Origin of the sequence: Halobacillus sp. A1-3, assembly GCF_050971765.1 — a bacterium.
Taxonomy (GTDB): Bacteria; Bacillota; Bacilli; order Bacillales; family Halobacillaceae; genus Halobacillus; species Halobacillus mangrovi_B.
On the sequence record NZ_JBPCEO010000013.1, the window covers coordinates 1 to 57,671 of the forward strand.

Sequence of the window (57,671 nt, forward strand, 5' to 3'; positions counted from 1 at the left end):
GCGGCATGATGTGATAGCCCCCAAAACCCCTTCATCATAGGGTTTAAGAACAATTTGACTGGATTATGACTGGTTTTTAAAATTGTTTACAAAATATTGAGGTCTCTCAAGAGTTCATAAACTTTTGGGAGGCTTTTCTTTTTGAAAAAATGCATGTGGGAAAGGGTTGATTTTTTGAAATAATGGTGATTCAAGACAATTAATCTCAAAACTGAGTCTTCAAGTATAGGTCAGGATTGTGGAAGACTCAGTTTCGAGATATTGAGGGGTATCTTAAAAGTTGTATCCTTTACAAAATTATATAATAGAAATTCTCTCCAGTTGAAACTACCGGAAGCTGCCTCTTTCAGGCACTCCTTTCCAACTTTCGATACTTATCGCTATAAGTTTGACACGATTTATGAGGGATCCATAAATGAGTAGTTACCCTTGCGCGTGTTTTGTTATGAAGGGAATAAATCCTTTCTGTCGAATTAGTTCGATAGGAGGGAGGTGATGGAATGCAGCACCCATCATCAAAGCTTGATTATCTTATTGTTTACTTGGAAACACTTTCGAAAATTAAGAGCGGGGATGAAGAAACGTATCCTGAGTGGGTTAATGAAAAGATGCAACAAACATGTGAACAGATTGAAGACTTAAGCAAACAACTTTACTAATTAATGGCATCCCATAACGGGGTGCTTTTTCATGCTAACAAATCTAAGAAATTGGTGTAAGGGGGAAGGTGTTATGAACAATTGACCTTTACCGAACCAATCATGAAAGCACCATAATAGGATAAGGAGGCTTATCCCTAATATACTAAAAGCTAAATTTAGGTTCTGGTGTAGTTAATAAGGGTCTTGATAGCAATCCAACTTCTGGTTGGGGGAGTGGAGAAGGAGAATCCATAATCGATAACATGTACATATGCTACAATGGGACAAAAAAGAGGAAGGGATATTATGGGAGTTCCTGCAGATTTACGGGAGCAAGTTTTAGAACAACTAAAATCAATTTTGAATGAACAGCTCGGCAAGGAAAAAGCACGCGTTTACTTATTTGGTTCTTGGGTCCGAGAGGAAGAAAAACATAGTTCGGATATCGACATCGCTATGGAATCCGCCTACCCAACCTCTCCTTTTAAATGGAATAAACTAATCGAGCAAATTGAAGAGTCTACCATTCCTTACAAGGTAGATGTGGTGGATTTACATGATGCTAAACACTCTCTAGTCCAACAAGTGAAAGAGGAGAGGATTTTATGGAGAGATTACGCCAACGATTAGAAGCAGCAGAAAAAGCGTTGACTGCCTTTGAAAAGTTAGCTACCCTTAAAACCCCAAATGATGTGGAACGAGATGCAGCGATCCAACGATTTGAATTTTCTTTCGAGGCTAGTTGGAAAGCGGCTAAACAATATTTATATGACATAGAAGGGGTAGATGCCCGCTCTCTGAAGAGCGTCATTCGCAGTTTCAGGGAGGTCCACTTGTTGGGAGATGAAGAGGCCGTTCTGGCTTTGGAAATGGTAAATGATCGTAATTTGACCGTCCATACCTATAATGAAGAAGTGGCCATTAAAATCCACAAAAATCTATTTCGGTATAATAACCTTCTCCATCAGTGGGTTGAACGGATGAATGGGAAAGTGATGGAATAGCCATTAAAATAAAGCCCCACACGTGAGCAATTACTTCTAATTTGTGAACCCAATATTTAGTGACTGGATTATGACTGGATACTGTTGATAAAGTATTAAAACTTATTGTGGTCAATAAATTAATTTGCTAACGGAAACCTTGAGATAATAAGGTTCTGTGGGTCTTATTATTTTCCTATTAATTAGCCGAGTGAATGGGCGGCATGATGTAATGACCGCTCAAGCCCTTAATAAATTAGGGTTTTGAATGATTTTTCTAACAAAATGCTAACATTGTGATACGAATAAGGTTTCTCATTAGTTGAAAAAACTTAAGATAATCGGGGAAGCTCAGGAAATAATCATACATTTAACTTTAGAAAAAGATTACATAGAATTGAAGTTAGTTAGGAAACTTATACATGATTACGATTCCTTAAGTAATCGCTTATGATGATTTAGATTGGAGGAATTAAGTTGAAACTTGCTTGTTAATTTTCCGGGTTGGATACTTGGGATAATTGGTATTTTTATGAGTGTCTATATATCAAAGGTCTTATTAGGGTGGAAAGTGAATGCTATAAAGAAAATTGGCGTTTTTTTATTACATTATACTTGCTAATCTTGTCATTAACGACATTGTTGTTCTATACAGTTGTTTCAGAGCAACATATATTCTTAATTCAAGTTTATACTCTATATATATGTTTGTCAGGAGCATTAATCGGTATAATAATTAAACTTATTGTTGAAAGAATAGAAAAAGATTAAAGTATAAGAATCTGACCACCTCTCTCCTAGTAGGTCGTTTGCTTATGAAGCAATCTTTCAGTCTAGATACAAAAGAGATGGCGAGCATTTGCTCGCCATCTCTTTTTATTACTGAATTCCTTATATGGTGTTATTCTAGATTATATTCGCATCCTTCCTAATATGATAAAGAGGATGTGTAATTTTTTAGAGTAATTTGTCCGAATCCCCCTACGATAGTAGACCGTTATTCGATATACTAGAAATATAAGGGAGGGGTCAACGTGGACGGGAAGCCATATCCTACTCATGCTAATGGGGGATTCTTTACTGCCTGCAAAGTTATTGAGAAAAATGATACCGCTTACTATGTAGATGGAAGAACGAAGGTCAATTTGTCCCACGAGGATGTCCGCTGGATTTGGGTAAAGGGTAAAGCGTCTTCTCCTTTCCAACAAAAACGGGGCTGAACTTTCTTTAAACCTATACGTATGCCCTTTTACGAAACCGGTTTCGTTAAGATGATGAAGGAGTGAGATCCTCTTCACCTCATTTCCCTTTACAGTGTGCATTTAGATTAGACGTTTCATTAATACTTTAGAAAGAGGTGCTGATGCATGGTGAATTATGCATTCAATGAAGAAAAGTATTTTGTGATTGAAGATTTTGATCGGGCTAAGACGTTCTCAAGCTTTTTACCTGGGCTGGCTGGTTTGTACGGGGTACCGATGTGGGCTTTCTATGTGAATAGAGGCCAAGGAATGGTGAGCTTTGGCGTTCAGGATAAAAGCAATGCGATCACAGAATTTTTCCCAGCCAATCAGGCTTATGAGCGTGTGTCCACGAATGGCTTTCGTACCTTCATTAAAGTTCAACTCAAGGATGAGTCCTTTCTATTTGAACCGTTCAATGATCGTTTGAAGAAAAAAGGGAAGCGGAAGATGTTCATTAAGGAAAATGAACTGATCGTAAAGGAACGGAATGAAGAATACGGCATTCAAACGACCGTAACCTATTTCACATTGCCGCATGAAAATTATGCATCTCTTATGCGTAAAGTGGAAGTTGAGAATATTTCTGAAGAGAAAGTAAGTATTGAAGTCGTAGATGGCCTGCCTGCCATTATTCCATTCGGGATTGAAGATGCTGCTTATAAAGCAGTCGGGAACACTTTGAAGAGCTGGATGGATGTGTTCAATCTACATAATCACATCCCTTATTACCGTGTCCGCTCTTCCACAGGGGATACAGCTGAAGTAGAGGAGATCACCAAAGGCCACTTTTATGCAAGTTTTGCCGAGGATAACTCCTTATTAAAACCGATTGTCGATGCTTGCATTCTCTTTGGTGAGAATACGTCCCTAAGCTTTCCGGATCGTTTTGAAACGCAGTCGGTTTCTGAACTTTTACAGAAGGAGCAGATTACGGCAAATAAAGTGCCGTGTGGTTTCTCAGCATATGCTGCCGAGCTTTCTCCTCATCAATCATCTGTTTTACGTACGATGATCGGGCATGTGAATGACCTTGATATTATCCAAGAGAAGCAGCAAGAAGTAGCATCTGCTGCGTATTTTGATAAAAAGTACAAGGAGGCTCAACTTCTTGTAGACGAATTGACGAGTGATATTCAAACCAAATCCGGAAATGACTTGTTTGATGGTTATACGAAGCAAAGTTACTTAGATAATGTGCTGCGTGGCGGATACCCGGTTTTACTGGAAAATGAGAAAGATCCATTTCTCTACTATGTTTATTCAAGGAAACACGGGGACCTTGAGAGAGATTATAACTTCTTTTCTGTGTCACCGGAATTCTTCTCTCAAGGGAACGGCAACTTTAGGGATGTGAACCAAAATAGACGGAATGATATCTTCTTCAAGCCTGAAGTGGGCGACTACAATATCAAACTGTTTATGAGTTTAGTACAAGCGGACGGGTATAACCCATTAGTCGTTAAAGGGTCTTACTTTGAACTTATTGAAAAAGAAGACCTAACATGGTTGGAACCCCTGTTCACCCGTGAGGAAGACGCCCAATATATGAAGAAACAGTTGGAAGATGCGTTCACACCGGGTGTGATTGTGCAGTCGATTGTTGACCGGAACATACGTTTAACTGTCTCACCTGAAGAATTTTTACGTACCGTACTTTATCATAGTGAACAGGAAATTGATGCAGAGTTTGGAGAAGGGTACTGGGTCGATCATTGGACCTATAATTTGGACTTAATTAAGAACTACCTTAAAGTGTTCCCAGACCAGAAGCAGAGCCTGTTATTTAAGGATCGTTCTTATCGTTACTTTTCCAGCCCTGTTTTTATAAATCGTCGTTCAGAGAAATATGTATTATCAGATGAGAAGGTTCGTCAGTATGGGGCCGTTACAGAATTGCATGGGGCTAAGGCGGATCACTGGCTGAAGACAAAGAATGGTGATGTGTATCAAAGTACGTTATTCACAAAAATGTTTTCCTTAGCCCTTCTCAAATTCGCAACCTTAGATCCTAAAGGTATGGGGATTGAAATGGAAGCGAATAAGCCGGGATGGAATGATTCCATGAATGGACTGCCAGGTATATTCGGTTCAGGGATGAGTGAAACCGTCGAACTGAAACGGTTGCTCCAATTTATCATGGATTGTGAAATGGAAGAAGAGACAATGGTGCCCGTTGAGGTCTATACCTTGATACAGGAAGTGAAAACGGCATTGCATCAAAACCTTACCTCCTTTGAATATTGGGATACCGTCTCCACAGCGAGGGAGTCCTATCGAGCCGCCATTCAGGACGGGCTGGATGGAAGAGAAAAAGCCCTGACAACTGCTGAAGTTCAGGAAATTCTCGAACTCTTTATGGAAAAAGTAGATGCTGGAATGGAAGAAGCAAGAGCATTAGGGGAGGGCTTAATGCCGACCTACTTCTATTACGAAGCTTCTCAATATGAAGTGAGGCGAGATGATGAAGGACAAGTGATGAAAAACGAAAAAGGCGCTCCTCTTGTGAATGTTCAATCCTTTGATGTTCATGTGCTTCCTCACTTCTTGGAAGGACCGGCCAGGGCATTGAAAGGAATGAGTGCTGATACAGCAGCAGAACTTCATCAGTCCATTCGACAATCCAGTCTTTACGATCAAAAACTACAGATGTATAAAACGTCGACTTCATTAGATGAAATGAGTTATGAAGTGGGAAGAGCGAGAGCCTTTACTCCTGGATGGCTTGAACGGGAATCCGTGTTTATGCACATGGAATTCAAGTATTTATTAAGCCTGCTGAATGCTGGTTTATATGAAGACTTTTTCCAAGATTTAAAGACGGCGCTGCCTCCATTTATGGATCCTTCTATTTATGGACGAAGTACGCTGGAGAATTCATCGTTTATCGCGAGTAGTGTCAACCCTGACGAAAACATGCATGGGAGAGGGTTTGTAGCACGTTTAAGCGGGACAACGGCTGAATTCTTATCCATGTGGCAGATGATGATGACCGGCGAGGAAATGTTTGTCATGGAAGACGGTGCTTTAACTTTAAAGCTCCAACCTCTTCTGCCAGAATGGCTGTTTAATGAACAAAATCAACTGACGTTTACTTTCCTCGGAGAGATTGAAGTGACGTATGATAATCCAAATAGGAAGCCGACCTTTGGAGACGAAGGAGCATCGGTTGTGCGTTATATCCTCCATGATGAAGAAGGATCGACCGTCATTGAGGGGCAGAACATTCAAGGCGATTGGGCTGAGAAAGTCCGAGACCGTGCGTTTAAGAAAATCGACGTCATCCTGGATTAAGCTATGCCCCTGTCTATCTGAATAACTACTCACGTTTGCTCATAAGTTCAGAATCAATCGAGAATAGTAGATGAACTAACTTCTTTACACAGAGAGCTTTGGTAACTGAGAAAAAGCAAAGATGGGTTTATTGAATGTGGTCTCTGAGCCGCATAGCCGAACTGCGTGGGTTAAGCTATGACGAGATTTGGCATTCGTTATATCCTAACGGATTACTAACGCAATACAATAAAAAAGGTAATATGTGGTGGGAGATATTGAGAACTTATCAGCATCTAGAAAAAAGTCGTATTCAAGAGAAAGCTCATCTAAATGGTGGGCTTTTTATTTTGTAACTAACGGAATCTTTTATTGATTAAAAACACTAAGGATGAATATAATGAGAACAAAAGTTCGTAAATAAGGTGGTAATAATGGAAAGTTTGGTAATCAAAGCTAGTGAAGAAAAAATAAAGCTTGAACTGATTTATATGGATTCACAAGGAGAGACATCATACCGAGTAATATCAAAGTTGTCACATTAATCGATAATTTGAATTTATTTTTAGGGTGATTTTATACACCCTTTAAATACCCAGCTTTCTTCACATGAGAAGGTTATCTGATTTTCTTAAAAATAATTTACATCCAATCTTTGGTAGTATTCTTGTGATTTTTTTAGTAAAAAGCACAGTATCTTTGAAATAGATTTGCATAGGAACAGCTAACGTAGTTAATTCCTTTAGGAAGACTATGTATTACAGCTAAAGTCTGGCATATATAGCATAGTTTCTTCCTTCAGTATCAAATTCAAATCCCAAATATTTTTGATAAAATTCTAAAAATCCTAACGTCTTATATGCTTCCTCTATTTTCACTAAATTAAGTCCCCCTCTAACTAGAATTGAAGAAGTTCAGGGCAAACTAATCTGTGGGTCGGGAGTTCGAATCTCTCCTGGGACGCTAACTGATTAAACGCTGAAACCTTTGGTAGACAAGGGATTCAGCGTTTTTCATATATTTGGGGTATTGGGGCTGGTTGGTCACTTTACCCCCACTTGGGGAAGAATTGGGGCAGGATTTCTTCAAGCTCTTTTCCAGATCCGTTATAACCTAAAAGGTGGCCATGCATTCACTCTATAAAAGCAGGTCATGAATAACAACTTGCTTTTTTGATTAGTTTTCTGCCTGGAGTAGGAGAGAGGTTTCTTTTGAAAAATAATTTGTGGCTTTATATTTTATGGGGATTATCTTTTATTAGTTCAAACTCATCGGCGGCTGTTAGCAGGCTTTTAAAAGCCTTGTAGCAGTTTTTGATTGTGGGTAAATAAAACCTCTTCTTTACCATCTAATCTCCTCTTTCCGTCCTTTTCTCAATATCCTCTATACATGTATCGACTTCTACTTGTCGGTTATAACCATCCAATATATTTAAAGCTATGGTTAAGGGGAGTTGCTTTTGAGTGACCAAATACAATTATTTTTTGACTAAATATTAAGAAAATTTAAAATTCCGCTTTACTAATGCAATTTTTTTCTTTATAATTTTTCTTAACTCGTAAAGGAAGGAGGAAAATCTCTACGAGCATACAAATTATTTTTACGCTCTTTTGAATGCGGATTCAATAGTTATTTTTCTACGTAGAATTATTTTTTGAATTACTTTGAATGCGGATTCAAAGTCTCTTGAATTTTAGATGAAGGAGTGGTTAATTGGATTCTTTACACTTGAAAAATAAGAAACTGATTCATGAATTTTCGTCAAGGTTGTACAACTCAACTACTGATACTATCACTGAGGTCATTGAGCATTACTATCATAAAGATGCAGTTCTTTATTGCTGTCATCCCATTAATAAAGTAGAGGGCATAGATCAGATTATAAACACTCTCTACAAGCCGTTGGTAAGCTCTTTTCCAGATTTGGATAAACAATCCTACATTCTCATGTCAGGAGAGTATCAAGAGAACCATTGGGTCACTGCCACCGGGAACTTTGTCGGAACATTTAAAAATGATTGGCTAGACATTCCGGCTAGTCAACATGCAACCTGGATAAGGTTTGGTGAGTTCCATAAAATCGAGGATGGAAAGATTATAGAAACAAGATTATTAATAGATATACTTGATGTCATGAGACAGGCAGGCTTTAAATTCATACCTGCATTAGCTCCTGAAATCAATGTACCCGGGCCCTCTACATACGATGGAATTTTGTTGAAAGAAGATCATACTCAAGAGAGGACTAAATCTCTCCAACTGGTAGAGGATATGATCTTCAAAGGCCTCAGGAAAGCATCATCTGGGTTAGAAAAGCAGGGGTTGGAAGCATTCTGGAAAGAGGATTTTATGTGGTATGGACCTGGAGGAATAGGAACGACAAAGGGGATACAGGGTTTCAAAGATTATCATCAAGGTCCTTTTGTCAAAGCTCTGCCTGATCGTGTGGGGGGGCACAACCACGCTTCAAGGTTTGCTGACGGCACTTACATCGCTTCGACAGGTTGGCCCAGTGTAGAAGCCACACACACTGGCGCGGGCTGGTTGGGAATACCAGCCCCGAATAAAAAAGTGACGATGAGAGTAATGGATTGGTGGAGGAGAGAAGATAATTTACTAGCCGAAAACTGGGTTCTGATAGACATTATAGAATATTTGCTTCAGTTGGATATTGATATTTTCGATCGACTTAGAAAAAGACAATACCTTATTAGGTGAAGGTGAAATATTTTGAATAATACAGGAGAGTGATGGTGATTACATGCATCCAATTGATATAACGATTATTGTAGCTTACATGGCAGGACTGATTGTTATGGGTTACATGCTAGGAAAAGGAAATAAATCACAGAAGGATTATTTCATTGGTGGCAGATCCGTAGCGACTTTGCCGATAGCTTTATCGATTGCTGCTACAACGATGAGTGCTAATGGATTTATTGGGGGACCAGGGTGGGCCTATACTTCAGGTTTGATCGCTTTTATGTTGAATTACAGTATTCCTATAGTCATGATTATTACGTTGTCTGTATTCCTGCCTTTCTTCTACAACTTGGATGTTACGTCTATCTATGAATATATAGAGATGAGGCTTGGCGGGATCAGCCGAATGCTGGCTGTCTTTGGATTTGTTGTATCAAATATCATTCAGGTTGGGTCGTTTCTTTTTATTCCTTCCTTAATCATTCAGCAATTTACGGGATGGTCTTTGTCTGTCGTTGTTCCTATCGTCGTCGTGGTAGCTATCTTATATACACTTCTCGGAGGAATTAAAGCGGTCATTTGGACCGATGCCATACAAATGGTTGTCCTTTGGGGAGGGCTCATTGCGACCATGGGGATCATCATTGCTAACCTGGATGTAGGTTTCTTTGAAGCTCTAAGTGAGGCCAAGGAAGATGGAAAGCTTACTGCGCTTGATTTTTCTATGGATGTCCAACTTGAGAACGGGTTCTGGGTGGCTCTGATTGGTGGAACGTTTTTATGGTTGAAATATTATGCGACAGATCAGACGCAAACCCAGCGTATGTTTGCTGCCAAGTCTGTAACAGAAGTGAAAAAATCGATTTGTATCAGTGGTTTTGTTATGAACATTATGTATTTTGTCTTTATGTTGATTGGCGTGTTGTTGTATATCACTATGGATGGACGTACATTCGAGAATTCCAACAATGTCATGATCACCTTCATTGCTTCCAACATCCCCGTTGGCGTTCTTGGCCTCATGATTGCTGGAGTTTTTGCAGCTGCGATGTCAAGTATAGACTCTGTATTAAACTCTGTCACCACAGTTTTCATTAAAGATGTTTATGAAAAATTCATAACAAAAGGGGAAGAGGCTTCGCTAAAAGTTTCTATGATTTTCACGCTGGTTTTTGGCTTGTTGTTGATTGTATTTACATTGTTGGCATTTGGAGACACTACAGCTTCTATTCTTCAAGTAGTCGGAAGTTACCTTTCCTACTTCTCTGGTTCAATTCTTGCTATGTTCCTTCTTGGAATGTTAACGAAGAAATCAAATGATAAAGGAGTAGCTATAGGTTTTGTAATTGGGATCATCTTAACAGCCTATATAGGGAAGATGGGGATTGTGAACTGGTTATGGAATTATCCTATAGGCTGTGCTTTTACATTAATAATCGGTTACACAGCAAGTTTTCTTTTCAAAACAGAAAAAGTGGGTTACGAAGAATTCACTATCCTTGGTCAAAGAGCAAAGCTCAAGGGAGAAGATCGAACCAAAGATCAGGAAGGGACGTCCATTTTACCTGGGGCTATTGACAAGTATACTTACATTTTATTGGGATTCTTTATCGTCCAAACGATCTTTCTACTCCTTATTCAGTTATAATAAAAGAAGACTGAATGTTCTAATATTAAAAAAGATGAAATGTATGTAATAGAAGGGATTTTTATTATGAAAGATCGCATTAACGCTTATGATGTGGCAGAAAAAGCTGGAGTTTCGCAATCGACTGTTTCAAGAGTATTGAACAACTATCCTTTTATGAAGGAAACAACAAGGCAAAAGGTCCTGAACGCCATTGAGGAATTAGGATTTACTAGAGATGAAATTGCGAGAAGTTTGGCCAGCAAGAAGACAAGAACCATCGGTTTGATTCTTGGTGATATTACAAATCCATTCTTTTCAGAGTCGGCAAAAGTGATCACCAGGAAAGCGCAAGAAATGGATTATAACGTCATCCTGTGTAATACCAATCATAGTGAAGAAAACTTGAATAAGTACATTCAGACACTAATAGGAAAACGTGTAGACGGTATCATTATCGCATCTGCAGATAAGGACAATCAAAAAATCAAAGAACTTTACGATCAAGGATTTCCTATTATTCTATACAACAGCATTATGGAGCATGATCATGCCAACTACATTGCAGTCAATAACTATAAAGGGGCTCAACTTGCTGTTGAACACCTATACCATTTCAACCATAAGGAAATCAGTTACATTGCAGGTCCCTCTAAATATGTAACGACACACCTTCGTAATTTAGGGTTTAAAGATGCACTTGATAAGTTTGGCCTGAAAATGAATGAAAAGTTCATATATGATCGGGATTTTTCTTATGATGAAGTTTATCTATTTGCCAAGAATCTATTAAACCAACAGAATCGGCCTACTAGTTTTTTTTCATCTTCCGATCAAATGGCATTGGCCATTCTAGATGCTGCCGCCAGCGAAAGTATTAAAGTACCTGATCAACTTTCCGTTATAGGATTCGATGATATAGATCTTGCTAAGAACCAATTCATAGGACTGACGACCGTCACTCAACCTAAAGAGAAAATGGCGGCGTTGACTCTAGAAAAACTGGTTTCGTTAATTGAGGAAAAAGAACATGTGGATGCTCCGATACAGATTGTGTTAGAACCTGAACTTATATCTAGAAAGACGACAGGTGTGTACAAACCATAAAGAAGATAGGTGAAAGGAGTGAGGTCGTGAATGACCATTTCTCTGATTTGAAAGGGAAGCATGTTATCGTAACCGGAGGAAGTAAAGGGATAGGAAAGGATATAGCTATCGAATTTGCTAAGCTCGGTGCTTGTGTAGTGATTACAGGAAGAGATGAATCCGCCTTAATAAAGACTACGAATGAGCTGAGAAGGTTGAGCTCACCGCATTATTACGTCGTGGCGGATATGAGGAAAGCCTCAAAAGTCATTCAGATGGTAGATGAAGCTGCTGGCCTCATGGGAGGAATTGATATCCTCGTCAATAATGCAGGTGTGAATCTACCAAAGTCAGCCCTTGAAGTGACAGAAGAAGACTGGGATTCCATGATAGACACGAATTTAAAAGGCAGTTTTTTCTGTTCTCAGCAGACCGGACGGTACATGCTGAAGCAAAAGAAAGGGAAAATCATCAACATCGTTTCGCAAATGGCTTTTGTGGGTTATTTCAAACGGACACCTTATTGTGCGAGTAAAGGCGGTGCTGTACAACTTACGAAATCCCTGGCTGTCGAATGGGCCCCTCATCATATCAATGTCAATGCTGTGGCTCCTACGTTCATTGAAACAGAATTGACCAAACAGATGTTGGAGGATCCATCGTTCCGAGAGGATGTCATCAATAGAATTCCTTTAGGAAAACTTGCTCGACCTTCCGATGTGACGGGGGCTGTGCTCTACTTAGCATCGAATATGGCCGATCTTATTACAGGCGAAACGATTAAAGTAGATGGAGGCTGGACGGCCATCTGAATTTCATCAAATTTTGAATGCGGATTCAAAAAATCGGAAGGAGCGTCTATATGGAAAGTACAGAAAAAAGTTCCATCAATCATGCGAGAAACTTAAGCCATGATCGCGTGTTTTATGGCGATACAAATGAAGTGAATCCGGTCGGGTACGCGGATTACAATGAGTATTCTAAGAATACAGAGCGAATACAGAGCATGAAAGGGTTCAATGAGGGCTATTCGGATTTTGTAGACTATATCATGAAGATCACTCACAACATTTGGGAGGAAAAAGGCATAGGAGTTATTTATGACACGTATCACAATAATGTCGTTATGCATGCAGGTACCATCAATATTCATGGGGTCAATGAAGTCGTGTCCGGAACCTTGCAAACCTTGCACGCTTTCCCTGACAGAAGATTGCTCGGAGAAAACGTGGTTTGGTCGGGGAATGACCAAGATGGTTTTCACTCTTCCCACCGCATTGTCTCAAAAGCTACGAATCTTGGAGATTCATCCTTCGGGCCTTCGACAGGGAAGAAGGCGTTCTTCCGTACTATCGTGGATTGCTTCGTGCATTCCAACAGAATCATTGAAGAATGGCTGGTCAGGGATAACCTCTATATTGTTCAGCAGCTAGGTTTTGATCCTGTCGATGTCGCAAAACGATTGGCGAAAGAAACGAAGAACAAGAAGGCTGCTTTGCAAACAAGGTTCGGGGCAAATGAAACAATGGAAGGGCAGTACGCACCCACCACCTATACCCCTAAATATGACGAGTTTGAAATAGGCGACTTTATTCTTGAACTCTATAACCACATATGGGAACGAAGGCTGTTCAACCGGGTCAAAGATTTTTATTTGGATCATTCTACCGTCCACTATATTTGTGACAAGGATTTAATCGGCACCCAACAAATACAGGGGATGCTTGTGAGTTTATTTGCATCGTTCCCAAATGCCAAATTCATCGTAGAAAGGGTGACTTGTAACGAACTTTCTCATGAACAATGGGATGTGGCGGTCAGGTGGAGGATGATGGGGCTTCACGAGGGCATCGGATATTTCGGGCAGCCTAGTGGAAAACATGTGGAAATTCCCGGCATCACTCATTTGAAAGTATGTGATCAGAAAGTGGTGGAAGAATGGATTACCTTTGACGGTTTAGATGTACTGCGGCAGGTTTACATGGATACGGTGGAAGATCATTTTCATTCAGAAGAAAATGAGTAAACATGTATAACCTCTTTGAATGCGGATTCAGTTAACGGGAGGGAATGAAATGTCAATTCAAACGCTACAGCCACCAGTCAAAACGGTGGACTTCCAAGATTTTTTCATGCCAGGACATGTTCGATTCGGAGTAAATGCCTATCTCACTCTTGTCGAAGAAGTGAAGAAACTAAATGCCCGGAGAATTACGGTCATCAGCGATAAAGGTCTGGATAAAGTAGGACTTGTGCAAAAAGTCTTGGATCTTCTTGCACCCCTTGAAATAGATGTAACTACATTTACGGATATATCGGGTGAGCCAACCTTTCGTTTGCTTTCTCGATCGATTGATAGGGTGAGAGAGCATGAGAGTGACATGATTATCGGAATCGGTGGGGGAAGTGCCCTGGACGTAGCTAAAGCCACGACTGCACTGGCGGATGAAGAAGCCCCTTCCTTATGCTTCAGCGGGGAAAAACGTATAGAGACACGAACCATTAAGTGCATTTTATTACCGACTACTTCAGGCACAGGTTCAGAGGTTACGATGAATGCCATTTTCGGTGATGAAGAGCAAGAGGTGAAACGCGGGTTAGTGAGTCAGAGTTTGTTGCCAGATGTAGCCATCGTGGACCCTGTCCTCACTCTGTCTTGTCCTTCAAAAGTGACCGCCGCTTCAGGTGTGGATGCTTTCACCCATGCCCTTGAATCGTATGTCGCTGCGAGAGCGACTCCGATGACAAAAATGTATGCAGAAAAAGCGATGAAATTATTCGCGTCCAATATTCCGAAAGCCGTTCATAACGGAAAAGATCTAGAAGCGCGGAAAGAGATGAGCTGGGTTAGTCTGCTTGCAGGTGTTTCTTTAGCCAATGCGGGAGTAGGGGCGGTCCACGCTCTCGCCTATCCACTAGGAGGGAAGTACCATGTAGAGCACGGGGTGGCGAATGCGTTACTCATGCCTTTTGTATTCGAAGTGATCGGCCAAACTTGTATGGAAGAAATGATGGAGGTAGCTTCATTTTTGCATTTGGGTGATTTTACAAGCAATCCCCATCAGGCAAAAGGAGCCATTGTCCAATACCTTTATGAGTTGTTAGAGACATTAAACCTTCCTACCTCCCTTTCAGAGATTGGAATTAAGGAGGAAGATCTTCCATTACTTGCGGAACAGGCATCCAAAGTGGATCGACTTCTTTCAAACACGCCTTATGAGTTAACAGAAAATCACATATTGAAAATCTATGAAAACGCCTATCATGGCAAAAGGAAGGAGTAGATGATTTGCAAAATACTAGCATGAAAAAGTCATTGTTTCTGAATGGCAGTTGGCAGGAAGCAAGCGAATATTATGAATTGACCTCTCCATACAACGGAGAAGTACTTGGATCTATCCCATTGGCCTCAGATAATGAAGTAGAACAAGCGATTATGGCTGCGGAAAATGGTGCGAAGCAAATCAAGAAGTTAACCGCTTTAGAAAGATCGAAAATTCTCGAGAAAGTATCTGTTCTGTTCGAAGAGCATGCAGAAGAAGCCGCTCTTATACTGGCTAAGGAATGCGCGAAGCCGTTAAAGGCTGCAAGGGGCGAAGTGGGCCGAACGATTGAAACTTACAAATTCGCTGCAGAAGAAGCAAAGCGTATTCATGGGGAAACCATTCCTATGGATGCAGCCCAAAGTGGACGTGGACGGTTTGGCTATACCGTTCGAGAACCTGTTGGAGTGGTTGCAGCCATCACACCTTTCAACTTTCCTTTCAACCTTGTGGCTCATAAACTTGGACCTGCTATTGCCTCAGGCAATTCAGTAGTATTGAAGCCAGCAAAACAGACCCCTCTAAGTGCTTTGTTCACAGCGGACCTTTTTCAAAAAGCGGGGTTGCCCGATGGTGGATTGAATGTTGTCACGGGAAAAGGCAGTGAAATTGGGGATTCACTTGTAAAAAATGACAAAGTGAAATACATCACCTTCACTGGCAGTTATGAAGTTGGCCTTAGTATTAGAGAAAAAGCAAAGCTGAAAAAAGTGACGTTGGAGCTAGGGTCCAATTCAGCTGTGATCATTGATAGTACAGAAGATATTGAGGGAGCAGCCAAACGTTGTGTGGAAGGTGCTTTTACCTTTTCTGGCCAAGTATGTATTTCCGTTCAACGTATTTACGTAAAAGAAACTCTTTATGAAGATTTTATTGAAAGTTTTGTTAAAGAAACAAAACAACTAGTATTGGGAGATCCCCTTTCGGAGGAAGCAGACCTCTCTTCTCTGATTCATCTCAATGAAATGGAACGGGTAGAAGGCTGGCTTGAAGAAGCTGTTCAATCTGGAGCTTTCATCGTTGAGGGGGGAAAACGATCGGGGAATATTCTAATGCCGACAGTCCTCACTGAGGCGGATCATCATTCCCTAGTCAATTGTAAGGAAGCTTTTGCCCCTGTTGTAACGATTACAAAATATGACGATCTGGATGAAGCTATCTCATTCGTGAACGATTCAGAATATGGTCTTCAAGCGGGTATCTACACAGAATCTGTTAAAAAAGCATTTGAGGTCGCTCAAAAGATCGAGGTTGGTGGAGTGATGGTCAATGACGTTCCTACCTTCCGGGTGGACCAAATGCCATATGGAGGAGTGAAAAATAGCGGCACCGGCCGAGAAGGGATCAAGTATTCCATCGAAGAGATGACAGAAATGAAGCTGATCACGTTTAAATTATAAAATAATGAAGTTGTTCCACTCCTCGGTTAAGGAGTGGGAGTAGTTTTTAGCCAAACTAACAAACAATTGATCATAGAATCAGGAAGGAAGGATTGTATGGAAAATCAACAGCCGAAAGTGAAAAGATCCGTAACTAATGAGGAAATGGAGAAAAACTGGATCGTTCGTTTTAACGAGCTGAAATCAAAAGCGATTCCTTTGATGTTTATAGACAGCATCATCCCTGGACACCAACGGTTGAATTATGCCTTAATTGGGGACACGGCCAGTGAAAACGACAAATATTCTCCTGAAATCACAGAACCCCATGGCTTTCAAATTGGAATGGTGAAGGCCCCCCCAGGAAATGGTCCAGCCTTTCATAGTCATGATTACATTGAAGCCTTTGTTCCATTGACAGGAAAGTGGCGTTTTTATTGGGGAGATAGTCCAGAGGAAATAGAAGGGGAAACGATTATTGATCAATGGGATATGATTTCCCTACCTCCAGGGTTATGGAGAGGATTTGAAAATATCAGTGAGGAAGATGCTTGGTGCTTTGCTGTATTAGAACAACATAAAGTGTATGATGGCAAAGATCCTTACTGGGCACCCGAAATCATTAAACAAGCCTCGCAATTTGGATTCCATGCCGATGAAAAAGGAAAAATGATTAAACCGGACAACTTTGAAGAAATGGAGAAACAGATGGCTGAAAAACTTCGGGCTGGAGAAAAGTAATGGTTCACAAAACCCCTCTCCTCCTTCTGCCAGGAACCTTATGTGATGAACGTTTATGGCATCATCAGTTAGCAAGTCTTGATGACATCGCTGATATAACGGTAATAAACCTTACAATGGCTACGTCTATAGAGGAGATGGCTCAATCAGTATTGGATGGGGCTCCAGCTGATTTCGCGCTTGCTGGATTATCATTAGGAGGAATCGTAGCGATGGAAATTGTCCGCCAAGCCCCTGAACGTGTCAGCAAAATTGCGCTGCTTGATTCCAATCCATATGCCCCCCGACCAGAGCAATTGGAAACATGGGCTCATCTTGAGGAATTGGTGGAAGAAGGGCGGTTTATGGAAGTCCTCAAAGAGAAACTATTACCAATCCTTATTCATCCCAATCGACAACAGGATCAGAGGTTGATCTCAATCATATTAAGCATGGCAGAAAACATTGGGCCTGACGCATATATACGCCAGCTTAAAGCCGTTTCTACAAGATCAGATGTTAGAGAGAATTTGAAACACATTCGGTGCGACACTCTTTTATTGACAGGAATGCAAGATAACGTTTGCCCGCCAGTCTTTCATGAAGAAATGGCAGAATTGATATCAAACTCTACCTTGAAAGTCATAGACCAATGCGGTCATTTGAGCAGTCTGGAACAGCCGGAGGAAGTAAGCGAAGCACTACGTGCCTGGCTCTTAGAAGCAAACGAAAGGAGGAATAACTTTTGAAGAATCTGCTGAAAGAAAAACTGGAAGAAGGTAAAAGTGTATTGGGCAGCTTCTTAGGCATCTATTCTCCCCCCCTTGTAGAAATGATTGGATATGTCGGTTATGATTTTATTGTTATTGATGATGAACACGGTGCCTTCAGCCCAACTGAGTTAGAAAATTTGATTCGTACTGCTGATTCCGTTGACCTTGTGCCGATTGTCCGTGTTTCCTATGATCAATCGAGTATACAGAAGGCATTGGACCGGGGGGCATTAGGTATCCAAGTTCCTATGATCAATACAAAAGAAGAGGCAGAAGAAGCAGTACAAAAAGCAAAATACCCACCGAGAGGCAGGAGAGGAGCAGCATATTCACATCGTGCTGCTCACTATGGAAAAGAACAAGGAAAAAAGTTCTTAGATGAATCAGATGAAGAAATTTTAGTCATTCCACATATCGAAACATTGGAAGCGACAAAAAATTTTTCTGAAATTATGAATGTCGAAGGGATAGACTTCCCCTTTATTGGAACGACAGATTTATCAGTCAATATGGGGTATAAAGAGGAAGGGCCGAATCACCCAGAAGTTAGAAAGGTTGTAGAAAGGATTTATATGGAAGCAGAAGAGCAAAATATTAAAATAGGTACTGTTGCTAATGATGCGACTGCAGCTAACAGAGCCTATGATAAAGGGGCTTCTTATGTAGGGATTGTTGCCATCTCGGTAATCGCAAATGCTTTAGGTCAGATATTGCAATCAACTAACAAATAAATCAATCTTACATTTCTCTTTTAAATTTTTTTATTGTAGAAACCTCTCAATAGCTTATGATACTATTGAGAGGTTTTTCATAGTGGTTTATAAAATTGCTGTTAGATTTTCTGACCTGCAGATACACCTCCTACTAGAATTTCTTATATTCATCTTTTTAATAGGTAGGTTAGTTATTCATAAAGGTTTGGAGCTAACTGGAGCTGTATTTGTAATACCTGTTTCAAAAAAAGAAGAATATATAATTGAGGAAGCATATCGACCAAGTAATGACAATATATAGTCACTTTGGATTCATTTCCAATTAATATTACTACAAATTCTAGGATTAGTTAGTGATTTTTGCCTGTGTTTTTTTAGTCTCGGAGAACTTAACGGCTACAGAGTCGCGTGTTAGTGACGTAGGCATGGCCAAAGAGATGATGAATCAAAAGAAATCATAGATTATAGGTCTAGCTTCTCAAGCTTAGCATAGTAACCATGTAAGATTAGTAAGGAAGAGTGGAAAAAAAGAAATAAAATAGTTATTGAAGGAATATGGAAAGATTTATCGAATTGTTTTGCTATTAAGAAATTAATTCTTTTGAGATAAGGAGGTCATAAAGCGGTAATAATGTCAACGTTTCGTAGATCATGGATTTTAGGTTTTTATAAAATTATGGATGACAGAACAGTCGAGTAAAGGAAGGTTAATCTCATTCTTAAAGTGTACAAGAATGGAAGTTAAGTAACCGTTTACCATTAGACTGTTCTTTTTTTATCTTTATCAAGCTAAACCTTTTCTTAATGTTCATTGCTTTAGATCAGGTTCATAAGGAGGCATGGTGACGTTCCATGGATAAAATAAATTCACAATTTTTAAGCATAGGAGACCAGGATCGTAAAGTTATTTACCTAAAGAAATACCTGAAAAAGTTCGGTTACTATCATTCTTGTGCTTGTCTTGAAGAAGCATTCTGCAAACATCTCGATGAATCTGTATGGGCGGCATGATGTGATAGCGCCATAACCCTTGATATAACAAGGGTTGAGGACAAATTGACTGGATTTTGACTGGTTTTTAAAATCGTTTACTAAATCTACAAGCATCTCAAGAGTTTATAAACTTTTGGGAGGCTTTTTTAAATTCTTAAATTTGTAAAGATGCATATGGCAAAGGACCGATTTTGAAATAATGGTTATTAAGTCACAAGTTAATTAATCTCAAAACTGAGTCTTCAAGTATATCAGCAGGTTTGTTGAAGACTCAGTTTCGAGATAATAGGATTTTTGAAACAAAATGCCATCTTTTTGTAGGTGCAGTTGGAAATATGTAGTTGGAAATAAAATGTTATTATGAACTGTGACAAGATGTTTTTTGGACTTCTTAATAGAATAATTATGAAGATGATCAGATAATAAATTTTTTACAAATAAGGAGATAAAACTATGGCAAAAAACAATTTACTAAGAATGGACAATGTCGGCATCGTGGTAGAATCCCTTGATGATGCAATCTCTTTCTTCGAGGAGATTGGATTGAACCTCGAAGGGCGAACCACTGTCGAAGGTGAATGGTCAGGTCGCGTAACCGGGTTGGGCCCTCAGTGCGTAGAGATTGCTATGATGGTTACCCCAGATGGTCACAGCCGACTTGAACTTTCGCGATTTCTTACCCCACCTACTATATCAGATCACCGGAATGCTCCTGTAAACGCACTCGGTTATATGCGTGTCATGTTCACCGTTGAAGACATTGACGAAATGGTATCCAGGCTCACTAAGTTTGGCGCTCAGCTCGTTGGAGAAGTGGTTCAGTACGAGGACACGTATCGGCTCTGCTACATTCGTGGAACCGAAGGACTTCTAATTGGTTTGGCGGAACAACTGGATAACAAATAAGTAAGTGAGGTTTTATAAAAAGCCGTTACTGAAATCTACATTACTGAAGTAAAAAAAAGTAGTGTGAAAGTAACTCGAAGATGTCGAAAAGTAGATTCGGTCGAAAACGTTATATGCCAATCCGTCTCGATCTGAAGGAAATTCTTATTCAAGAATACGAAAGGGGGCAATTATTGAATAAGAATAGTTGCTCTCTAAATCCAGAAAGTGGCCGAAAATACGAAGGGATGGCTTAGAAGGGAGAATAATTTGATAGTAAACTCAAAAGAATATGAAGTTCGTAATCTCCTTTACAAAGTAAGATCTGCAAAATCGGAAGACGCACAAACTTTGTCTGAATTAAGGTTACAGATAGATGGTGAAACTGAAAATTTGGATAGAGTTAAAGGAGAAGAATACATAGACGAAGAGGGCTTTAAGGATATTATCAAGAAAGACACAGAAAGATTGAACAATATTTTCTTGGTAGCTAAAGTAAATGGAACTCTAGTTGGTTTCTCTAGATGCGAAGGAAATGAATTAACGAGAAGTTCTCATAGGGTAGAGTTTGGTGTAGGTGTTTTGAAGGATTATTGGGGATATGGAATAGGAAAGAACTTCTTGAAAGAATCTATTAGTTGGGCAGATGCAAATAATATAAAGAAAATCACTTTAAATGTCCTAGAAACAAACGAGAAAGCAATAACTCTTTATAAAAATTATGGTTTTAAGATTGAAGGGGTGTTACAGAAAGACAAGTTATTATCTGATGGTAATTACTACAATACGTTATTGATGGGTAGATTAAATTAATCATGAGCGTGAATATCTTGATTTCGAGTCTTACGGAAAAGGGGGCGATTGTTCAATAAGAACAATCGCTTCTTTTTGGTTAACGGGCAGTTTAATAGAAGAATTGGAGTCGATATAATACCAAATTTTTTATGCTAAAACTATTAGATATTCCATACGTCTCTGGTCCTATACATTTTTATGTCCAGGGTCAGACGAAATATCATTCCAACCTATGTTACATTCTTATCAGCAATAAATCATGATCATATGGAGTTGAAAGATAATGAGAAAGAGTTTATACATTCTAATAGGAATTATCGTCCTGCTAGGAGCATTGACTGCATGGTTCAGCCGTGGAGGAAGTGATACAGTATATAAAGAAGCCCCTGTGTCAAGACAATCAGCCGCCTATGAACCGGAAGTTCTCTGGCCAAAGAATGACGAAGATAAAAAGATTGCCGGGGAGGCGAGTGGCGTCGCAGTAAGCAGTAAAGGAGATATCTACTACTTACATCGGGGCAGTTCTGAATATGGCGGTGAAAGTCTAATCAAGGAACCGGCACTTATCGTCATAGATGGAGATACAAAAAAAGTTAAAGACCGCTGGGGAAAGAATATATTTGCATCTCCTCATGGCCTGGAGATCGATCATGAAGACAATGTGTGGATCACGGATATCATCCAAAACAAGGTGTACAAGTTTACAGCAGACGGTCGTTTACAGGCTACATTTGGTGATGATTATCCATTTTATATGGAACCTGCTTTACGAATACGGAATGTGCTGCACAATTTTCCGACCGGAATCACGAAATATACGTTTGCGAGGCCGACGGATGTCACTGTCATGAATGATAGCTCTTTTGTTGTCAGCGATGGTTACCGTAATCGACGGATTGTAAAATTTGGTGCTGACGGACAATTCTTGTGGGAAAAGAATAACCTGGGAGACCGTCCAGGTGAATTTAATCTTCCCCATGGAATTTCTCACGATCAGAAAGGGAATTTATATGTAGCGGACAGAAACAATGCACGAATTCAGGTGTTTTCACAGGATGGTGAATTCCTGAATGAGTGGGGTCAGCAGGAGCTGGGACGCCCTTTCGGTGTAGAAGTTGGGGATAACGGTAACGTCTATATAGCAGATGGCGGAAATGCTCTTTATCCAAAAGGTGGAATAGGTTCTCATCAAATATTGGTCGTGGATCAAAGCGGTAAGATTATTGACCGGTTTGGTAGATGGGGTTCTAAGGATGGAGAATTGAAAATCCCTCATGATATCGCCGTGAATCAAGAGGGGGATATATTTGTGGCAGAACTCGAGAATCATCGGTTGCAGATGTATAAGGAAAAATAGATAAACATGAAGAAGGTCGTGTGCTTAGCAGTCCTTCTTTTTTACAGTAGTAAAAAGGCTAGCAATATTTTTAGAGTGATTAAAAAGATGTTTTTATTTTGAAATCGAGTCTTAAACAAACGGGGGCTTATATAAAATAATGAAAAAAGGAAGAACAGTAAATTACACTGCCTTCCTTTTTTCTTTGGGGATTAATTTGTATCGAGAATTATTTAACATGACACTAAATAAAGCAAATAACAAGATAATCGATATACCAAATAATGAATGGTAAGACATAGATATTCGAGGATCAAGTAACTGAAAAGCATAAGTAAACACCGGTATAAATGAAAGAGACATCATGACAAAAAAGCTATCAGAATAATGAATCCCCATCTGCAAAAAATAGAGGGGCATTGTAACACCTAATATTGATACTATCAGGATCCATAACCAATTTGCAGATAATTGTTGCAATAAATTACCCTGTTGAATTGATAGAAAGAGGGATAATCCAACAATGGCATAAAATCTGTGCGCAAGTATTTTAGAGGAACTCCATTGGGCAATACTTAGTCGTTTGGAGAAAATAGCTGCTAAAGCTGCACAGAATCCACACAATATAGAGGAGAACAACCCTAAAAGTGTGACTGGTAGAGATTCAAATTTAATTCCCGAACTCCCCTGTAATGTACTGATAATCAAAAATAGACTGCCTATTAAGGCACCCACTCCTATCCAGAGGTCTAATTTATTTATTTTACTACCATAAATTAACCTTACAATGATTAAGGAAGAGACTGGACCAATTCCTATTTCAATTGCACCTACAATTGCAGGTTCTATGTACTTTAATGCAAAATAAAAACTCATGAATGCACCGGCAGTACTAAGGTTAGTCCCAACTATATCCTTAAGAAAGCTTTTATTTATTTTCATGTATTGGGATGATTGTCTTAGTTGTATTCCGTGAAAAAAGAGTGCAGTAATAAGAAAGCTAATAAAAGTGAAGAAGAAGGGGCTTATTTCTTGTACTTTGTTGGAATAGTAAACGTTGCTTCCGGAAGTTAAAAACGCTGAAGCAATTAAGAAAATAGTTCCAACCATTGCATAGTTCTTAATTAGTCGCAATTAAATCCTCCTTTATCTATCGGATTTCCTTTTTATGTATATTGTTGTTATTCTAAATTTGGAAGAATGGATTGTCAATGTTGAATTATTTACCTTTTTATCTTGAAATCGAGTCTTCAAGTAATGGGGGCAATTGATCAATAAACCGATAAATCTACTTTGGGTAAAAGTTATTTAATAATTGAGTCCACCCTATACAGGGGTAGGGCTCTTTTTTTGGAAGAATTTAGGTTAAATTACCTTGCTATACGATGTAAGTAGTTATACAATGTAATTACTACTATTTGGAGGTAACGCAATGGACAAAGAATTGATGAAGGGGAGCATTGAAATCTTGTTGCTTTCGATCCTGGGGCAAGCAGACTGCTATGGGTACGAAATGACTAAGAAGCTCAGGGCACTGAGTGAGGGTGCCTACCACATGAATGAGGGGACCCTTTACCCGGCTTTGAAGAGGCTTGAGAAAAAGGAATGTGTGACGTCGTATTGGAGTACGGAATCCGCTGGCGGGCGAAGGAAGTATTATTCCATTACCGAAACAGGACGTACTGTATTGGCGGGAAAACTTAAGGATTGGAAGCAGATTAATTCATTAATTGAAAATACTGCGGGGGATTTTTGATGAAGGAGATTGAGCAGTATGTAGAGGAGATCACGAAGAACCTGCCTGATGAGGAGAAGGAAGAGTTGAGAGAAGAGATGGTCGGACACCTCCAGGAACATATGAAAGAGCTTCTCATACAAGGGCATTCAGAAGAGGAAGCTGTGCGTCTGGCAATTGAGTCATTTGGCGATGAGGGCAAGCTGAACCAGGAGTTCAAGAGGTCCTTTTTTCCAACCTATAAGCTGGTTCGTTTCGCGTGGTCTGTCGTGTTGACCGTGGCAGGTCTCAGTTTGATTTCTTACTTTTCCATGGAGTACTATCACCCTGAGTTTGATAATGGGATTGACTTGTATAGCGTTTGGATGGCACTGTTTTATATTGCCTCTCTCGCTGGGGCTAGTGAAGTGATGCATGATTCTTTGCAAGGTAAAATCAAATGGAAATGGATGTTAAACCCTTGGGTGTTTTTTATGGTGCCGTCGTTGTTGATTAGTGGGCTGCAAACATCGATGTTGTTTACCCAGCCTGAACGGTATCAGGATGGGTTATGGTTAGATTTATACGCCGTTGCGATTGGGGCATTGGTGTATGTTTCGGCAAGGCAGCTATTTAATGGTCTTTTTCTGGGGGATAACAAAGCGAAAAAAAATGTAGTCAAATAAGGATACTGTGGAATCTATTGAAAAAAACGGTGGTATTCGTGTTGCTGAATTTGTTGGCTGTTGTGATGGTTGCAGGCAACTGTTACTGGATGGTCTAAAACATCAAAAAAGAAACTTCGAAAATCCTTCTGTTTATAGAAATGATTGTTCTGCCTTTTGCCTTCTTTACCATGGGGCTTGGTTATGTTAATTCTGTTTAGTTTATATTAGACTTAGATACATTTTAAGGAGGAATTGTATGGATGTTTTAATGTATTTATTTCTTGGGGCATTGTTAATCCCAGCGAATATATTCATAGTAAAATGGCAAAAGAGTGAGCAGTTCCCCCTCTGGTGTTCTGGGATTCTTTTAGCAGTTCTGGGCGTTGGTTTTGGCTTTGCCGTTGGTGCAATACTGGTTGGTCCCGGTAATGCGGGACAAGGTGGAGCCATAATGTCAGCTTTTATCGGCCTTGTTATCGTAGCTAATGGATTAATATATGTTTTTATAGGTCTTTTAATGGTAATCGGAAAACTTTTTACTAAAAAGAATACTCCAATATAAGAAAACCCCAAGTCACGGATGTAACACGAGACTTGGAAGTTAATTTTGAATAAGAGTGAAGTAATGTCAATTATTTAAAGCATTAAAAGGTGCGTTAGTTAAGAATTCCTGCAAATTATCTCGAAACCGAGTCTTATAAAAACGGGGGCGATAGCTGCACAATGGCTATCGCTTATTGTGCTTTAAAGGAGCAGAAGAGTAGAATAAAGGTAGGAAGAATTTGAGAAAAATTTATGGTCTTTTAATATCTGTTATAGCACTTAAATTACTGTAAATTGCTTTTATGGTTTCTAACTTAGTAATGTATTCTAATTAAACTGCCAGGGCTTTTCTTCTAGAAGGCGTTCGCACTTTTCTTTTGATGTGACGGACCAAATTAGTGAAGGAATGAAACTTTGTCTTTGTAAAATCGGATATGTAGTATGCACTAATTAAAAGAGAACTGAATTTGGAGGGAGAAACAGTGAAAGGTAGATTAGTTATCTTTTTAATAATTACTATCACTTTCAGCTTATTAGTTGGGTGTACTGCGGATGATGGAGATGAAAAATTATATTCCGTTTTGGTAGTACAAAATGGAGATGATAAAACGGACGAGATGATTACAGAAGAAATAGATGTTTCATCAGGGAAATTCCACGAAATAAAATTCTTAACGAGTTTAGAAGAAGTTAAAGAACAACGCCCACAGGTTGAAATAGAACAAGTTCCAGCAGTGTTAATATTTGAAACTGGTGGAGGGGAGTTCAAAAAGTTAGAGTTTAAAACATACGAAATGGAAGAAGCAGTAGCAAAATTAAAAGAACTTTCAAATTAAGAAATAACTAGCTACGGATACTAAAGTAAAGGAGCAGCAAGAGATATCTCGAAATCAAGTCTTAGTGTCCATAGTCTCATATAGGGTTAAACAAAAGCTGTTGATCATTTACTGATCAGCAGCTTTTATCTTAATAAATGCTTAGGGTATTTAAAGGAGGTAATTTCATGCTACAATATTGAGAATATTTAGAATAGGGAGAGTGCGACACAATGAATCAGCTAACTGTAAAAGAACTCAACTCAAAAGATGAAATATTAAAAGCATTTCCAGTAATGAGTCAATTACGAACCCATTTAGATGAAAGTACATATCTAGAATTAGTACTTGAGGCTAAAGATATAGATAGGTACAGGATGGTTGCTTTAATGGATGGAAATGAGATAGTAGCAGTCACTGGTTTTAAGCCCATGACTACTCTTTATTATGGGAGATTTGTGTGGGTTTGTGATCTAGTTACAAATAAAAATTATCGCTCTAAGGGGTACGGTGAAAAATTACTTTCTTGGGTTAATGACTGGGGAAGAGAAAATGATTATGAAAGTGTAGCGTTGTCATCTGGATTAAAGCGTACAGATGCCCACCGTTTTTACACTGATAAGATGGACTATGACAGAGTAAGTTATGTATTTAAAAAAACACTTGAATGAACTTCAAAATAGGTACCATAAAGTAAAACAGCATGTAATATTTTTGGAGAGTTAAAGGGTATCAAAATAAATTAAGAGCAAACCTTGAAGCAGATGACAGTTTGGCTTTCAATGTTGATAATGTTATATGGGTTTTAAAAAATGCACCACCTATATGACTCACCAACAGCTTAGTGAAACCTATGGGAGTTAAAAAATCAGTGGAAGCAAATAAAAAAGGACTACAAGTTGGAGACTATTAATATATAAGGAGTAATGTTTTCACTATGGATACTAAGTGAATACTCCAAGCTATTGAAGAATGTAAGAAATTAGAGAATAGAAAAAAGAATAGAGAAAGTCACTCAGACATTGACCACAGGTTGGTGTCTTTTTTATACATTTTGAGCCCATGGAGTTTATCTGCCTATACAGATTCTGAACAGTGAAAGTCTGTTATTATAGCAAGATTAAATCCTTGATATGACTGTGCCCATTAAGTACCAATGCTCAAATGTTACATAATTGTTACAATTATTATAAGATTAAAAATTATTTGGAGGGAGCTTTTAGTGACACCAAGGGCTTCCCCTGTTCTAAAAAGGAACTTAGCAGGCTTGCTAACTAGATTAATTGGAGGCTTGGCAGTTAGAATACCATTTCACATATGATAACCCTTATTTAGACTTTGAATTTATCAATGAAGAGATGAAAGCCATTGAGGAGTACAGTAATAAGATGATGAAGGTTGAAATTGATGAGTATGAGTTTCTAGTTGATGCTTATGGACAGGCTCTATATGAGGATTGTAAGGCTATCAAGAGTCACACAGAGGATAAAAGCAGGCTCAGAGTAGATGCAATGACCTTTCCATAATGGTAGATAGTGCAATAAAAGAAAATGAGGAGTGATTTTATGAAATGGCTTGAGACATATTTCAAGAAAAAAGATATAAAGTTGAAAGCATGGAAATTCAAAGACCCCAATGGAAGATGGCATACAATCACTAATCATCAGACTATAGAAATAATTCTTGCTTGTACCTCAGAGGAGGAACAGCAGGAGATAGAAACAGTATTAAGGAGAATTGATTTTGAGGGTGGAGATATTGACCACTTTTTGGAACACCTTGCAAAAGGTATAGTTTTAGAAACTAGCAGGACTATAGAGCAAATTGACATGACAAACAGATTGAAGCTTAAGGAATATAAAAAGGAGGTTACAGGTTGAGTCAGGATGATGCAGAGGCAATTGAGGAGCTAAAACAGGAAATCAGAGAAAACAGAAATAGGATTTAAAAGAATAGAAAAGAGATTGAATGAGCCTTTAAAACAAGGGCTCTTTTTTTGTCCTTATATTATTTAATCTGCCCCATAAAGTCACCAAGTTATTAATACCAATAGCCCGCGTGCCGGGCATTTCTCGGCAGGTTATTAAATTGGATTACACAAGTGAATTAGCTAATCAGTCACACCTATAGGCTGTATTGAATTTTCAGAAAAGTTAACTTATACTAAATTTAATAGATTCACCTATATTTTTTTGCATTATACATACCGACTGGTTAGTATCTAAAGGAGGAAGTTATGACTAATAAAAGCAATGATGTGAAAGAGGCTTCTCATGAGCAAAAAGAAAGAATTACATACAATGCCAGGGAGAGAATTGAGCTGCTTGCTGATGAAGGTTCTTTTTGGGAATTAGGCGCATCCGCTCATTCTTCGGTTCCCGGTATGGAAGAGCGCACACCAGCTGACGGGTTAATCGGTGGGATCATTCGAGTAGATGGAAGAGAGGCTGTCGTTCAGGCGATGGATGTGAGTGTTCTCTCCGGTACGGAAGGAGAGGTCCACTTACGTAAAAGTGAATTTTTTCATTCTTATGCCAAACAAAGAAGACTCCCGCTTTTTAACCTATGCGAAGGTGGAGGGTTGAGAATGCCGGACGGAATGGGGTCTGACGGGATTAGCGATAAACTATTCCCTAATTGCTTATTGGATCATTCTCGAGAAACTCCGGTCATGACAGCTATTCTTGGCGAAAGCTACGGAGGTCCTACATGGATGGCAGTTACCTCCGATTTTGTTACTCAAGTACGAGGCACAGGAATGGCGGTCGCAGGTCCAAGGATGCTTGAAATGGCAAGTGGAGAGCACCTGACTGCTGAAGAGCTTGGTGGGCCGGATATTCATGCAGTCCATACCGGGCAAATTGATCACATTGCTGAAAATGAGAATGAAGCAATCGCAGCCTTGCGCCGTTTTTTCAGCTATATGCCTTCTTCGTCCGAGGAAACACCAGCCACTAATGAGGTTGTGGAACCCGCTTCTTTTGACAACATAAACATTGAAGAAATTGTGCCTGCGAATTTAAGACAACCCTATGATATGCATTCCTTAATTGGAGTGCTGATTGATGAAGGTTCATTCATGGACTTCCGCTCGTTTTATGGAAAAGCTTTGATTACTGGTTTTGCTCGCTTGAACGGACGGGTTACAGGTGTTGTAGCTAATCAGCCGCTTCATATGGCGGGCGCTCCCGGTCCTGAGGAATGTGATAAAGCTGGGGACTTTATTTGTCTTTGTGATTCGTACCACATCCCGCTTGTATTTCTTCATGATACACCTGGATTTCGGATCAGCAGTCGTGCTGAGAAGCAAAAAATGCCCTCAAAAATTATGAATTGGAATACAGCTTTAGCCAAATCAACCGTTCCAAAGTATTCGATTATCATTCGGAAAAGTATCGGCGCAGCTTATGGAAACATGTGCGGACCAGGGATGGGAGCAGATGTAGTTGTCGCTTGGCCGCAAGCTGAAATTAATTTTACAGGCCCTGAAGTAGGCGTAAATGTAGTATACGGCAAGCACATCAGAAACTCGGAAGACCCGAACAAAGAGCGGGCAAGATACCTGGAACAATGGAATTTTGACAGTTCTCCCAGTAAGGCTGCGGGGAAATTCTTAATAGAAGATATCATTGAACCAAATCAGACTCGCTCATTTTTAATCCGTTTTTTAGAATCGGCATATGCTTCTGGATCGGTAAAAAGTAGGAGACGTCTGGCTGATTGGCCGATGTCTCATTAAGGAGGGGCTCATATGAACAATCGTACGGACACTCGAATAGGAGAGAAACTGTACCAAAGTGGAAAGAAACCTTTATTTAAGTACTTACAGCAACATGCTGAAGACCGTCCTATGGATACAGCCTACATCTACTACGGCAGGACGCTGACGTGGAAAGAGTTGCTGGAACAGGTGCAGAGCCTTGCTGGCTATTTAGTTCGGGCAGGTTTTGAAAAAGGAGATCGGATTGGATTGTTTATGCAAAACAGTCCACAGTATATTATCGCTCACTATGCCATTCAATATATTGGGGCAATTGTTTGTCCACTGAACCCTATGTACAAAGCCAGTGAACTGGATCATTTAATAAGTGAGGTAGAAATGAAGGGACTTTTCGCAGGAGGCGAAGTTCTTCCCGAAGCTAGAAAAGTACGAAACCAGCTGCATCAGATCATTGTTGTGCGCTATGACGATTTTATTTCGGAGCATTCTAGCTGGAGAGTTCCTGAGGACCTGAACAATTCTTCTATTGAACTCAAGGAAAATGAAGAACATTGGTCTGAGATTATGGAAAATGCTGAACCCTTGAAGGAACCAGAAGAGGTGGATATGGAAGACACGGCGCTTCTTGCGTTTACTTCCGGTACTACTGGGCGTCCAAAAGCAGCGATGCTTTCTTATAAGAATGCTTTATACAAAACAGCGGCTGCCGTTGAAGCAAATGATGTAAAGGAACAGGAAACGTGGCTTGCTGTTATGCCACTTTGTCATATTGCAGGAATGGTGATGGGAGTTAATATTCCCGCTTACACGGGATCACCTTGTGTGTTATTCGCACGCTTTGATCCTCCAGAAGTTTTGAGAGCTCTTTATGAATACGAGGTGAGCATCTGGTACAGTATTGCACCAATGAATGAAGCTTTATTATCAATTGCAGAGGAGAATAAATTGGATCATCTCCGTATAAATTTATGCACAAGTTTTGGTATGCCGGTAACAAACAATTTAGCACAAAGATGGCAGAAGGTTGCGCCTCAGTGTACGCTGTTTGAGGCTTCGTACGGATTAAGTGAAACGCACACGGTAGATACGTACATGCCGCAGAATAACATAAAATTCGGCTCGGTCGGTATTCCTATTCCAGAGTCCTCTATTGAAATTCACGATCCAGCGACAGGGGAACCGCAGATGATTGGAGATTCTGGTGAAATCGTCATCCAAAGCCCTGGGGTCTTTAAAGGATATTGGGGGCGTCCAGAAGCTACATCTGAAACTCTTTATAACGGATGGCTTCATACAGGGGACATCGGTCACTTTGATGAAGATGGATATTTATACTTTCAAGGCCGGATAAAAGAAATGATTAAATCATCAGGTTTTAGTGTTTTTCCAGAGGATGTTGAAGCACTACTAAAAGAACACTCAGCTATAGCTCAGGCTGCTGTCATCGGTGTTCCTGATCAAAGCAAGGGAGAAGTTGTAAAAGCTTTCGTTATCCTTAAAGAGGAGCACTCATTGGATGAAAGTGAATTAAGAGAGTGGGCGAAAGAGAATATGGCTCGTTACAAGGTACCGGAACAGGTAGAATTTCGTGCATCACTGCCCCAAACGGGTGCTGGAAAAATATTAAGGCGCGTGTTAAAGGATCAAGAAGTGCAGAAATAGGGGGCAGAATTAACCTTTACTTTAAAAAAAGCCGATAGGGAAGAGGAGAACCCGTATGGTAAACAGCACGGGTTCTCCTCTTTTTATAGTTAAGTGATATCAATATTGGCGCCAGGTCCTTCTTTCGGACGGTTTTCATTTGTGCGGTGCAGCTTTTCTGTTTCTTCAGGTAAGCTTTCTTTAGGTGTATTGTTATTTGTTAATGTGGCGTTTCTTTGTGCTTTTCTCTTTTTCAATGAACTCAATCCTCCTTTTCACTTCTTCTAAAATAGTGTGCTTCTAAATGAAAAGAGGGAATCGAGGTAATTTTTGCAATCCCTACGAAGCTTTCTATGGAGAAGGAGAACAGAGAGAAGTTATTAATTAATTATGCAACGTTCTTCTTGATGTAACTACTACCATTAACTGATAAGAATGATGATCCTTCTTGTTTGTCTTTTTATAAAATGACAGCTCTATCCCTCTTTTTAAGGCGACTATTTCCAGCAATTCAATTTCATTAAACATGGCTTCTGATAAATGACCTTTGAAGATATTTTGCAGTAATTCAAAGTAGAACCCTACTAATTTTTTGTTATTGAGTTGCTCGTAGGATTTGTAAGTGTTCATAATTAATCTCCTCTAGAGGGTTTTATAAGTTTTGTTTCCACTATAATGAAAAACTAAACAATATTTTGTCGAATTTACTTGAATGTAATCTAAATATAATATAGGAAGTTTCAAAATCGAACACGTTTATGTATGTTTTGGGTAGAAGGCCTTTATATGGGGCAAGATACTCATTTTAATAAAAAAAAGCGACCTAACTAGATCGCTTGCATGGAAATGGGTTCTATTTTCCATCAACTAGTGGTTATGCTTTTTCATGCAACGATTTGACAGCTTTTACTCCAGCGCGTAGATCTGCAGTTGTAGGGCTCATAACGGTAGTTGGTGGGAAGCATGTGATTCCTGTGAAGTTTCGAAGATCTACTTCTAGACAAGCTCCTGTAGCAAACCACCCATCAAACTCAATCAAATCTAACAAAGAATCTGGGGTTTCATCACATAAGCTAGGGTATAGCAACTCTAAAATTGCACAGCAGCTATCATCGTCTTTGAATTTCTTCACTCGGAAGAAAGGTGATGGAATTGGACCAAAGCAAGAAGTATCGACATTTCTAACTCCCCATCCGATGTATGGAAGAAGACCAGCGAGTGCATTGTCACATCCGCATAACAGCATAAAAGGAATCGTATCGTTTCCGTTACCGTTTCCAGCTGGAGAGAGCAAATCTCTTAATGATTTTTCACAAGAAATATCACAACAGTGATCATTTGCTACTTCGTCCTGTGCAGCAGCAATTTCTCTTACTTTCTCGCAAACGCAGTTACTCTTTTTATTTTTACAACTCATTTATTTCACTCCTTTAGACATTTACTAATAGAATATGAAATAGAGAAGTAAGAGAGTGGGGGGTTGTCTAGTTGAAGGGAAAAATAGGCTGCATATTAGCCTGAATAAAAGTGGGTTATTCCATTAAGAGAGGGGTTTTTAGGGATTGCTGAATAGTTTGTAATAAAGAAGCTGAAACCTTCGTAAAGGTTCCAGCTTTTTATAAACTATCCTGCTTTGAGGTTTCTCTTGTTCAAGATCCCTTTTTGAAAGAGGTTCTTACAAATTATTATTGCCCATATTAGGCATAGCATCACGCATGTTCTCCATCGGTTGGCTATTACGAGCACGACGAGCCATTTGACGGAAACCTCCGCCATTACGGTTCATTCGTGTAACGCCCCACATTGCAGCTGCACCTACTGCTCCAGCTATTAACATTGAAGTTCCGCGACCTCGATTACCGTTCATATTAATTACCCCTTTTCACGTGTTTAGTGGAGATCCCTTTTCGGAATCACTCCATTAGTTTTGATCATTTCCACGTCTTTAATCTGGTAACTTTCCGAACCTTTTCCGTTTTTTGTAACGGAACTAAATATCTTTTAAGAAATTCAGCAAAGCGTGATTAAAGGAGAGGTGTTTTCTTATGGGTAGCTGGTGCAGAGCTTTGCTTATTAGTACGCTTTCCATTTGGGGAAGATATTGTTCATATAGTTTTTCATAAGAACGTATATGACTAAACTGACCGTATAATAATAGCACGGGACAATGGATCGTGTTTAAGTAATCTGTACACTTATATTCCATGCTGCTCTCATAAAACTGATAGGCCGTTTGCGGATCAGCTTTTATACAATCCTGGTACACCAATTTTTGGTCCTCTAAGGTAATCTTATGGGTCTTCGCTAAAAGCTTGCTTAGCAGCTGGCTCTTACCGTTCTGGACGAGGTTCATACCTAAGTGAAATTGCGAACGTAACAAGACGGTGCTTACCTCTGAAAATCCTCCAGCGAGGACGAGGGCTTTGACTCTAGAGGGGTATCTAATTGCGAAATCTTGAGCAATTGACCCGCCTGCCGAATAACCAACAATGATGGCTTTACTGACTTCTATATTGTCTAGAAAAAGAGCTAAATCTTTGGAATGGGTTTGAATGGTCGAATAATCATCTATGTTTCCGCTATCTCCATGACCCCTGAGGTCATACGTGATGATTTGATAATGTTTGGATAGTGCTTCGTGTTGATATTTAAAGACGTGATGCCCCATATGAGGGGGATGTATAAAGACAACCGGGGCTCCCGAGCCGCTTATGGTGTAATAGAGCGGCATCGATGGTTTGATTTCCGTGAATGGCATGATCCATTTCCTCCTGTAAAAAATCTGTATGTCATCAGCTTGGTTATTTTGGATATATTATGCGTTGTCTCTTGATAAATCATTCCATGGTTGAATTCCTCCTCTTTCTTTAATGAAGAATAATATTGGGAAAATACGAAAACAATGATATAATATGTCGGAGGAACGTTTCTAGAGAGGTGAAAGAGAAAGCAGTGAAAGTAAGTGTAGATGGATATTTGAAAGTCATAGAAAAAACGGATCATTATGAGTGTGAGTGTTGTGGCAAGAAAATGAGTCCTCGGCGAATAACATTTATCAACCAAATAAATATAGACGTACTATTGGAGTGTAGAGACTGCGGAACAGCTCTGCCACTACTTTTGAATAAATCATACATTACACCTTAACGGGTGTTTTTATTTTGGTTATTTTTATATCTACCCCACCTTATTCCGAATTAACCAACGGAATCGGTACTCATTCTTATCGCAGGAAATGCATTTTTTTAAGAAACTCAGAGGCCCCGTTCACTACTATTTCATGTCGATTTTTTTCAGAAAAATTTGAAATGGCCATTAACTTTAATGCTTAAGTGTGTTAAAGTAGAGTAAGCCTTTTGTAGGAACCCTTTATTCTCTCTATTGAGGAATAAACCTTGATGATCTCACTCATATTGCAGAGTGAGATCTTTTTTTTTGGTTCAAATAACCTAGGAAGATATAGGGTTCAAAGTGAGGTTTCTAAAAATTTCATGTATACATCATTCGAGAAACTGGGTATAATAACAGAACAAACGTTCGTATTGTTGAGGTGTTGAAAGTGGATTACGCAGGATATCCGCGAAACGATGTATTATGCATTGATATGCGTAGCTTTTACGCAAGTGTTGAATGTATGAAAAGAGGGCTGGATCCTAAGACCGCGCTTTTAGCAGTAGTCGGAGATACAAGACGAAAAGGGAGTATTGTTCTGGCAGCTTCTCCGATGCTGAAAAAGAAACATGGAATCAGCAACGTCAGTCGTTTTTTTGAATTACCGGACGATCCGAATCTGGTTATCGCACCTGCTCATATGGGAGACTATTTAGAAGTATCTGTAGAAATCACTAAAATGATAAAAAACTATGTGCCACAGGAAGCGATTCACGTTTATTCTGTTGATGAACTATGGGTGACGATTAATGGGCTCGGGAGGCTATATGGATCACCTTATGATATAGCCAAAATGATCCAATCAGAAATTAGAGAACAGTTTGGGATAGAATGTGTCATTGGAATCGGTGATAATAAATTTCTCGCAAAGGTAGTCATGGACATCCATGCAAAAAAAGCAGAAGACGGAATTGCAGAATGCCGTTACGAAGATGTCGCAGAGAAGCTATGGCCTTGCGATATTCATGATATTTGGGGAATTGGGTCAAGGATGACGAGGAACTTAAACAGGATGGGGATTCTTACTCTTGGTCACCTGGCTAATCATCCGTTGAAATACTTAAAGAAGAACTATGGAATTATGGGTGAACAGCTTTACTGGCATGCATGGGGAATTGATTTAAGCCCGGTTTATGGAAACTTCGTAAAGACGGAGCAAAAGTCTTATGGACACGGCATTACTTTGTTGCGGGATTATGATACAGAGGAAATCTATGCCTGTCTGCTGGATCTGTGTGAAGAGGCATGCAGAAGGGCAAGGATAGACGGCAAAGAAGGGCGTACGGTTCACCTTGGCATCGGGTATTCGAGCGAAACGGGAGGTGGATTCAGCAGGTCTATGTCTGTTCAGGTTCCGACCAATATTACGATGGATATGTATGCGGTGTGTCTGAAACTGTTTCACCGGTTTTATGACGGTGGAAGCAAAATCAGGAGAGCTTCGGTGGCTTTGACGAATCTTGGTGATGAATTCGACGTGCAGCTCAGTCTGTTTGATAACCAGCCAAAGAAAAAAGATCTGGCAGAAGCCATGGATATGATTCGTGAGAAGTATGGTTCGACGGCTGTGTTAAGGGCGAGCAGCTACACAAGTGGCGGTATTACGATTGAGCGAAGCAAAAAAATCGGCGGGCATTATGCTTAAAGTACATTCGACACAAAATTACATTATTATAATGAAGAAACTCGGATACGGAATAGAAAAAAGTAGTTAGAAAAACCACTCCATGTCCTTGCTCATACGATAGAGCAGAGGAGTGGTAAAGATGTTTGTGTTCATTTATTTTCTTATCGGCCTCGCTTTATGTGCACTGACAAAAAAGCCTGAGCCCGTAACGAAAGAAGAAAGATTGATCTATATGTATCAGTTGCTGCTGTTTTTGACATTTTGGCCAGTCATTTTTCTATACAGAGGATTCAGAAGGAAAAAAGTGTAGACTTAAGGAAGAACTTCTCAAGCATAGAAAGTACGGACTTTTCACAATATAATAAAGCCTTAACGGCAATCAATGCGAGGAGTGAAGTCCGATGAAGAATAGAAATATTCAATGGTTACCGATCGTAGCCTCCATTGGTATTGGAGCAGCAACTTATAGTATGATGACAGGTCAAGGCGGTCAGCTGCAGAACGTTTTACCGGGACTTGCAAAGATGTCTGGTCAACAGAATCAGCAATCTTCATAAGCAAGGGTCCCTTTCCTTCTAAAAAAGGCGGACATTCCAGTAGGAGTGTCCGCCTTCTTCTTTGCTATATCTAAAAAACATTGCCGTCTTCAGCAATGCGATGATGTTAGTCGTGTATGTAAGCAATTATTGTGCAGGGATTTTAATTTCTCTTTTGTCTATTTCCTTTGATACCAAATGGACAAATTCATCGTCTAATTGCAGCTTCAGTGACTCCAGATACGTCTCAAGTAATGTTTGATCATCAAGCAGTGACAACCCTCACATCTCCTTACTCTTTTTTTCTTGTTCTGAAATTTAAATCACATTTATTTATTCTAACAAAAAAAATCATTTTCACATGAGTCAATCTTCCTGTTTTATGGAAGCCTATGTATATTATGTTCGAATAATACATAAAGCGGGGAGACGGATGTTGTAGAGAGATGGGGGTTCTTGCCCGAAAAAACAATAAGGTAATTCCATTGTTTTTCGAGAGCATCTCCTTTATGATAACGTAATAAACTCATTTAAGAACGTGTTTGTTTTTAATGGATAAAGGAAAGAATAGGGAAAAAGGAATGATACGATTAGGGAAGGGTGGCTTATGGAAAAAAATGATGGAAACATTGTAATGTTCCCCAAATGGAAGTCGAGGCTCGAAAGTACAGGCCTTCAAGCGCTTAAAGAGAAAAAGTATGAGGAGGCTTTAGAAGCTTTACAACCTTTATTAGATTATGGCGTAGCTTCAAATGATGTTGTCACAGGAATTCTAATGAGCTGGATTGAACTTGGTAACTTTGATGAGGCAGAAGAATTGTGCCAAAAACAAATGAAAGAGAATATGGATCAGTACTATCACTACTTACATATATACATAACTATCCTTTTTCAATCCAACCGCTATCAGGACATCGTAGACTTGCTTGACGAAGTTTTTGAGGAAGAAGAAATTCCTCACCAAACCCGTACACAGCTCTGGCAAATGTACGAAGTCAGTCGTAAGTTATTAGAGGATTACCATAAAGAAAAAGGTAAAGAGTTACATAGTGATTTCCTGGAAGCTCTGGAGAAAGATGATGTGCGTAAGCAGTGGGTGCTCCTTGAGCAGTTAAAAAAGCAACCGGCGCAGTCATATATCGATACGTTCACAACTGTGCTTCAGAATAAAACGACGCACCCAATTATTAAAACAGCTATTATTGAATGGTTCAGAGATAGTCAAGTGGATCAGTCGCTTTCTTTTTACAAATTCGGACAACAAATGGAAATTAATCCTTTAGATTTAAACCCACTGCAGTCTGATTATATTCTGAAGCAAATACAAATGAGGCTGAGCGGCATTGAACAGAGCAACCCGACAATGTATGAGATGCTCAATAAGTTCCTTTCCCACTACTGTTATGTGCGGTACCCTATTTATCCGGATGAACAAGAAGTTCCAGCGATTGTAGAAGCATTGAAGCAGCTCGGGCACGAGTATTTGCAGCTTCCCTACCATGCAGACCAAGGGGATGAGCAAGTGCAGACATATAAGGAAGAAATCGAGCTCTGTGAACAGCACTATTTGTTGATTGTTGGCGAATCCCCGTGAAAATCCAGAACACATGAGGACAATTCTTGAAAGCCCGCATGATTATGTTATAATATAGTGGTTGCAAATGAGATTCGTATGTAGAAAGAGTCATAGAATCAACGAACAATCGTCACTGACGAAATTGAAAGAATAGATGTTGGAGGGAATTTTTTATGTCAGCAAAATGGGAAAAGCAAGAAGGCAATCAGGGTACATTAACTGTAGAAGTACCTGCAAGTGAGTTCGACAAAGCACTTGATCAAGCCTTTCAAAAAGTTGTAAAGCAGGTACAAGTACCAGGTTTCCGTAAGGGTAAAGTACCTCGTAAACTATTCGAAAGCCGCTTCGGTGTAGAGTCTCTATACCAGGATGCGCTTGATATCATTCTTCCTCAAGCTTATACAGAAGCTGTAGAAGAGACAGGCATCGAGCCAGTTGATCGTCCAGAAGTGGATGTAAAAGAAATCGAAAAAGGCAAAGACCTTGTATTCACGGCAGAAGTTACCGTTAAACCTGAAGTGAAACTTGGAGAGTACAAAGGTCTTGAAGTAGAAGAACTTAGCACAGAAGTTACTGATGAAGATGTTCAAAATGAACTGAAGCAAATGCAAGAGAAACAAGCAGAGCTTGTTGTTAAAGAAGAAGGCGAAGTAGAAGACGGCGACACAGTCGTTATGGACTTCGAAGGCTTCGTAGACGGTGAAGCATTTGAGGGCGGACAAGCAGATAACTACTCTCTAGAAGTAGGTTCTGGTTCATTCATCCCTGGCTTTGAAGAACAGCTTGTTGGTAAGAAAGCAGGAGAAGAAGTCGATGTAACTGTCACTTTCCCTGAAGAATACCATGCAGAAGATCTTGCTGGTAAAGAAGCGACTTTCAAAGTTAAGATCCATGAAGTAAAAGGAAAAGAACTTCCTGAACTAGACGACGAATTCGCGAAAGATGTCGATGAAGATGTCGAATCTCTTGACGAACTAACGAAGAAAACTCGTGAGCGTCTTGAAGAGCAGAAGAAGACAGAAGCTGACAACCACAAGCGTGATTCACTAGTACAACAAGCTTCTGAAAACGCAGAAGTGGAAATTCCTGAAGCAATGACTCAAACAGAACTTGATCGTATGGTTCAAGAATTCGAACAGCGTCTTCAAATGCAAGGCATGACGAAAGACATGTACTTCCAATTCACTGGTCAAGATGAAGATGCCCTTCGCGAGCAAATGAAAGAAGATGCTGAAAAGCGCGTGAAAACAAACTTGACTCTAGAAGCGATTTCCGAAGCAGAAAATGTAGAAGTTTCTGATGAAGATGTGAACGCTGAACTTGAGAACATGGCTTCCACGTATCAAACAGATGTAGCGCAATTGACGCAAATGCTAGGCGGAAACACGGACATGATTAAAGAAGATCTGAAAGTCCGCAAAGCGATCGACGTTCTTGTTGCAAACAGCAAATCAGCTGAATAATAGTTTAAGAAGACAAGGTGTAATTTCTACACCTTGTCTTCTCATATATTTTCTTACTTAGACTTGTATAACCCAGATCGTTCGTGGACAACATGAATGATACAACCATCGTTTTACATATAATTATAGAGGTTTGATTTGTTTGACTTCTCACTGACATATCTACATAATGAGGGTGATGCAATAGAGTCTCGCACACCTCTAATAGGTATTGCTTTTTTGTTTGGAGTTTATTTGGTATGATGGGCAAAAGAACTGAATCGTTTAAGACGTATCTTAAAAATTCAGTCGCAACTATTGCGTCATTTTATTAAGGGGTGAAACGTATGTTTAAATTTAACGATGAAAAAGGACAACTGAAATGTTCTTTCTGCGGTAAAAGTCAGGATCAAGTTCGTAAGCTTGTCGCAGGACCTGGCGTATATATTTGTGATGAATGTATTGAATTATGTACGGAAATTGTAGAAGAAGAGCTAGGAAATGAAGAAGAAGTGGAATTCAAGGAGGTACCAAAGCCTCAGGAAATTCGTGAAATTCTTAACGACTACGTGATCGGGCAGGATCAGGCGAAGAAAAACTTGTCTGTAGCCGTTTATAACCACTACAAACGTATTAATGCTGGCGTGAAAAATGATGATGTAGAGCTTTCTAAAAGTAACATTCTTATGTTAGGGCCTACAGGTAGCGGTAAAACACTACTTGCCCAAACGTTAGCTCGTATTTTGAATGTTCCGTTTGCAATTGCTGATGCAACATCACTCACAGAAGCTGGATATGTAGGTGAGGACGTTGAAAACATCCTTCTTAAATTGATCCAGGCTGCTGATTATGATGTGGAAAAAGCAGAAAAAGGAATCATCTACATTGATGAGATCGATAAAGTGGCACGTAAATCAGAAAACCCTTCCATTACTCGTGATGTATCTGGTGAAGGTGTGCAGCAAGCCTTGCTGAAAATTCTTGAAGGAACGCAAGCAAGTGTGCCTCCACAAGGCGGACGTAAGCATCCTCATCAAGAATTCATCCAAATTGATACAACAAATGTGTTGTTCATTGTGGGTGGTGCGTTTGACGGAATCGATCAAATCATCAAACGCCGTCTAGGTAAGAAAGTCATCGGCTTCGGCTCTGAACAGAGCTCAAACGAATCCGAGAAGAAAGAATTGCTTACTAAAGTACTTCCAGAAGACTTGCTAAGCTATGGTTTAATTCCGGAATTTATCGGCCGTTTGCCGGTTATCGGAAGCCTGGAGCAGCTGGATGAAGATGCGCTTGTAGAAATCTTGACCAAACCTAAGAATGCCCTTGTGAAGCAGTATCAAAAACTCTTCCAGATCGACCATGTCGAGCTTGAGATTGAAGAAGAAGCCCTGCGTGAAATTGCCCGCTTAGCGATTGAGCGCAAAACAGGTGCCCGGGGACTTCGTTCAATCATTGAAGGCATTATGTTAGATGTCATGTATGAACTTCCGTCCCGTGATGACATTGAGAAATGTATCATTACGAAAGACACGGTAATTGCTGATAATGGTCGTCCTAAACTTATTTTGACAGATGGAACGGTTGAAGATGAGAATAAAGAATCTCCTAAGGAAAGTGCATAAACAACTTTAGGGTCCTTCATGATTATTACTAAGCCGCGCTGCATCCAACTGTAGCGCGGCTTCAATATTTTTGAAGAGTAAGTCTTTATAACTAAGGGAATAGGTACATAAAGTCTGTTTCTGCCTGCTTTTTTGGTCTGTGAATTGAGGATGAAAGTGTCTGTTCATGCTCATAATATGGATATCATTTGAAAAAAGGCCCCTTGACGCTATCGTGTGAAGGGGTTTCCGCATTGCGCTTCAGGCATGTTGATTCGTTTACTTTACAAAAGGATTTATATATGATTAGAATACGTATTTGCATTATACGGAGGTGCATGTAAATGACAGAGAAACAAAGAAATCAAATTCCCCTCCTTCCTCTTAGAGGATTGTTAGTGTACCCATCGATGGTTCTGCACCTTGATGTCGGTCGTGAAAAATCCGTCAATGCTCTTGAGCAAGCGATGATGGACGATAATGAAATCTTCTTAGTTTCACAAAAAGAAGTAAATATTGATGATCCATCTTCCGAAGATATGTACACGGTCGGCACAGTCGCAAGAGTAAAACAGATGGTCAAACTTCCAAATGGCACGAACCGCGTATTGGTAGAGGGCCTATATCGTGCCACTATAGACCAATTGAACGAAGGGGACGACTATTACCAGGCGAACATATTTAAGCTCGAAGACGAGCATGAAGACAAGAATGAAGAAGAAGCTCTCATGCGGACGTTGATGAATCAATTCGAGCAGTATGTCAAAGTCTCAAAAAAAGTCAGTCAGGAGACCTACAACACTGTCTCCGATATCGATGACCCAAGTCATCTGGCTGATATGGTCACTTCTCATCTGCCTGTAAAATTAAAGGACAAGCAGAAGATTCTTGAAACAGAAAATGTGAAAAAACGCCTTCAAAAGTTGATTGAATTGATCGGAAACGAGCGTGAAGTCCTTCAGATCGAACAGAAAATCGGACAGCGCGTCAAAAAATCAATGGAGAAGACACAAAAAGAATATTACTTGCGTGAGCAAATGAAAGCCATTCAAAGTGAGCTTGGTGACAAAGACGGCAAAACTGGCGAAGTCGCTCAACTTAAAGAGAAAATTGAACAATCGGAGATGCCGGAACGCGTAGAAAAGGTTGCTTTGAAAGAACTTGGCAGGTATGAGAAAGTACCTCAAAGCTCAGCTGAAAGTTCAGTAATAAGGAATTACCTTGAGTGGCTTGTATCCTTGCCATGGGCAAGTGAAACAGAAGATAATCTCGATGTAAGACACGCTGAAAAAATTCTTGATGAAGACCACTATGGTTTAGAAAAAGTGAAGGAACGCGTACTCGAGTACCTGGCTGTCCAGAAGTTGACCCAGACAATCAAAGGACCGATCTTATGCTTAGTTGGTCCTCCGGGAGTCGGAAAAACATCACTTGCGAAATCTATAGCACGAGCAATTAATCGTAAGTTCGTAAGGATTTCCCTTGGTGGGGTTCGTGATGAGGCTGAGATCCGAGGACATAGAAGAACGTATATCGGAGCAATGCCTGGACGAATTATTCAAGGAATGAAACGTGCGGAAACGATCAATCCAGTGTTTTTATTGGATGAGATCGATAAGATGGCAAGTGACTTTAGAGGTGATCCATCTTCTGCAATGCTGGAAGTACTCGATCCAGAACAGAATGGAACATTCAGTGATCACTTTATCGAAGAACACTATGACCTTTCGAAAGTCATGTTCGTTGCGACTGCGAATAATATGGCTTCTATTCCTGGCCCTTTAAGAGACCGTATGGAAGTCATCACAATTGCAGGTTATACAGAAGTAGAGAAGCTGCACATTGCAAAAGAACACTTGCTTCCAAAGCAGGTGGAGCAAAATGGCTTGAAGAAAGGACAGCTTCAAATTCGTGAAGAAGCTCTGCTTAAGCTGATTCGCAGATACACGAGAGAAGCAGGAGTCCGTGGTTTAGAGCGTGAACTGGCAAGCCTTTGCCGTAAAGCAGCGAAGATTATCGTGGCGGGTGAGAAGCAGCGGGTTGTCGTTACTGAGAAACAGCTGGAAGAGCTGTTAGGACGTCCAAAATTCCGCTATGGGCAAGCCGAACTGGAAGACCAGGTCGGAGCGGCAACAGGGCTTGCGTACACGACGGCAGGCGGAGATACGTTATCCATTGAAGTTTCGATCTACCCTGGTAAAGGCAACTTGACGCTTACCGGAAAACTTGGAGACGTCATGAAAGAATCTGCTCAGGCGGCTTTCAGTTATATTAGATCTAGAGCGAAAGAGCTTCATATTGATGCTGATTTTGTAGAGAAAAACGACATCCACATCCACGTTCCTGAAGGGGCTACACCTAAAGATGGACCCTCTGCGGGAATCACGATGGCTACAGCACTCGTGTCTGCTTTAACAGGTCGCTCTGTAAGAAAAGAAGTCGGCATGACCGGTGAAATCACCCTGAGAGGCCGTGTACTGCCAATTGGTGGACTGAAAGAGAAATCGTTAAGTGCCCATAGAGCAGGATTGTCCAAAATCATCATTCCGGCAGACAATGAAAAAGACCTAGAGGATATTCCAGACAGCGTACGGAAGGGACTAACTTTTATTCCGGTCAAGCATTTGGATGAAGTTCTCAAACATGCATTAGTGGAGGACAAACATGAAAGTTAATACCGCTGACATCGTCATTAGTGCAGTCAGTAAAAAACAATATCCGAAGGCTCCCATCCCTGAGATTGCTCTAGCTGGAAGATCGAACGTTGGAAAATCATCATTCATAAACAAGATGATTCAACGAAAGAACCTTGCACGTACATCTTCTAAACCAGGGAAGACCCAGACGTTAAATTTTTATATCATTAATGATCAATTTCACTTTGTTGATGTTCCTGGATATGGCTATGCCAAAGTTTCCAAAAAGGAACGTGAAAAGTGGGGGCAAATGATGGAGGAATATTTCTCTGAACGTGAGCAGTTGCGCGCAACTGCTCTCATCATCGATGTTCGTCATAAGCCAACTGAAGATGATCAGTTAATGTATGACTTCTTAAAACATTTTGGGCTGCCTGTAATGGTGATCGCGACAAAGCTGGATAAAATTAAAAAAGGTCAGCGTCAAAAGCAGCTGAAGTTGATTCAAGAGGTGCTTGAGATGGAAGACGAAGATACGCTTATTCCTTTTTCTTCGGAAACAGGAGAGGGGAAAGACGTTGCATGGAGAACCATGCTATCTCACTTGAATCTATAAAGTGAAACCACTTCTTAACATAAGAAGTGGTTTTTTAGTTTCCTATGATTGTAGAAGAGACTGTATAGATATACATATTTAGACTAATATAAAGGATATAAGTGTATTTATAAGCATTTTGACGTATGATTGTACAAAACATACGTTTTTGGGAGTTTTTACGTATATTCACTACGCTTTAAATTTTGGGAAAACTTTGAACAATCGATATAATTAAGAGTGTGACATTTATTACAGCAATGTAACAATATGATGAAGGGAAGGATTTGGACTTTATGAGAAAATGGTTATTTATGATCACTCTAAGTTTTCTAATGATCTTCACGCTTGCTGCCTGTGGCACCAGTGATGAAGGTGAGAACACGTCGGGTGATACAAACGATAGTGAAAATACATCAGAAGGTTCAGATGCATCCGGTTCTGAATACGACTTAGTTGAAGATGGGAAATTCACTTTTGCTGCTTCCGGTGAATTCAAACCGTTCAGCATGACGAATGCAAGTGGAGAAATGACTGGCTTCGATATCGATGTTGCCAATGCAATTGCTGAAGAACTAGGGTTAGAACCTGTTCAGCAGAAACAGAAGTTTGCTTCTATTGTAGAAGGCGTTAAAACCGGTCGTTTTGATGCTGCTGTAGCCAGCCACACGATTACAGAAGAACGTGCGAAGGAAGTAGATTTCTCAACTCCCTATTATTATTCGGGAGCTCAAATCTTCACTCGTCCCGACAGTGACATTGAAGCTCTAGAAGACCTTGAAGGTAAGGAAATTGCTGTTTCCAAGGGATCAACTTATAGTAAATTCGCAGAAGAGGTTACGGACAATATTAAAACATATGACAGTGATGTTGTTGCTTTGCAATCTCTTGCCAAAGGCCGTCATGATGCCGTAATTACTGACTTTTTGACAGGTAAAGAAGCTAAGGGTCAAGGCCTTGAAATTGAAGCTAAAAAAATGATTGAGCGCAGCGAACAAGCGGTTGCGGTTGCTAAAGGCAACGAAAAACTATTAGAAGATATCAATGCAGCTCTAGATAAACTTCGTGAAGATGGAACACTTGCTGAAATTAGTAAAGAATACTTTGGTGAAGATATTACAACGAAACCAGAGTAACATCAGACTTGAAGTCAAAAAGAGTGCGCATCCCGCGTACTCTTTTTGCCATTAATGAGGAGTTGAGATCATGTATTTGAATTTTATAGGATTCTGGGAAGCGCTTGTCAATAGTCGTGGAATCTTTATTGAAGCGGCCCAGATGACGTTGGCGCTGACCGCTGTTTCTATTTTTATCGCAATCTTTATCGGTTTATTTTTTGCTTTATTAAAAATATCGAATATCAAAGTTTTAGAATGGATCGCTAACACTTATATTTACATTGTGCGCGGTACTCCACTTATTGTACAAATCTTCGTGTTCTACTATGGTTTGACGAACGTGTGGATGATCAGCGGTTTCTGGTCTGTTTCGTTAGGACTTGCCTTCCACAATGGAGCGTATATCGCAGAAATATTCAGAGGATCGATTCAATCGATTGGAAAAGGACAAACCGAGGCTGGTCGTTCACTTGGAATGAGCCGTTCCCTCACGATGCGCCGTATCATTTTGCCCCAAGCTTTCCGTCGAGCATTGCCTCCTTTGGGTAATCAGTTTATCATTGGTCTGAAAGATTCATCTCTAGCTGCGTTTATCGGCGTCTCAGAGATTTTCGCTGTCGCCACGACCCAAGGGGCGAACTCGTTCGACTATATGACCTGGTTGCTTGTGAGTGCTGTGTATTACCTCATCCTCGTATTCTTACTAACGCTCGTTGTGAGCTTGGTTGAGAAGAAAATGGCAGTGAGTGACTAACTAGAGGAGGAAATCGAGATTGAGTAAAAATATGATCCAAGTCAATAAGTTAAATAAATATTTTGGTGATCTACATGTGTTGAAAGATATCGACTTTAGCGTCGATGAAAATGAAGTTGTCGTCTTGATCGGAGCCAGTGGTTCTGGTAAAAGTACGATGCTTCGCTGTCTCAATTTCTTAGAAATGAAGAACAGTGGAGATATTTATATTAAAGGCAAGCAAGTCGATCCCAAAAAAGATAATCTGAATGATTACAGGCAAAAAGTTGGAATGGTGTTTCAACATTTTAACTTATTTCCCCATAAGACAGTACTAGGAAATGTTATGGAAGCTCCCACTCAGGTGAAGGGTATTTCCAAAGCTCAAGCGAAAAAAGATGGAAAAGAGCTGCTTGAAAAAGTTGGCCTGGGAGAGAAAGCGGATGATTATCCATCTCGATTGTCAGGGGGCCAGAAACAGCGTGTTGCGATTGCGCGAGCATTGGCCATGAAGCCTGAAATCATGCTTTTTGATGAACCGACTTCTGCACTGGACCCTGAACTCGTCGGGGAAGTGCTTCAAACAATGAAAAACCTCGCTAAAGAGGGAATGACGATGGTTGTCGTTACCCACGAGATGGGCTTTGCTCGCGAAGTAGCAGATCGTGTCGTCTATATGCATGACGGGAAAATCGTTGAAACGGGAGCACCTAAGGACATCTTCGAAAATCCAAAAGAAGAAAGAACACAGGCATTCTTAAGCTCTATTTTATAAAAGTAAAACCCGCTATGTGGCATAGCGGGTTTTTTGCTGCTTGTTAATTTTTTTTAAGCATGTAAAAGCCGAAAACGATCAGTACGACAGGCCAGAACTTTTCAATCCATTGAAAAATCATTTGGATGGACGTGAACCAGGAAGGTGCAGTCGGTACAAGCAATGCAAATAAACCAAGTCCTACTAAGATAAGGGCAGGGATCAACCCCGACTTTGTCTTCTGGTATCGTAATAGAAAAGCGATGCCGATAATGAGGAGGTAAATACTCCAGTGGTCAATCCAAAAAGGAAAATGATTCAGGCCGTGAAAATGAACCCCAAAACCTAGAAGCAGAGCTCCTGTAAATATATTTGAATAATCTTTCGTAAGATAACTATGTAACAAAAAAGCGACTCCAACAATCATGAGCAGTGTAGGCCATGAGTAGAATTGGCTTAAAAAGGGAATATTGAATTGACGAATCAAAAAGTACAAACCCAATCCAACAAGTAAAAAGCCTATGAATGAATTCTGTTTTTTCATTTAAAAATCCCGTCCTTCTAACGCAAGAAAAATGTCCACTCCTTGCGAATTACCGCATGTTTTGGTATATTACAAACGGATTATAATTTTGTATTGTTCTATAAAAATAGTAATGATTTCTTGATCATATAACATTATCGTATCATAACAGTTTCAAAATCTGTTCAAATTTTTACAGAAAAATTTATACGTTTACATGTTATAATGAGTGATATGTGATAAGTCTGGAACGTTTAATGGGGGTAGATGTGATGCACATTTTAGCTGTAGGTCTTAATTATAAAACAGCCCCTGTGGAAATTAGAGAAAAGCTTACCTTCTCTGAACAACACGTCAATGAGGCAATGGTCCAACTAAACGCCCGAAAAAGTGTGTTGGAGAATGTAATTATTTCTACATGCAATCGCACGGAAATTTTTGCAGTGGTCGACCAGCTGCATACAGGCCGTTATTACATTAAGCAGTTTTTAGCTGACTGGTTTAATGTAGACAAAGAGGAATTTTCTTCTTTTCTTTCTTTTTATGAAACGGACGGTGCGATAGAACATTTGCTGCGTGTAACTGCCGGTCTTGACTCGATGGTACTGGGAGAAACACAAATTCTGGGGCAGATGAAGCAATCCTTTATTCGTGCGCAGGAAGCTGGGGCAACGGGCACGATTTTTAATCAATTGTTCAAACAAGCGATTACAATGGCCAAAAAAGCGCACAAAGAAACTGAAATTGGTGAGAATGCCGTTTCAGTAAGTTACGCTGCCGTGGAGTTGGCGCGTAAAATCTTCGGTGACTTGGTAAACAAGCATATCGTTATTTTAGGTGCAGGAAAAATGGGAGAGCTTGCAGCCAAAAACCTGCATGGTTCTGGGGTGCGTAAAGTATCCGTAGTGAACCGTACTTTCTCTAAAGCACAAGTAGTGGCGGATCAATTTAATGGACAAGCGATGACGATGGAAGACTTGGATTCCGTTCTATCTGATGCGGATATTGTGATCAGTTCTACTGGTTCGAAAGACTATGTGATTACTCGTGAGCGCATGGATCCAATTCATCGCAAACGAAAAGGAAAGCCGCTTTTCTTTGTAGACATTGCCGTTCCAAGAGATCTCGATCCCGCTATGGAAAGTTTAGAGAGTGTCTTCCTCTACGATATTGATGATCTTCAAGGAATTGTCGATGCTAATCTAGCGATGCGCAAACAAGCAGCTGAAGAAATTGAAATTATGATCGAAGCGGAAATTGTAGAATTTAAACAGTGGCTGCAAACCATTGGTGTCGTTCCCGTCATTTCTGCTTTAAGGTCTAAAGCTCTTGGAATTCAGGCAGAAACGATGAAAAGCATTGAGCGGAAGATGCCTGACTTAACCGATCGAGAGCGAAAAGTGCTCAGCAAACACACTAAGAGCATTATTAATCAGATGCTGAAGGATCCGATTCTTCAGGCGAAAGAATTAGCCGCACAGCCAGATTCTGAAGAAACATTACGCTTGTTTACAAAAATCTTTGGAATTGAAGAGCAAGTGGAAAATGAGATTGAGCAGCAGGAGAAAAAGCACACCGCTTCAAAGCACCGTGAAGAAACCAGTGAGTCTTTTCCTGTCATTAATTCGATTGCTCATTCATAAGGGTGGACGTCCCTATGTTGGATTTTAAATGGGTATACGAACTCATCTTGTTACTTTATGGGCTAAGTTTAATTGGATATTTCATAGATTTTGTTCAGAATAACCGGAGGGCTAACCGAGTAGCCTTCTGGTTACTTAGTATGGTTTGGGGATTACAAACCTTTTTTTTATTGACTCAGGTTCTGATCAAAGAAAATTTTCCAATTATGACTGTCTATGACGGCCTATACTTTTATGCATGGATACTTGTTACTTTTTCTTTACTTATCAACCGGTTGTTCCGAGTTGATTTTCTAGTATTTTTTACAAATGTCGTTGGGTTTTTAGTGATGCTGATCCACCTGACAACACGTGCACAGAATGATTTGAAAAACCAGGGTGTACAGCTCGTCAATGAAATGCTGGTTGTGCACATTAGTCTTGCGATTGTGTCTTACGGATTTTTCACTTTATCATTCATCTTTTCGATCATGTATTTGCTGCAGTATCGATTACTGAAGCAGAAGAAATGGAATACAAAGCTGTTTCGCCTGGGAGATCTTACAAAACTCGACCACTTTTCTTATATAGCCGTCATTTTAGGGGTTCCTCTCTTGCTGATTGCGATAATTCTTGGGGTCACATGGGGATACGTGTCTTCGGATGTTTTTTACTGGTATGATTCTAAGACGTTAGGCTCTCTTCTTGTACTGCTCGTATATGTTGTTTACCTAATATTGAGGATCGTGAAGGGATACCAGGGCCGGATTATTTCATTATTTAATTCTGCTGCTTTTTTATTTTTATTGATTAATTTCTTTTTGTTCGGTTCTTTATCGAACTTTCATTTCTAGTGTTGAGGAGGAAGTAGTGTGAGAAAGATCGTCATTGGTTCACGAAAGAGTAAACTAGCGATTACTCAAACAGAGTGGGTGATCGAACAACTAAAAAACATCGATCCATCTTACGAATTCGAAATCAAACGAATTACGACTAAAGGGGATAAAATCCTCGACGTCACGTTATCTAAGGTCGGTGGAAAAGGCCTATTTATCAAAGAGATTGAGCAGGCTATGTATGATGGTGAGATCGATATGGCTGTGCACAGCATGAAAGACATGCCAGCTGTGGTTGCTGAAGGACTGACAGTGGCGTCTGTACCGATAAGAGAAGACCACCGTGATGCTTTTGTATCAGAAGGAAATGTGCCTTTAAAGGATTTGCCTGAAGGGGCGATCGTCGGTACAAGCAGTCTAAGGCGAGGTTCTCAGATTAAGGCTGTAAGACCTGATCTTGAAATCAAATGGATCCGTGGAAATATCGATACACGTCTTCGTAAGCTAAAAGATGAAGACTACGATGCGATTGTTCTTGCTGCTGCCGGCCTTAAACGAATGGGCTGGGATGATAATGTCGTAACTGAATACCTGGAGCCAGATGTGTGTGTGCCTGCTGTAGGTCAAGGAGCATTAGCAATCCAGTGCCGGGAGAATGATTCAGAACTTCGTGACTATCTGATGAAGCTCAATCATGAGTACACGGCAACAACAGTAGCTGCAGAGCGTAAGTTCCTCCATGATTTGAATGGAGGCTGCCAGGTCCCGATTGGAGGATACGCTCATCGAAAAGGCGAAGAAATCATCCTGACTGCCCTCGTAGGTTCTCCTGACGGGAAAACGATCTTGCATGAAACGGTAAGCGGGACAGATCCGATTGCAGTTGGGAAGATGGCAGCTGATCGTTTGAAAGCCCAGGGAGCGCAAGAGATCGTTGATCGAGCTAAAGAGGAGTATGAACAATAATGGAACCACTTGCGGGGAAGAGCGTGCTCGTTACACGAGGAAAGCCCCAGGCAAGTGCCTTTTCTGAACAAATCGAGAAGGCGGGAGGGGTCGCAGTGGAAACCCCTCTCCTTACTTTTCAATTGAATGATACAAAGGAGAATTATCATATCCTTACGAAACTTCACGACTATTCCTGGGTGTTTTTAACAAGCTCCAATGGCGTGAAGTTTTTTTTCGAACTGCTGAGAAGAAAAGGGATCACAGTTCCTGAAACCCTCCATTTTGCCATTATCGGTCAAAAAACAGAACGGATGCTTAAAGCCTTTGGTTACGCAGCCGATTTTATGCCAACGACGTATGATGCAAAAACAATGGGAAAGGAATTTTTCTCACGGTCGAATCATGTAGGGCCGATTTTATATGTAAGAGGAAATCGCTCTCGGGACGTGCTGCCTCACATCTTTGAAGAAAAGCGCGTGTTTTTTCAATCCATCACTGTCTATGATACGCTACTATTGAAAGAGGGTAAAAATAAACTATTGGACATGTTAAAGCGAGAAGAACTTGATGCGCTTACATTTACAAGTCCTTCAACTATACAGGCTTATCAATCACTCGTGAAAGCAGCGGAATTTAACGGGAAACACCTTCCATGCTTTTGTATAGGGCCGACAACTGCCGAAAAAGCTGAACGGTCAGGGTTTATAAATGTCTTTGTTCCGAAGCAGTACACCATTGACCACATGGTTGAACAGATCATCCAGTATTTTTCTGAAGAAGGGAAACGATAATATGCAAGATTTACAATTTAAGCGTCACCGTCGTCTGCGTCGGACAGAATCAATGCGAGCGTTAGTAAGAGAGACTCATTTACGTACAGAAGATCTCATTTATCCGATTTTTGTTGTAGAAGGTGAAGGGATAAGAAAAGAAGTGCCTTCGATGCCGGGTGTCCACCATGTTTCTCTCGACCACCTGACTGAGGAGATGAATGAACTTGTACGTTTAAATATTCGTTCCGTCATCGTATTTGGTGTTCCAGGAGAAAAAGATGAAGTAGGCAGCCAGGCGTATGATGAAGAAGGTATTGTTCAGCGAGCTATCCGTCAGATTAAAGAGGAAGTGCCATCCTTGACGGTTGTGGCAGATACATGTCTTTGCCAATATACAGATCATGGACATTGCGGAATTGTACGTGATGGAGATATCGCAAATGATGAATCATTAGAATACTTAACAAGAACAGCGGTAAGCCAAGCGGAAGCGGGAGCGGATATTATTGCTCCATCGAATATGATGGATGGGTTTGTTGCGGCCATTCGTCGAGGATTGGATGAAGCAGGATACAGCCAAATCCCAGTGATGTCATATGCCGTGAAATATGCGTCATCTTTTTACGGTCCATTCCGTGACGCTGCACATAGTTCCCCTCAGTTCGGTGACCGCAGAGCCTATCAGATGGACCCGTCTAATCGACTTGAAGCCATTAGAGAAGCGGAATCAGATGTAGAAGAAGGTGCTGATTTCTTAATCGTAAAACCTGCGCTTGCTTACCTGGATATTATGAGAGAAGTAAAGGATCGGTTTAATCTTCCTCTTGTTGCTTACAATGTAAGCGGGGAGTATTCCATGATTAAGGCAGCCGCACAAAATGGCTGGGTCAATGAACAGGAAATCGTCCTTGAAAAATTGACATCCATGAAGCGCGCAGGTGCCGACCTGATCATTACTTACTTTGCAAAAGATGCAGCAAAATGGCTTAACCAATAATTTAATAGTTTAGAAAGGATGCGATGCTATGAAGAATTTTGATCAATCATCAGCAGCATATCAAAAAGCTGTAGACCTTATGCCGGGTGGAGTCAATTCGCCTGTCCGTGCATTTAAATCTGTGAATATGGACCCGATTTTTATGGAAAAAGGAAAAGGTTCAAAAATGTATGACATCGATGGGAACGAATATATCGATTACGTTTTAAGCTTCGGGCCGCTTATTTTAGGCCATGCGGATGAAAATGTAACGGAAGCTCTGAAGAAAGCCACTGAACATGGGACAAGTTTCGGTACTCCTACTAAAATGGAAAATGCATTAGCCGAACTTGTAATTGAAAGAGTACCATCCATTGAAATGCTTCGTATGGTGAATTCCGGCACTGAGGCGACAATGAGTGCACTGCGTGTTGCACGCGGATACACCGGGCGTGATAAAATTCTCAAATTCGAGGGCAATTATCATGGACATGGTGACTCCTTATTGATCAAAGCAGGCTCTGGTGTTGCCACACTTGGACTCCCGGATTCTCCTGGGGTACCTGAATCTATCGCTCAAAATACAATTACTGTTCCTTACAATGATCTTGAAAGTGTCAATTATGTGTTCGAACAGTACGGGGATGACTTAGCTGCAGTCATCATTGAGCCTGTATCTGGAAACATGGGGGTAGTACCACCAACAGATGACTTTCTTCAAGACCTACGTACATTAACAGAAAAAAATGGCACCGTGCTGATCTTTGATGAGGTCATGACTGGATTCCGTGTAGGCTATCATAGCGCTCAAGGACATTTTGGAGTTACGCCTGATATGACTTGCCTTGGAAAAGTTATCGGAGGCGGACTGCCAGTAGGTGCTTACGGAGGTAAACGTGAAATCATGGAACGGGTAGCTCCTGTAGGGGATATTTATCAGGCAGGGACGCTATCTGGAAATCCGCTTGCCATGACAGCCGGATACGAAACGATTTCGGCTATGACGGAAGAAGCTTATGCCTCCATTAATCAAAAAGTAGACCGCCTAATTGAAGGCTATAAGCAAGCGGCTGAAAAACATAACATTCCGTTGACCGTAAACCGCGCTGGCTCTATGGTTGGATTTTTCTTCACAAATGATCCTGTCATTAATTTTGAAACGGCTAACCATTCAGACTTAGATTTATTTACTCGCTATTTCCAAGGAATGATTCAGGAAGGCATTTACCTTCCGCCTTCCCAATTTGAAGGTTTGTTTTTATCTGTTAAACATACAGATGAAGATATTGAGAAGACCATCGAAGCTGCAGAAAAAGTATTCGCTTCGATCAAATAGAGTCAACAAATTTCAGTGAAAGGAACTTCCTAAATTTAAGGAAGTTCCTTTATTTTTACGATCTTTAAAAGCAGTGCCCCATTATCTAGATCCAAGATTGGAACCACATGATCACTTGTCCCGCACCTATGTTGAGGTGATCCCTCCTTTTTCTGCAGGTGAAAAAACTACTCCTCAAGCACGATGAAAGTATGTGATTTTCCCTAACCTTTTAGATAAAGATTAATTTTTTTCTACTAGATCCCGATTAATCTGTTAAATATGGTAATCACAAAACCCTGCAAGTAGTGGGCCGCTAACATCTCCTTAGAAGTTATTCCTTCTGTAGGGGAGGTTCTCGAATATGTATATTATGACGACTCTCGCATAAGGTGGTTATAGAGAGTAATGTTTATTATATTTTGGGAGGGGACCGAACTTTGCAGAATAAACATAATGTATTCTCATTTTATTTAGATGAATCTTTATGGTTTAAGGAAGGACAGGGCGTGCGTGAACTAATTGGCATATCCCTGGAGCCTGAAATTTCGATAGAAGATTGCGGGGACGAAATCTGCTTGAGAGGAACTGTTGATCTTGCTGGTGAGTATGTAGCGGTTCAGGAGCACAACACTTATAATGATGCCCCTGTACAGTCTGCACGCATGATGGATCAGGTTCAAAAAGGTGAGGAAGGGGTCAGTTATTTTTCCCACTCATTTCCAGTGGAAATAACAGTGCCGTTAGAAAGAGTCTCTAGTTTGGATGATGTCCTCGTAGATATTGAAAGCTTTGACTATGAGCTCCCGGCAAACCATCAGCTTAGGCTTCATGCCCAGTTGAATATCAATGGAATTGAAGAAAAAGAAAAAGAGGCTGACAACGCCCCTCAGTTTGATGAGTCAGCAACCGTTGGCCCTGTAAATTATGCAGAGCCTAAAGAAGAAGAAATCGTTCGTCCTATTTTTCCTGAACGAGAAGTGCCAGTGATTCAATTGAACAATGATTATAGGAATGAGGATAAGCAAGAAGACGAGGACGATGGTGGACGTTGGTATTATAAGAAATCTCAAAGCTTTGGAGAATTTTTTGGTCAAGGAGAACAAGCAGAATTGCCAGAAGCTTCTCCAGAGAGTGTCCAAATGCAAGAGAGCTATGAGAGCAGCTCCATGATGGATCATGTAGAAAGCAGTCCTAAATCTGAGAGTTCATCAGAGTCGGAGGAGGCGAAAGCAGCTCCTGGAGGAATGGATGGCATTAAGCAGATTTTCAAGCATCTGTTTCCTAACCGAGAAGATTCTTATGCCCAAATGAAAATGTATATCGCCCAGGAGGATGAAACGCTGGAGTCGATTGCTCAGAAATATGAGGTAACGGTTAGTCAGCTGGAACGAGCTAATGAGTATCGTGGCGATGTATCTCCAGGTCAAATTGTATATATCCCTAGCTAGATCCATTTGTATTTAAAGGCAATGAAGACCCCGATAATGATGCCTAATAAAAAGATATCAAAGGTTGTCGGCCAAAAAATGGTCCGGATCGCTTGAAAGATCAGAATCGGAAGCAGGGCAGTTTCAATAATAACCAGCCACGTTCGGCACCAGGACGGCAAACGATATCGATAAAAGCGGCTCAAAGCGGCACCTCCTTTTTGTGTGTATGCCTATTTTTTTATAAACAGTTGACTAAAATAGATAATTCTATATACAATATGTAATAGAGTCTATATACGTGAAATGCCGTGATGGGGAAGAGTACATGAACATTTCCTTCAGAGAGGAAGACAAACGCTGAGAGTTTTCCAGGAACCCTGTTGATGGAAGTCGTCCTTGATGCAGCTTCTTTGAAAATCCAGTAGAAGAAGCCGGTTAGAAGCCGTTATTTTAGTCGAGTGTACAGGATCAGTTTGTCCTGTAAATTAAGGTGGTACCACGGAAATCAATCCCTTTCGTCCTTATCAAGGATGAAAGGGATTTTTTATTTTTTTAAAAGATCATAAAAGGAGGAAGATCGATATGGAACAAAAAGATCTTTCAATGCCCACGAAATACGACCCGGCAGCAGTAGAAAAAGACCGGTACCAGTATTGGGTAGATGGGAAATTTTTCGAAGCAACAGGAGATAAAAATAAAGAACCTTATACCATAGTCATTCCGCCGCCCAATGTTACTGGAAAACTGCACTTGGGTCACGCATGGGATACAACGTTGCAGGATATTTTGACTCGTGTGAAGCGAATGCAGGGCTACGACGTCCTATGGCTGCCAGGTATGGACCACGCAGGGATTGCGACCCAGGCAAAGGTTGATGCGAAGCTGCGTGAATCAGGGGTGAATCGCCACGACCTTGGACGCGAGAAATTCTTAGAAAAGTCCTGGGAATGGAAAGACGAATACGCTAAATTCATCCGCACCCAGTGGGAGAAACTTGGTCTTGGCCTGGACTACTCCCGTGAACGCTTTACCCTAGATGAAGGCTTATCTGATGCCGTTAAAGAAGTATTTGTAAAACTTTATGAAAAAGGGCTTATTTATCGAGGCGAATACATCATTAACTGGGATCCGCAAACAAAAACAGCTCTTTCTGATATTGAAGTGGAATACAAGGACGTCCAGGGTGCTTTCTACCATATGCGTTATCCGCTTAAAGATGAAGAAAGTTCCATCGAAATTGCAACCACACGTCCAGAAACGATGCTCGGTGATACAGCGATCGCTGTTCATCCTGAAGACGATCGTTACAAGCATTTGATCGGTAAAAAAGCGATCCTGCCGATCATCGGTCGTGAAATTGAAATTGTTGCGGACGATTATGTGGATATGGAATTTGGCTCCGGAGCGGTTAAAATCACTCCAGCTCACGACCCTAACGACTTTGAAATCGGAAATCGTCACAACCTTGAGCGTGTCCTTATCATGAATGAAGACGGCAGCATGAATGAAAATGCCGGAAAATATAAAGGAATGGACCGCTTTGAGTGCCGCAAACAGATTGTCAAAGATTTGCAAGAGCAAGGGGTGCTTTTCGAAATCGAAGAACATCAGCACTCCGTAGGACACTCCGAGCGGAGCGGAGCAGTTGTCGAGCCATACCTTTCCACTCAATGGTTTGTTGACATGAAACCATTAGCAGACGCTTCTGTCGAGCTACAAAAAGGTGACGACAAAGTTCAATTCGTTCCTGACCGATTTGAAAAACCTTATTTGCACTGGATGGAAAATACGCGTGACTGGTGCATTTCACGTCAGCTGTGGTGGGGCCACCGCATTCCAGCGTGGTATCATAAGGAAACAGGCGAGATTTATGTAGGAAA

The 57,671-nt window shown here is 40.4% G+C and carries 56 protein-coding genes and 1 other annotated feature (1 of these 57 running past the window's edge); of the genes, 47 read left to right on the plus strand and 9 right to left on the minus strand.

All coding sequences use genetic code 11. The features are described 5' to 3' along the window. Positions 1 to 500: 500 nt before the first annotated feature. The 19 genes from ACRYKC_RS18925 to ACRYKC_RS19015 all read left to right on the plus strand — a co-directional run bounded on the left by ACRYKC_RS18925 (position 501) and on the right by ACRYKC_RS19015 (position 22,492). Positions 501 to 659, plus strand: coding sequence for a hypothetical protein (locus ACRYKC_RS18925; protein WP_433809206.1), 159 nt, complete (start codon positions 501 to 503; stop codon positions 657 to 659). A gap of 288 nt (positions 660 to 947) precedes the next feature. Beyond that, a complete protein-coding gene (locus tag ACRYKC_RS18930) occupies positions 948 to 1,271 on the plus strand; it encodes a nucleotidyltransferase family protein (RefSeq protein WP_433809208.1) in 324 nt (107 codons plus the stop codon). Further along, positions 1,247 to 1,645 (plus strand): HI0074 family nucleotidyltransferase substrate-binding subunit, encoded by a 399-nt coding sequence (locus ACRYKC_RS18935; protein WP_433809210.1) that lies wholly within the window; start codon positions 1,247 to 1,249, stop codon positions 1,643 to 1,645. The genes ACRYKC_RS18930 and ACRYKC_RS18935 overlap by 25 nt, the downstream gene beginning before the upstream one ends. A gap of 1,013 nt (positions 1,646 to 2,658) precedes the next feature. After that, complete coding sequence (locus ACRYKC_RS18940) at positions 2,659 to 2,844, plus strand: hypothetical protein (protein ID WP_433809212.1); 186 nt, start codon at positions 2,659 to 2,661, stop codon at positions 2,842 to 2,844. A gap of 147 nt (positions 2,845 to 2,991) precedes the next feature. Further along, positions 2,992 to 6,159 (plus strand): cellobiose phosphorylase, encoded by a 3,168-nt coding sequence (locus ACRYKC_RS18945; protein ID WP_433809214.1) that lies wholly within the window; start codon positions 2,992 to 2,994, stop codon positions 6,157 to 6,159. Between the two features lie 1,692 nt (positions 6,160 to 7,851). Beyond that, positions 7,852 to 8,856: a nuclear transport factor 2 family protein gene (locus ACRYKC_RS18950; RefSeq protein WP_433809216.1), complete on the plus strand. Its 1,005-nt coding sequence runs from the start codon at positions 7,852 to 7,854 to the stop codon at positions 8,854 to 8,856. Between the two features lie 43 nt (positions 8,857 to 8,899). Next, a complete protein-coding gene (locus ACRYKC_RS18955; RefSeq protein ID WP_433809218.1) occupies positions 8,900 to 10,489 on the plus strand; it encodes a sodium:solute symporter family transporter in 1,590 nt (529 codons plus the stop codon). Positions 10,490 to 10,555: 66 nt separating this feature from the next. After that, a complete protein-coding gene (locus ACRYKC_RS18960) occupies positions 10,556 to 11,575 on the plus strand; it encodes a LacI family DNA-binding transcriptional regulator (RefSeq protein ID WP_433809220.1) in 1,020 nt (339 codons plus the stop codon). Positions 11,576 to 11,601: 26 nt separating this feature from the next. Further along, complete coding sequence (locus ACRYKC_RS18965; RefSeq protein WP_433809222.1) at positions 11,602 to 12,366, plus strand: SDR family NAD(P)-dependent oxidoreductase; 765 nt, start codon at positions 11,602 to 11,604, stop codon at positions 12,364 to 12,366. Between the two features lie 50 nt (positions 12,367 to 12,416). Continuing rightward, positions 12,417 to 13,580 (plus strand): ester cyclase, encoded by a 1,164-nt coding sequence (locus ACRYKC_RS18970; protein WP_433809224.1) that lies wholly within the window; start codon positions 12,417 to 12,419, stop codon positions 13,578 to 13,580. Positions 13,581 to 13,629: 49 nt separating this feature from the next. After that, entirely contained in the window at positions 13,630 to 14,838 is a 1,209-nt protein-coding gene (locus tag ACRYKC_RS18975; protein WP_433809226.1) for an iron-containing alcohol dehydrogenase, read from the plus strand. Between the two features lie 20 nt (positions 14,839 to 14,858). Continuing rightward, on the plus strand, positions 14,859 to 16,277 hold the full coding sequence (locus ACRYKC_RS18980; RefSeq protein ID WP_433809228.1) for an aldehyde dehydrogenase family protein: 1,419 nt from the start codon (positions 14,859 to 14,861) through the stop codon (positions 16,275 to 16,277). A gap of 96 nt (positions 16,278 to 16,373) precedes the next feature. Further along, complete coding sequence (locus ACRYKC_RS18985) at positions 16,374 to 16,997, plus strand: cupin domain-containing protein (RefSeq protein ID WP_433809230.1); 624 nt, start codon at positions 16,374 to 16,376, stop codon at positions 16,995 to 16,997. Beyond that, positions 16,997 to 17,725, plus strand: coding sequence for an alpha/beta fold hydrolase (locus ACRYKC_RS18990; protein ID WP_433809232.1), 729 nt, complete (start codon positions 16,997 to 16,999; stop codon positions 17,723 to 17,725). Before ACRYKC_RS18985 ends, ACRYKC_RS18990 begins: the two co-directional genes overlap by 1 nt. Continuing rightward, on the plus strand, positions 17,722 to 18,480 hold the full coding sequence (locus ACRYKC_RS18995; RefSeq protein ID WP_433809234.1) for an HpcH/HpaI aldolase family protein: 759 nt from the start codon (positions 17,722 to 17,724) through the stop codon (positions 18,478 to 18,480). The genes ACRYKC_RS18990 and ACRYKC_RS18995 overlap by 4 nt, the downstream gene beginning before the upstream one ends. 1,428 nt (positions 18,481 to 19,908) lie before the next feature. Next, on the plus strand, positions 19,909 to 20,361 hold the full coding sequence (locus ACRYKC_RS19000; RefSeq protein WP_433809236.1) for a VOC family protein: 453 nt from the start codon (positions 19,909 to 19,911) through the stop codon (positions 20,359 to 20,361). 80 nt (positions 20,362 to 20,441) lie between these two features. After that, complete coding sequence (locus ACRYKC_RS19005; protein ID WP_433809238.1) at positions 20,442 to 20,597, plus strand: hypothetical protein; 156 nt, start codon at positions 20,442 to 20,444, stop codon at positions 20,595 to 20,597. 13 nt (positions 20,598 to 20,610) lie between these two features. Beyond that, a complete protein-coding gene (locus tag ACRYKC_RS19010) occupies positions 20,611 to 21,153 on the plus strand; it encodes a GNAT family N-acetyltransferase (RefSeq protein WP_433809323.1) in 543 nt (180 codons plus the stop codon). 265 nt (positions 21,154 to 21,418) lie between these two features. Then, entirely contained in the window at positions 21,419 to 22,492 is a 1,074-nt protein-coding gene (locus tag ACRYKC_RS19015) for a peptidyl-alpha-hydroxyglycine alpha-amidating lyase family protein (RefSeq protein WP_433809240.1), read from the plus strand. A gap of 162 nt (positions 22,493 to 22,654) precedes the next feature. Here the strand turns inward: ACRYKC_RS19015 and ACRYKC_RS19020 are convergent, their stop codons facing one another. Continuing rightward, on the minus strand, positions 22,655 to 23,605 hold the full coding sequence (locus tag ACRYKC_RS19020; RefSeq protein ID WP_433809242.1) for a DMT family transporter: 951 nt from the start codon (positions 23,603 to 23,605) through the stop codon (positions 22,655 to 22,657). A 298-nt stretch (positions 23,606 to 23,903) separates the two neighbouring features. Between ACRYKC_RS19020 and ACRYKC_RS19025 the strand changes: the two genes are divergently transcribed. From ACRYKC_RS19025 to ACRYKC_RS19065, 9 genes are all read left to right on the plus strand, one after another. Continuing rightward, on the plus strand, positions 23,904 to 24,227 hold the full coding sequence (locus ACRYKC_RS19025) for a PadR family transcriptional regulator (protein WP_433809244.1): 324 nt from the start codon (positions 23,904 to 23,906) through the stop codon (positions 24,225 to 24,227). After that, positions 24,227 to 24,871: a permease prefix domain 1-containing protein gene (locus ACRYKC_RS19030; RefSeq protein WP_433809246.1), complete on the plus strand. Its 645-nt coding sequence runs from the start codon at positions 24,227 to 24,229 to the stop codon at positions 24,869 to 24,871. The genes ACRYKC_RS19025 and ACRYKC_RS19030 overlap by 1 nt, the downstream gene beginning before the upstream one ends. Positions 24,872 to 25,109: 238 nt before the next feature. Then, positions 25,110 to 25,415, plus strand: coding sequence for an inner-membrane translocator (locus ACRYKC_RS19035; protein WP_433809248.1), 306 nt, complete (start codon positions 25,110 to 25,112; stop codon positions 25,413 to 25,415). Positions 25,416 to 25,878: 463 nt separating this feature from the next. Further along, a complete protein-coding gene (locus ACRYKC_RS19040; RefSeq protein WP_433809250.1) occupies positions 25,879 to 26,232 on the plus strand; it encodes a hypothetical protein in 354 nt (117 codons plus the stop codon). Positions 26,233 to 26,444: 212 nt separating this feature from the next. Further along, positions 26,445 to 26,882 (plus strand): GNAT family N-acetyltransferase, encoded by a 438-nt coding sequence (locus ACRYKC_RS19045; protein WP_433809252.1) that lies wholly within the window; start codon positions 26,445 to 26,447, stop codon positions 26,880 to 26,882. A gap of 612 nt (positions 26,883 to 27,494) precedes the next feature. Then, entirely contained in the window at positions 27,495 to 27,737 is a 243-nt protein-coding gene (locus ACRYKC_RS19050; RefSeq protein ID WP_433809254.1) for a hypothetical protein, read from the plus strand. 39 nt (positions 27,738 to 27,776) lie between these two features. Next, the gene (locus ACRYKC_RS19055) at positions 27,777 to 28,091 is read left to right on the plus strand and encodes a hypothetical protein (RefSeq protein WP_433809256.1); all 315 of its coding nucleotides are present in this window, start codon (positions 27,777 to 27,779) and stop codon (positions 28,089 to 28,091) included. 356 nt (positions 28,092 to 28,447) lie between these two features. Further along, the gene (locus ACRYKC_RS19060) at positions 28,448 to 29,950 is read left to right on the plus strand and encodes an acyl-CoA carboxylase subunit beta (RefSeq protein WP_433809258.1); all 1,503 of its coding nucleotides are present in this window, start codon (positions 28,448 to 28,450) and stop codon (positions 29,948 to 29,950) included. 12 nt (positions 29,951 to 29,962) lie between these two features. Further along, complete coding sequence (locus tag ACRYKC_RS19065) at positions 29,963 to 31,594, plus strand: class I adenylate-forming enzyme family protein (protein ID WP_433809260.1); 1,632 nt, start codon at positions 29,963 to 29,965, stop codon at positions 31,592 to 31,594. Between the two features lie 89 nt (positions 31,595 to 31,683). On the opposite strand, the gene ACRYKC_RS19070 is transcribed toward ACRYKC_RS19065, so the two are convergent. The 5 genes from ACRYKC_RS19070 to ACRYKC_RS19090 form a co-directional block, all read right to left on the minus strand. Then, positions 31,684 to 31,830 carry a hypothetical protein gene (locus tag ACRYKC_RS19070; protein WP_433809262.1) on the minus strand — a complete coding sequence of 49 codons (147 nt, stop codon included), beginning with the start codon at positions 31,828 to 31,830 and terminating at the stop codon, positions 31,684 to 31,686. A gap of 127 nt (positions 31,831 to 31,957) precedes the next feature. After that, positions 31,958 to 32,203: a hypothetical protein gene (locus ACRYKC_RS19075; RefSeq protein WP_433809264.1), complete on the minus strand. Its 246-nt coding sequence runs from the start codon at positions 32,201 to 32,203 to the stop codon at positions 31,958 to 31,960. A gap of 244 nt (positions 32,204 to 32,447) precedes the next feature. Further along, positions 32,448 to 32,990, minus strand: coding sequence for a CotY/CotZ family spore coat protein (locus ACRYKC_RS19080; RefSeq protein ID WP_433809266.1), 543 nt, complete (start codon positions 32,988 to 32,990; stop codon positions 32,448 to 32,450). Positions 32,991 to 33,248: 258 nt separating this feature from the next. Further along, a complete protein-coding gene (locus ACRYKC_RS19085; protein ID WP_085029372.1) occupies positions 33,249 to 33,440 on the minus strand; it encodes a hypothetical protein in 192 nt (63 codons plus the stop codon). 123 nt (positions 33,441 to 33,563) lie between these two features. Next, a complete protein-coding gene (locus tag ACRYKC_RS19090) occupies positions 33,564 to 34,331 on the minus strand; it encodes an alpha/beta fold hydrolase (RefSeq protein ID WP_433809268.1) in 768 nt (255 codons plus the stop codon). A gap of 801 nt (positions 34,332 to 35,132) precedes the next feature. On the opposite strand from ACRYKC_RS19090, the gene ACRYKC_RS19095 reads away from it, so the two are divergent. From ACRYKC_RS19095 to ACRYKC_RS19105, 3 genes are all read left to right on the plus strand, one after another. Beyond that, entirely contained in the window at positions 35,133 to 36,389 is a 1,257-nt protein-coding gene (locus tag ACRYKC_RS19095) for a DNA polymerase IV (protein WP_433809270.1), read from the plus strand. 121 nt (positions 36,390 to 36,510) lie between these two features. Next, positions 36,511 to 36,681, plus strand: a complete 171-nt coding sequence (locus ACRYKC_RS19100; protein WP_433809272.1) for a hypothetical protein — start codon at positions 36,511 to 36,513, stop codon at positions 36,679 to 36,681. Positions 36,682 to 36,772: 91 nt separating this feature from the next. Continuing rightward, positions 36,773 to 36,928 (plus strand): hypothetical protein, encoded by a 156-nt coding sequence (locus tag ACRYKC_RS19105; RefSeq protein ID WP_198162748.1) that lies wholly within the window; start codon positions 36,773 to 36,775, stop codon positions 36,926 to 36,928. 126 nt (positions 36,929 to 37,054) lie between these two features. Here ACRYKC_RS19105 and sda read toward each other — a convergent pair whose 3' ends face one another. Further along, entirely contained in the window at positions 37,055 to 37,186 is a 132-nt protein-coding gene (gene sda, locus ACRYKC_RS19110; protein ID WP_085029375.1) for a sporulation histidine kinase inhibitor Sda, read from the minus strand. A gap of 328 nt (positions 37,187 to 37,514) precedes the next feature. On the opposite strand from sda, the gene ACRYKC_RS19115 reads away from it, so the two are divergent. The 8 genes from ACRYKC_RS19115 to ACRYKC_RS19150 all read left to right on the plus strand — a co-directional run bounded on the left by ACRYKC_RS19115 (position 37,515) and on the right by ACRYKC_RS19150 (position 47,386). After that, on the plus strand, positions 37,515 to 38,501 hold the full coding sequence (locus ACRYKC_RS19115; protein ID WP_433809275.1) for a tetratricopeptide repeat protein: 987 nt from the start codon (positions 37,515 to 37,517) through the stop codon (positions 38,499 to 38,501). Positions 38,502 to 38,656: 155 nt separating this feature from the next. Continuing rightward, positions 38,657 to 39,946, plus strand: coding sequence for a trigger factor (gene tig, locus ACRYKC_RS19120; protein WP_433809277.1), 1,290 nt, complete (start codon positions 38,657 to 38,659; stop codon positions 39,944 to 39,946). A gap of 326 nt (positions 39,947 to 40,272) precedes the next feature. Beyond that, positions 40,273 to 41,550: an ATP-dependent protease ATP-binding subunit ClpX gene (gene clpX / locus ACRYKC_RS19125; RefSeq protein ID WP_433809279.1), complete on the plus strand. Its 1,278-nt coding sequence runs from the start codon at positions 40,273 to 40,275 to the stop codon at positions 41,548 to 41,550. A gap of 323 nt (positions 41,551 to 41,873) precedes the next feature. Beyond that, positions 41,874 to 44,204, plus strand: coding sequence for an endopeptidase La (gene lon, locus ACRYKC_RS19130; protein WP_433809281.1), 2,331 nt, complete (start codon positions 41,874 to 41,876; stop codon positions 44,202 to 44,204). After that, complete coding sequence (yihA, locus tag ACRYKC_RS19135; protein ID WP_433809283.1) at positions 44,194 to 44,781, plus strand: ribosome biogenesis GTP-binding protein YihA/YsxC; 588 nt, start codon at positions 44,194 to 44,196, stop codon at positions 44,779 to 44,781. The genes lon and yihA overlap by 11 nt, the downstream gene beginning before the upstream one ends. Positions 44,782 to 45,056: 275 nt before the next feature. Next, positions 45,057 to 45,896, plus strand: a complete 840-nt coding sequence (locus tag ACRYKC_RS19140) for a transporter substrate-binding domain-containing protein (protein ID WP_433809285.1) — start codon at positions 45,057 to 45,059, stop codon at positions 45,894 to 45,896. A 70-nt stretch (positions 45,897 to 45,966) separates the two neighbouring features. Further along, positions 45,967 to 46,632 (plus strand): amino acid ABC transporter permease, encoded by a 666-nt coding sequence (locus ACRYKC_RS19145; RefSeq protein WP_433809287.1) that lies wholly within the window; start codon positions 45,967 to 45,969, stop codon positions 46,630 to 46,632. Positions 46,633 to 46,663: 31 nt separating this feature from the next. After that, the gene (locus ACRYKC_RS19150; protein ID WP_433809325.1) at positions 46,664 to 47,386 is read left to right on the plus strand and encodes an amino acid ABC transporter ATP-binding protein; all 723 of its coding nucleotides are present in this window, start codon (positions 46,664 to 46,666) and stop codon (positions 47,384 to 47,386) included. A gap of 43 nt (positions 47,387 to 47,429) precedes the next feature. Here the strand turns inward: ACRYKC_RS19150 and ACRYKC_RS19155 are convergent, their stop codons facing one another. Continuing rightward, a complete protein-coding gene (locus tag ACRYKC_RS19155) occupies positions 47,430 to 47,909 on the minus strand; it encodes a LiaI-LiaF-like domain-containing protein (protein WP_433809289.1) in 480 nt (159 codons plus the stop codon). A 251-nt stretch (positions 47,910 to 48,160) separates the two neighbouring features. Between ACRYKC_RS19155 and hemA the strand changes: the two genes are divergently transcribed. From hemA to spoVID, 7 genes are all read left to right on the plus strand, one after another. Continuing rightward, positions 48,161 to 49,531, plus strand: coding sequence for a glutamyl-tRNA reductase (gene hemA, locus ACRYKC_RS19160; RefSeq protein ID WP_433809291.1), 1,371 nt, complete (start codon positions 48,161 to 48,163; stop codon positions 49,529 to 49,531). Positions 49,532 to 49,545: 14 nt separating this feature from the next. Beyond that, positions 49,546 to 50,364: a cytochrome c biogenesis protein gene (locus ACRYKC_RS19165; protein WP_433809293.1), complete on the plus strand. Its 819-nt coding sequence runs from the start codon at positions 49,546 to 49,548 to the stop codon at positions 50,362 to 50,364. An 18-nt stretch (positions 50,365 to 50,382) separates the two neighbouring features. Then, positions 50,383 to 51,312, plus strand: coding sequence for a hydroxymethylbilane synthase (hemC, locus tag ACRYKC_RS19170; protein WP_433809295.1), 930 nt, complete (start codon positions 50,383 to 50,385; stop codon positions 51,310 to 51,312). Continuing rightward, complete coding sequence (locus ACRYKC_RS19175) at positions 51,312 to 52,085, plus strand: uroporphyrinogen-III synthase (protein WP_433809297.1); 774 nt, start codon at positions 51,312 to 51,314, stop codon at positions 52,083 to 52,085. Before hemC ends, ACRYKC_RS19175 begins: the two co-directional genes overlap by 1 nt. Position 52,086: 1 nt before the next feature. Further along, a complete protein-coding gene (gene hemB / locus ACRYKC_RS19180; protein ID WP_433809299.1) occupies positions 52,087 to 53,064 on the plus strand; it encodes a porphobilinogen synthase in 978 nt (325 codons plus the stop codon). Positions 53,065 to 53,092: 28 nt separating this feature from the next. After that, a complete protein-coding gene (gene hemL, locus ACRYKC_RS19185; protein WP_433809301.1) occupies positions 53,093 to 54,379 on the plus strand; it encodes a glutamate-1-semialdehyde 2,1-aminomutase in 1,287 nt (428 codons plus the stop codon). A 419-nt stretch (positions 54,380 to 54,798) separates the two neighbouring features. Further along, positions 54,799 to 55,809, plus strand: coding sequence for a stage VI sporulation protein D (gene spoVID / locus ACRYKC_RS19190; RefSeq protein ID WP_433809303.1), 1,011 nt, complete (start codon positions 54,799 to 54,801; stop codon positions 55,807 to 55,809). On the opposite strand, the gene ACRYKC_RS19195 is transcribed toward spoVID, so the two are convergent. Then, positions 55,806 to 55,994 carry a hypothetical protein gene (locus ACRYKC_RS19195; RefSeq protein WP_433809305.1) on the minus strand — a complete coding sequence of 63 codons (189 nt, stop codon included), beginning with the start codon at positions 55,992 to 55,994 and terminating at the stop codon, positions 55,806 to 55,808. The genes spoVID and ACRYKC_RS19195 overlap by 4 nt on opposite strands. 96 nt (positions 55,995 to 56,090) lie before the next feature. After that, positions 56,091 to 56,317, plus strand: a binding site (T-box leader). A gap of 56 nt (positions 56,318 to 56,373) precedes the next feature. Here ACRYKC_RS19195 and ACRYKC_RS19200 point away from each other — a divergent pair. Beyond that, a protein-coding gene (locus ACRYKC_RS19200) for a valine--tRNA ligase (protein ID WP_433809307.1) crosses the window boundary here: on the plus strand, positions 56,374 to 57,671 show its start. The gene runs 1,345 nt beyond the window's last position; 1,298 of the gene's 2,643 nt are visible here — the first part of the coding sequence; the start codon lies at positions 56,374 to 56,376; its stop codon lies off the right edge, out of view.

What these genes read in the sequence shown, in the direction of transcription:
- ACRYKC_RS18925 (WP_433809206.1), top strand. Translation starts at nt 501, where the DNA reads ATGCAGCACCCATCATCAAAGCTTGATTATCTTATTGTTTACTTGGAA.
- ACRYKC_RS18930 (WP_433809208.1), top strand. Translation starts at nt 948, where the DNA reads ATGGGAGTTCCTGCAGATTTACGGGAGCAAGTTTTAGAACAACTAAAA.
- ACRYKC_RS18935 (WP_433809210.1), top strand. Translation starts at nt 1,247, where the DNA reads ATGGAGAGATTACGCCAACGATTAGAAGCAGCAGAAAAAGCGTTGACT.
- ACRYKC_RS18945 (WP_433809214.1), top strand. Translation starts at nt 2,992, where the DNA reads ATGGTGAATTATGCATTCAATGAAGAAAAGTATTTTGTGATTGAAGAT.
- ACRYKC_RS18955 (WP_433809218.1), top strand. Translation starts at nt 8,900, where the DNA reads ATGCATCCAATTGATATAACGATTATTGTAGCTTACATGGCAGGACTG.
- ACRYKC_RS18960 (WP_433809220.1), top strand. Translation starts at nt 10,556, where the DNA reads ATGAAAGATCGCATTAACGCTTATGATGTGGCAGAAAAAGCTGGAGTT.
- ACRYKC_RS18970 (WP_433809224.1), top strand. Translation starts at nt 12,417, where the DNA reads ATGGAAAGTACAGAAAAAAGTTCCATCAATCATGCGAGAAACTTAAGC.
- ACRYKC_RS18975 (WP_433809226.1), top strand. Translation starts at nt 13,630, where the DNA reads ATGTCAATTCAAACGCTACAGCCACCAGTCAAAACGGTGGACTTCCAA.
- ACRYKC_RS18980 (WP_433809228.1), top strand. Translation starts at nt 14,859, where the DNA reads ATGAAAAAGTCATTGTTTCTGAATGGCAGTTGGCAGGAAGCAAGCGAA.
- ACRYKC_RS18985 (WP_433809230.1), top strand. Translation starts at nt 16,374, where the DNA reads ATGGAAAATCAACAGCCGAAAGTGAAAAGATCCGTAACTAATGAGGAA.
- ACRYKC_RS18990 (WP_433809232.1), top strand. Translation starts at nt 16,997, where the DNA reads ATGGTTCACAAAACCCCTCTCCTCCTTCTGCCAGGAACCTTATGTGAT.
- ACRYKC_RS19000 (WP_433809236.1), top strand. Translation starts at nt 19,909, where the DNA reads ATGGCAAAAAACAATTTACTAAGAATGGACAATGTCGGCATCGTGGTA.
- ACRYKC_RS19005 (WP_433809238.1), top strand. Translation starts at nt 20,442, where the DNA reads ATGTCGAAAAGTAGATTCGGTCGAAAACGTTATATGCCAATCCGTCTC.
- ACRYKC_RS19015 (WP_433809240.1), top strand. Translation starts at nt 21,419, where the DNA reads ATGAGAAAGAGTTTATACATTCTAATAGGAATTATCGTCCTGCTAGGA.
- ACRYKC_RS19025 (WP_433809244.1), top strand. Translation starts at nt 23,904, where the DNA reads ATGGACAAAGAATTGATGAAGGGGAGCATTGAAATCTTGTTGCTTTCG.
- ACRYKC_RS19030 (WP_433809246.1), top strand. Translation starts at nt 24,227, where the DNA reads ATGAAGGAGATTGAGCAGTATGTAGAGGAGATCACGAAGAACCTGCCT.
- ACRYKC_RS19035 (WP_433809248.1), top strand. Translation starts at nt 25,110, where the DNA reads ATGGATGTTTTAATGTATTTATTTCTTGGGGCATTGTTAATCCCAGCG.
- ACRYKC_RS19045 (WP_433809252.1), top strand. Translation starts at nt 26,445, where the DNA reads ATGAATCAGCTAACTGTAAAAGAACTCAACTCAAAAGATGAAATATTA.
- ACRYKC_RS19055 (WP_433809256.1), top strand. Translation starts at nt 27,777, where the DNA reads ATGAAATGGCTTGAGACATATTTCAAGAAAAAAGATATAAAGTTGAAA.
- ACRYKC_RS19060 (WP_433809258.1), top strand. Translation starts at nt 28,448, where the DNA reads ATGACTAATAAAAGCAATGATGTGAAAGAGGCTTCTCATGAGCAAAAA.
- ACRYKC_RS19065 (WP_433809260.1), top strand. Translation starts at nt 29,963, where the DNA reads ATGAACAATCGTACGGACACTCGAATAGGAGAGAAACTGTACCAAAGT.
- ACRYKC_RS19075 (WP_433809264.1), bottom strand. Translation starts at nt 32,203, where the DNA reads ATGAACACTTACAAATCCTACGAGCAACTCAATAACAAAAAATTAGTA.
- ACRYKC_RS19080 (WP_433809266.1), bottom strand. Translation starts at nt 32,990, where the DNA reads ATGAGTTGTAAAAATAAAAAGAGTAACTGCGTTTGCGAGAAAGTAAGA.
- ACRYKC_RS19085 (WP_085029372.1), bottom strand. Translation starts at nt 33,440, where the DNA reads ATGAACGGTAATCGAGGTCGCGGAACTTCAATGTTAATAGCTGGAGCA.
- ACRYKC_RS19090 (WP_433809268.1), bottom strand. Translation starts at nt 34,331, where the DNA reads ATGCCATTCACGGAAATCAAACCATCGATGCCGCTCTATTACACCATA.
- ACRYKC_RS19100 (WP_433809272.1), top strand. Translation starts at nt 36,511, where the DNA reads ATGTTTGTGTTCATTTATTTTCTTATCGGCCTCGCTTTATGTGCACTG.
- ACRYKC_RS19105 (WP_198162748.1), top strand. Translation starts at nt 36,773, where the DNA reads ATGAAGAATAGAAATATTCAATGGTTACCGATCGTAGCCTCCATTGGT.
- ACRYKC_RS19115 (WP_433809275.1), top strand. Translation starts at nt 37,515, where the DNA reads ATGGAAAAAAATGATGGAAACATTGTAATGTTCCCCAAATGGAAGTCG.
- tig (WP_433809277.1), top strand. Translation starts at nt 38,657, where the DNA reads ATGTCAGCAAAATGGGAAAAGCAAGAAGGCAATCAGGGTACATTAACT.
- clpX (WP_433809279.1), top strand. Translation starts at nt 40,273, where the DNA reads ATGTTTAAATTTAACGATGAAAAAGGACAACTGAAATGTTCTTTCTGC.
- lon (WP_433809281.1), top strand. Translation starts at nt 41,874, where the DNA reads ATGACAGAGAAACAAAGAAATCAAATTCCCCTCCTTCCTCTTAGAGGA.
- yihA (WP_433809283.1), top strand. Translation starts at nt 44,194, where the DNA reads ATGAAAGTTAATACCGCTGACATCGTCATTAGTGCAGTCAGTAAAAAA.
- ACRYKC_RS19140 (WP_433809285.1), top strand. Translation starts at nt 45,057, where the DNA reads ATGAGAAAATGGTTATTTATGATCACTCTAAGTTTTCTAATGATCTTC.
- ACRYKC_RS19145 (WP_433809287.1), top strand. Translation starts at nt 45,967, where the DNA reads ATGTATTTGAATTTTATAGGATTCTGGGAAGCGCTTGTCAATAGTCGT.
- ACRYKC_RS19150 (WP_433809325.1), top strand. Translation starts at nt 46,664, where the DNA reads ATGATCCAAGTCAATAAGTTAAATAAATATTTTGGTGATCTACATGTG.
- ACRYKC_RS19155 (WP_433809289.1), bottom strand. Translation starts at nt 47,909, where the DNA reads ATGAAAAAACAGAATTCATTCATAGGCTTTTTACTTGTTGGATTGGGT.
- hemA (WP_433809291.1), top strand. Translation starts at nt 48,161, where the DNA reads ATGCACATTTTAGCTGTAGGTCTTAATTATAAAACAGCCCCTGTGGAA.
- ACRYKC_RS19165 (WP_433809293.1), top strand. Translation starts at nt 49,546, where the DNA reads ATGTTGGATTTTAAATGGGTATACGAACTCATCTTGTTACTTTATGGG.
- ACRYKC_RS19175 (WP_433809297.1), top strand. Translation starts at nt 51,312, where the DNA reads ATGGAACCACTTGCGGGGAAGAGCGTGCTCGTTACACGAGGAAAGCCC.
- hemB (WP_433809299.1), top strand. Translation starts at nt 52,087, where the DNA reads ATGCAAGATTTACAATTTAAGCGTCACCGTCGTCTGCGTCGGACAGAA.
- hemL (WP_433809301.1), top strand. Translation starts at nt 53,093, where the DNA reads ATGAAGAATTTTGATCAATCATCAGCAGCATATCAAAAAGCTGTAGAC.